The organism is Synechococcus sp. R6-5, from assembly GCF_047461775.1.
Classification (GTDB): domain Bacteria; phylum Cyanobacteriota; class Cyanobacteriia; order Thermostichales; family Thermostichaceae; genus Thermostichus.
On record NZ_JANSHV010000021.1, the window covers coordinates 1 to 57671 of the forward strand.

General features: G+C 60.0%; 46 protein-coding genes, 2 tRNA genes and 1 pseudogene (1 of these 49 running past the window's edge). 28 read left to right on the forward strand and 21 right to left on the reverse strand.

Annotated features, from left to right (window positions below; all coding sequences use genetic code 11):
• From NW818_RS01105 to NW818_RS01115, 3 genes and pseudogenes are all read right to left on the reverse strand, one after another.
• Positions 1-233, reverse strand: a pseudogene (locus tag NW818_RS01105) (acetylglutamate kinase); the annotation flags it as partial.
• A gap of 59 nt (positions 234-292) precedes the next feature.
• On the reverse strand, positions 293-1174 hold the full coding sequence (locus NW818_RS01110) for a M56 family metallopeptidase (protein ID WP_414423599.1): 882 nt from the start codon (positions 1172-1174) through the stop codon (positions 293-295).
• Positions 1171-1605 (reverse strand): BlaI/MecI/CopY family transcriptional regulator, encoded by a 435-nt coding sequence (locus NW818_RS01115; protein ID WP_414423600.1) that lies wholly within the window; start codon positions 1603-1605, stop codon positions 1171-1173. The genes NW818_RS01110 and NW818_RS01115 overlap by 4 nt, the downstream gene beginning before the upstream one ends.
• 118 nt (positions 1606-1723) lie before the next feature.
• Here NW818_RS01115 and miaB point away from each other — a divergent pair, with 118 nt between their 5' ends.
• Complete coding sequence (gene miaB, locus NW818_RS01120) at positions 1724-3058, forward strand: tRNA (N6-isopentenyl adenosine(37)-C2)-methylthiotransferase MiaB (protein ID WP_414380946.1); 1335 nt, start codon at positions 1724-1726, stop codon at positions 3056-3058.
• Positions 3059-3344: 286 nt separating this feature from the next.
• Here the strand turns inward: miaB and NW818_RS01125 are convergent, their stop codons facing one another.
• Positions 3345-3695 carry a hypothetical protein gene (locus NW818_RS01125; protein WP_011433285.1) on the reverse strand — a complete coding sequence of 117 codons (351 nt, stop codon included), beginning with the start codon at positions 3693-3695 and terminating at the stop codon, positions 3345-3347.
• A gap of 234 nt (positions 3696-3929) precedes the next feature.
• On the opposite strand from NW818_RS01125, the gene gltX reads away from it, so the two are divergent.
• From gltX to NW818_RS01140, 3 genes are all read left to right on the forward strand, one after another.
• Complete coding sequence (gene gltX, locus NW818_RS01130; protein WP_414423601.1) at positions 3930-5369, forward strand: glutamate--tRNA ligase; 1440 nt, start codon at positions 3930-3932, stop codon at positions 5367-5369.
• Positions 5370-5448: 79 nt separating this feature from the next.
• Positions 5449-6255, forward strand: a complete 807-nt coding sequence (locus NW818_RS01135) for a GAF domain-containing sensor histidine kinase (RefSeq protein ID WP_414423602.1) — start codon at positions 5449-5451, stop codon at positions 6253-6255.
• A gap of 167 nt (positions 6256-6422) precedes the next feature.
• The gene (locus NW818_RS01140) at positions 6423-7505 is read left to right on the forward strand and encodes an isocitrate/isopropylmalate dehydrogenase family protein (RefSeq protein ID WP_414423603.1); all 1083 of its coding nucleotides are present in this window, start codon (positions 6423-6425) and stop codon (positions 7503-7505) included.
• Positions 7506-7562: 57 nt separating this feature from the next.
• On the opposite strand, the gene NW818_RS01145 is transcribed toward NW818_RS01140, so the two are convergent.
• Entirely contained in the window at positions 7563-8489 is a 927-nt protein-coding gene (locus NW818_RS01145; protein ID WP_414423604.1) for a D-isomer specific 2-hydroxyacid dehydrogenase family protein, read from the reverse strand.
• Between the two features lie 327 nt (positions 8490-8816).
• Between NW818_RS01145 and NW818_RS01150 the strand changes: the two genes are divergently transcribed.
• The 4 genes from NW818_RS01150 (at position 8817) to queA (ending at position 13745) form a co-directional block, all read left to right on the forward strand.
• On the forward strand, positions 8817-10028 hold the full coding sequence (locus tag NW818_RS01150; protein ID WP_414423605.1) for a phosphodiester glycosidase family protein: 1212 nt from the start codon (positions 8817-8819) through the stop codon (positions 10026-10028).
• Between the two features lie 1042 nt (positions 10029-11070).
• The gene (locus NW818_RS01155; RefSeq protein WP_414423606.1) at positions 11071-11778 is read left to right on the forward strand and encodes a cob(I)yrinic acid a,c-diamide adenosyltransferase; all 708 of its coding nucleotides are present in this window, start codon (positions 11071-11073) and stop codon (positions 11776-11778) included.
• 123 nt (positions 11779-11901) lie between these two features.
• Positions 11902-12483 carry a dCTP deaminase gene (dcd, locus tag NW818_RS01160; protein WP_011433274.1) on the forward strand — a complete coding sequence of 194 codons (582 nt, stop codon included), beginning with the start codon at positions 11902-11904 and terminating at the stop codon, positions 12481-12483.
• 83 nt (positions 12484-12566) lie between these two features.
• Positions 12567-13745 (forward strand): tRNA preQ1(34) S-adenosylmethionine ribosyltransferase-isomerase QueA, encoded by a 1179-nt coding sequence (gene queA, locus NW818_RS01165; protein WP_414423607.1) that lies wholly within the window; start codon positions 12567-12569, stop codon positions 13743-13745.
• Here queA and NW818_RS01170 read toward each other — a convergent pair.
• From NW818_RS01170 to NW818_RS01185, 4 genes are all read right to left on the reverse strand, one after another.
• A complete protein-coding gene (locus tag NW818_RS01170; protein ID WP_414423608.1) occupies positions 13742-14563 on the reverse strand; it encodes an HAD family hydrolase in 822 nt (273 codons plus the stop codon). The two genes, queA and NW818_RS01170, sit on opposite strands and share 4 nt — an antisense overlap.
• Before the next feature lie 61 nt (positions 14564-14624).
• Entirely contained in the window at positions 14625-14894 is a 270-nt protein-coding gene (locus NW818_RS01175) for a hypothetical protein (RefSeq protein ID WP_011433271.1), read from the reverse strand.
• A gap of 12 nt (positions 14895-14906) precedes the next feature.
• Positions 14907-16187 carry a beta-ketoacyl-ACP synthase II gene (fabF, locus tag NW818_RS01180; RefSeq protein WP_414330103.1) on the reverse strand — a complete coding sequence of 427 codons (1281 nt, stop codon included), beginning with the start codon at positions 16185-16187 and terminating at the stop codon, positions 14907-14909.
• A 33-nt stretch (positions 16188-16220) separates the two neighbouring features.
• A complete protein-coding gene (locus NW818_RS01185; protein WP_414343279.1) occupies positions 16221-16466 on the reverse strand; it encodes an acyl carrier protein in 246 nt (81 codons plus the stop codon).
• A gap of 231 nt (positions 16467-16697) precedes the next feature.
• On the opposite strand from NW818_RS01185, the gene rpsF reads away from it, so the two are divergent.
• From rpsF to NW818_RS01205, 4 genes are all read left to right on the forward strand, one after another.
• Positions 16698-16988 (forward strand): 30S ribosomal protein S6, encoded by a 291-nt coding sequence (gene rpsF, locus NW818_RS01190; protein WP_011433268.1) that lies wholly within the window; start codon positions 16698-16700, stop codon positions 16986-16988.
• A 73-nt stretch (positions 16989-17061) separates the two neighbouring features.
• Positions 17062-17460, forward strand: coding sequence for a single-stranded DNA-binding protein (locus tag NW818_RS01195; RefSeq protein ID WP_414332102.1), 399 nt, complete (start codon positions 17062-17064; stop codon positions 17458-17460).
• A 27-nt stretch (positions 17461-17487) separates the two neighbouring features.
• Positions 17488-18192 carry a M14 family zinc carboxypeptidase gene (locus tag NW818_RS01200; protein WP_414423609.1) on the forward strand — a complete coding sequence of 235 codons (705 nt, stop codon included), beginning with the start codon at positions 17488-17490 and terminating at the stop codon, positions 18190-18192.
• A 209-nt stretch (positions 18193-18401) separates the two neighbouring features.
• Positions 18402-18935 carry a universal stress protein gene (locus NW818_RS01205; protein ID WP_414343284.1) on the forward strand — a complete coding sequence of 178 codons (534 nt, stop codon included), beginning with the start codon at positions 18402-18404 and terminating at the stop codon, positions 18933-18935.
• 4 nt (positions 18936-18939) lie between these two features.
• Here NW818_RS01205 and NW818_RS01210 read toward each other — a convergent pair whose 3' ends face one another.
• The 5 genes from NW818_RS01210 to purM all read right to left on the reverse strand — a co-directional run bounded on the left by NW818_RS01210 (position 18940) and on the right by purM (position 25101).
• The gene (locus NW818_RS01210; RefSeq protein ID WP_414423610.1) at positions 18940-20400 is read right to left on the reverse strand and encodes a DUF4340 domain-containing protein; all 1461 of its coding nucleotides are present in this window, start codon (positions 20398-20400) and stop codon (positions 18940-18942) included.
• A gap of 18 nt (positions 20401-20418) precedes the next feature.
• Positions 20419-21981: a GldG family protein gene (locus tag NW818_RS01215; protein ID WP_414423611.1), complete on the reverse strand. Its 1563-nt coding sequence runs from the start codon at positions 21979-21981 to the stop codon at positions 20419-20421.
• A gap of 47 nt (positions 21982-22028) precedes the next feature.
• Positions 22029-22814: an ABC transporter permease gene (locus NW818_RS01220; protein WP_414350648.1), complete on the reverse strand. Its 786-nt coding sequence runs from the start codon at positions 22812-22814 to the stop codon at positions 22029-22031.
• Positions 22811-23821, reverse strand: coding sequence for an ABC transporter ATP-binding protein (locus NW818_RS01225; RefSeq protein WP_414423612.1), 1011 nt, complete (start codon positions 23819-23821; stop codon positions 22811-22813). Before NW818_RS01225 ends, NW818_RS01220 begins: the two co-directional genes overlap by 4 nt.
• A 215-nt stretch (positions 23822-24036) precedes the next feature.
• On the reverse strand, positions 24037-25101 hold the full coding sequence (gene purM / locus NW818_RS01230) for a phosphoribosylformylglycinamidine cyclo-ligase (protein ID WP_414423613.1): 1065 nt from the start codon (positions 25099-25101) through the stop codon (positions 24037-24039).
• A 144-nt stretch (positions 25102-25245) separates the two neighbouring features.
• Between purM and NW818_RS01235 the strand changes: the two genes are divergently transcribed.
• Complete coding sequence (locus tag NW818_RS01235) at positions 25246-26412, forward strand: septal ring lytic transglycosylase RlpA family protein (RefSeq protein WP_414423614.1); 1167 nt, start codon at positions 25246-25248, stop codon at positions 26410-26412.
• Here NW818_RS01235 and NW818_RS01240 read toward each other — a convergent pair whose 3' ends face one another.
• From NW818_RS01240 to NW818_RS01250, 3 genes are all read right to left on the reverse strand, one after another.
• The gene (locus NW818_RS01240) at positions 26413-27423 is read right to left on the reverse strand and encodes a response regulator (RefSeq protein ID WP_414423615.1); all 1011 of its coding nucleotides are present in this window, start codon (positions 27421-27423) and stop codon (positions 26413-26415) included.
• Complete coding sequence (locus NW818_RS01245; protein WP_414423616.1) at positions 27420-30341, reverse strand: PAS domain S-box protein; 2922 nt, start codon at positions 30339-30341, stop codon at positions 27420-27422. Before NW818_RS01245 ends, NW818_RS01240 begins: the two co-directional genes overlap by 4 nt.
• Positions 30342-30640: 299 nt before the next feature.
• Entirely contained in the window at positions 30641-31639 is a 999-nt protein-coding gene (locus tag NW818_RS01250; protein WP_011433256.1) for a ribose-phosphate pyrophosphokinase, read from the reverse strand.
• Between the two features lie 119 nt (positions 31640-31758).
• Between NW818_RS01250 and NW818_RS01255 the strand changes: the two genes are divergently transcribed.
• The 5 genes from NW818_RS01255 (at position 31759) to NW818_RS01275 (ending at position 41445) form a co-directional block, all read left to right on the forward strand.
• On the forward strand, positions 31759-33291 hold the full coding sequence (locus tag NW818_RS01255; protein WP_414423617.1) for an ABC transporter ATP-binding protein: 1533 nt from the start codon (positions 31759-31761) through the stop codon (positions 33289-33291).
• 154 nt (positions 33292-33445) lie between these two features.
• On the forward strand, positions 33446-38050 hold the full coding sequence (locus tag NW818_RS01260) for an NINE protein (protein WP_414423618.1): 4605 nt from the start codon (positions 33446-33448) through the stop codon (positions 38048-38050).
• A 90-nt stretch (positions 38051-38140) separates the two neighbouring features.
• Positions 38141-39451, forward strand: a complete 1311-nt coding sequence (rodA, locus tag NW818_RS01265) for a rod shape-determining protein RodA (protein ID WP_414423619.1) — start codon at positions 38141-38143, stop codon at positions 39449-39451.
• A gap of 120 nt (positions 39452-39571) precedes the next feature.
• Positions 39572-40777 carry a cysteine desulfurase family protein gene (locus tag NW818_RS01270; RefSeq protein ID WP_041436530.1) on the forward strand — a complete coding sequence of 402 codons (1206 nt, stop codon included), beginning with the start codon at positions 39572-39574 and terminating at the stop codon, positions 40775-40777.
• Between the two features lie 59 nt (positions 40778-40836).
• Complete coding sequence (locus tag NW818_RS01275; RefSeq protein ID WP_041436527.1) at positions 40837-41445, forward strand: CPP1-like family protein; 609 nt, start codon at positions 40837-40839, stop codon at positions 41443-41445.
• 38 nt (positions 41446-41483) lie between these two features.
• On the opposite strand, the gene NW818_RS01280 is transcribed toward NW818_RS01275, so the two are convergent.
• The 3 genes from NW818_RS01280 to lysA all read right to left on the reverse strand — a co-directional run bounded on the left by NW818_RS01280 (position 41484) and on the right by lysA (position 44758).
• The gene (locus NW818_RS01280; RefSeq protein ID WP_011433250.1) at positions 41484-42230 is read right to left on the reverse strand and encodes an isoprenyl transferase; all 747 of its coding nucleotides are present in this window, start codon (positions 42228-42230) and stop codon (positions 41484-41486) included.
• A 6-nt stretch (positions 42231-42236) separates the two neighbouring features.
• Positions 42237-43160 (reverse strand): diadenylate cyclase CdaA, encoded by a 924-nt coding sequence (cdaA, locus tag NW818_RS01285; protein WP_414423620.1) that lies wholly within the window; start codon positions 43158-43160, stop codon positions 42237-42239.
• Positions 43161-43378: 218 nt separating this feature from the next.
• Positions 43379-44758, reverse strand: a complete 1380-nt coding sequence (gene lysA, locus NW818_RS01290; protein WP_414423621.1) for a diaminopimelate decarboxylase — start codon at positions 44756-44758, stop codon at positions 43379-43381.
• A gap of 221 nt (positions 44759-44979) precedes the next feature.
• On the opposite strand from lysA, the gene NW818_RS01295 reads away from it, so the two are divergent.
• The 5 genes from NW818_RS01295 to NW818_RS01315 all read left to right on the forward strand — a co-directional run bounded on the left by NW818_RS01295 (position 44980) and on the right by NW818_RS01315 (position 53879).
• Positions 44980-45065: transfer RNA gene (locus NW818_RS01295), tRNA-Tyr, on the forward strand.
• 8 nt (positions 45066-45073) lie between these two features.
• A tRNA-Thr gene (locus tag NW818_RS01300) sits at positions 45074-45145 on the forward strand.
• 134 nt (positions 45146-45279) lie between these two features.
• Positions 45280-48072 (forward strand): cation-translocating P-type ATPase, encoded by a 2793-nt coding sequence (locus NW818_RS01305; RefSeq protein ID WP_414423628.1) that lies wholly within the window; start codon positions 45280-45282, stop codon positions 48070-48072.
• Between the two features lie 241 nt (positions 48073-48313).
• A complete protein-coding gene (locus NW818_RS01310; protein WP_414423622.1) occupies positions 48314-52612 on the forward strand; it encodes a PAS domain S-box protein in 4299 nt (1432 codons plus the stop codon).
• Positions 52613-52646: 34 nt separating this feature from the next.
• A complete protein-coding gene (locus NW818_RS01315; protein WP_414423623.1) occupies positions 52647-53879 on the forward strand; it encodes a response regulator in 1233 nt (410 codons plus the stop codon).
• Between the two features lie 35 nt (positions 53880-53914).
• On the opposite strand, the gene NW818_RS01320 is transcribed toward NW818_RS01315, so the two are convergent.
• Positions 53915-54286, reverse strand: coding sequence for a HesB/IscA family protein (locus NW818_RS01320; RefSeq protein ID WP_414341999.1), 372 nt, complete (start codon positions 54284-54286; stop codon positions 53915-53917).
• Positions 54287-54399: 113 nt separating this feature from the next.
• Here NW818_RS01320 and NW818_RS01325 point away from each other — a divergent pair, with 113 nt between their 5' ends.
• The 5 genes from NW818_RS01325 to dusB form a co-directional block, all read left to right on the forward strand.
• Positions 54400-55368: a ribonuclease Z gene (locus tag NW818_RS01325; protein ID WP_041437346.1), complete on the forward strand. Its 969-nt coding sequence runs from the start codon at positions 54400-54402 to the stop codon at positions 55366-55368.
• Positions 55369-55397: 29 nt separating this feature from the next.
• Positions 55398-56261, forward strand: coding sequence for an RDD family protein (locus NW818_RS01330; protein WP_414412719.1), 864 nt, complete (start codon positions 55398-55400; stop codon positions 56259-56261).
• 91 nt (positions 56262-56352) lie between these two features.
• Positions 56353-56547, forward strand: coding sequence for a 50S ribosomal protein L33 (rpmG, locus tag NW818_RS01335; protein ID WP_011433240.1), 195 nt, complete (start codon positions 56353-56355; stop codon positions 56545-56547).
• A 29-nt stretch (positions 56548-56576) separates the two neighbouring features.
• Complete coding sequence (rpsR, locus tag NW818_RS01340; RefSeq protein WP_011433239.1) at positions 56577-56792, forward strand: 30S ribosomal protein S18; 216 nt, start codon at positions 56577-56579, stop codon at positions 56790-56792.
• A gap of 16 nt (positions 56793-56808) precedes the next feature.
• A protein-coding gene (gene dusB, locus NW818_RS01345) for a tRNA dihydrouridine synthase DusB (protein WP_414375158.1) crosses the window boundary here: on the forward strand, positions 56809-57671 show its 5' portion. It continues 223 nt past the right edge of the window; only the first 863 of its 1086 coding nucleotides appear in the window; its start codon is at positions 56809-56811; its stop codon lies beyond the right edge, outside the window.

Below are 57671 nucleotides of genomic sequence, written 5' to 3' on the forward strand. Positions count from 1 at the left end.
CCCCCCCCATGCACCAACACCGGGCGGATCCCCACACAGGCCAGAAAGACGATGTCTCGGAGCACCTCGGCCCGTCGCTCTTGATGCACCATAGCTGCGCCGCCATATTTGATGACAATGACGCGGCCTTGGTACTGCTGAATGTAGGGTAAAGCCTCGATGAGGATCTGCGCCCGCGTAAGGGGATCACACGCCGACCCGGTCGCCTCAGAAAGGGAAGAGTTGGTTTGCACTGCTGTAAGTCCCTAGAAGTCCAGAAAACCTGACCCAGAGTATCGCATTCTGCAGATCCTCAGGTATGGAACGGGATCGCCAGCAAAGGCAATAGGGACAACCCCAACCAGGCCCAACCCCGAATGGAAGAAGAATGGGGTAGGGGATCGACGGGCCCTGACTCTGCCTGCTGCAGCAGGGCATCGATACGCTCCTGCAGCCGTTGCCCTGAGTCTGAACTCACGGCCATTGCAAAGCCAACCCAGGCCGCCGCCGGTTGCTCCACCACGCCATAGCCCACCACCTGCAGCAGGGCCTCTCCCAACAGCAAGGGATCCACCCGTTGGGCCGCCCAGCGATCCGCCCGCAGTTCCCGCAGAGTGAGCAATTCCTGCCAGAGGGCCTCGGTGTTGGGCAGCCAGCCGGTGAGGCGTCGCAGCCAGCCCACTCCAAACATCCAGAGGGTATCGCGGTAGTGGCGATGGGCCTCTTCGTGGGCGATTACGGCCCGCAAGTGCTCATCATCCAACTGCTCCAGCAGGCCGCGGCTGACCACCAACTGGGCATTCCACACCCCCACTTGAGCAGCAAAAGGAATCTCCAAATCCAGCACGTAGGCCGGAGAGCCATGCAAATCCACCTGGGCCAGAGCTTGCAGGTGGGCGCGTCGATAGGAGCGCCAGTATTCCCAAATCCAGTGCAAGGCCACGCCGCCAGCCACGGCCAGCAACAGCAGGGCACAGCCGTAGCAGAACCAGCCCCCCACCCCGGCCATTTGTCCCCACGGCCCCATCCAGGCCAAGGCCAAAGCAGTGGTCAGCAACAGCAGCGGGGGCAGCAAGAAGTGGATCCAAGCCCGCTGCCAACGTCGGCCCCATCCCCCACTCCTGTCCAGGCGCACCTGGGCTCGCCACAGGCAACTGAGGCCCAAGCCCAGCAGTAACATGCCCAAGTGGCTCATCGCGGATCCCTCCTGGCTTGACGGGCTGCCCGCAGCCGTTCGGCAATCGCCTGCAACTGGGACACACTGGCCTGATCCAGGCTATCGGCAAAGGCTGCCACCGTATCGGGATCCCCTACAGCCAAAAACTGCTGCAGGTGGGTGAAGGCCCTGAGGCTGGCCGCTTCCTGACGCGAAAGACGAGGCCGCCACAGCATCGGCAAATGCCGCCCTTGTGGATCGGTGCGGCGCTCACAGCTCACCCAGCCCTTCTGGCTCAAGCGCTGCAAAACTGTGGTCACAGAGGCATAGGCCAGCTCCCGATCCGGATCGGCCAAGATGCGCTCGTGGATTTGACGGGTGCTGGCGCTGCCCAGATCCCAGAGGATCTCCAAGATTTCCGATTCCAGAGGGCCCAGCGATAGTTGCTTGGGGCGATGCTTGGGCAACATGAGCCTTTGCCGGTGTAGGAACTTTTATCTAGACTAACCGTTTCAGTCTCAAACCCCTCAGCCATTTTTAAGGATCCGCTAAGCTCGAAGATGGTGGTTCTTTGTGCTGTTACTTCCCATGGCTGCTCCCACCTACCACACCATCACCTTCGGCTGCCAAATGAACCGCGCCGATACCGAGCGCATGGCCGGGATCCTGGAGTCCCTGGGGTATGTGGCCACCGAAGATGAGTTGCAGGCGGACTTAGTTCTCTACAACACCTGCACCATCCGCGACAATGCTGAGCAAAAGGTCTATTCCTACCTGGGCATCCAGGCACAGCGCAAGCGCAAGAACCCGGCCATCAAGCTGATCGTGGCCGGCTGTGTGGCCCAGCAAGAGGGGGAAAAATTGTTGCGCCGCGTCCCTGAGCTGGATCTGGTCATGGGCCCCCAGTACGTGAACCGCCTTGGGGATCTGTTGGCGCAGGTGGAAGCCGGAAACCAGGTGGTGGCCACCGAGCCGGTTGAGATCCCAGAAGACATCACCAAGCCCCGTCGCGACAGCCAGGTCACTGCTTGGATCAACGTTATCTACGGTTGCAACGAGCGCTGCACCTACTGCATCGTGCCGCGGGTGCGAGGGCAAGAGCAGTCCCGCCAGCCCCAGGCCATCCGCGCCGAAATCGAAGACGTGGCCAGAGCAGGCTATCGAGAGGTGACGTTGCTGGGGCAGAACATCGATGCCTACGGACGGGATCTGGATCCGAAAACCAACCTGGCCAGCTTGTTGCGCTTCGTCCATTCGGTGGAAGGTATTGAACGGATTCGCTTTGCCACCAGCCACCCGCGCTACTTTACCGAGGAGCTGATCGCCACCTGCGCCGAGCTGCCCAAAGTCTGCGAGCACTTCCACATTCCCTTCCAGGCGGGCAGCAACGAAGTGCTCAAGCGGATGCGGCGCGGCTACACCCACGAGCGCTATCGCCAGATCATCCAGCTCATCCGCCAATACATGCCCGAAGCCGCCATCAGCGCCGATGCCATTGTCGGCTTCCCGGGAGAAACAGAAGCCCAGTTCCAAGAAACCCTGCAACTGGTGCAGGATATCGGCTTTGACCAAGTGAACACTGCTGCCTACTCCCCCCGTCCCGGCACCCCTGCCGCCGAGTGGCCCGACCAGGTGCCTGAAGAGGAAAAAAGCGACCGCCTGCAACGGCTGAACCGACTGGTGGCCGAGGTGGCCGCCGCCCGCAGTGCCCGACTCCTAGGCCAGGTGCAAGAGGTGCTGGTGGAAGGCCCCAACCCGAAAAACCCCCGCCAGGCAATGGGGCGTACCCGCGGCAATCGCTTGGTGTTCTTTGAAGGGAATCCAGAGCAACTGCAGGGATCCCTGGTGCCGGTGCGCATTACCGCCACGCGAGCTTTTTCGCTGACCGGAGAGGCAGTTACCGTCCGCGCGAGCGGGCCATAGGATGAAGGCTCTCACAAACACAACTTTCCCCAGTTCCCTCTTGTCCGATTGCGCCGGCGGAGCGCCTCTCCAGGGAGCTGTTTCGCTGAGAAAAACCATGCCCTCCTGGGTGAACAGCTTTAAGGCAACCGCCAGGCAGTCACTGCCCTTTCCGCCACGCCGACCAGGGCACAACCACCGCCCTAGCTAGCTTTCTTCCGCGCAGCAGTAGAACGGAGCTTCATACACAACGTTTTGGCAACAGCAACAGGCCGGCGCTGGAACAGGCCCCGAATACCTGCCCTGCCTAGCGCAAGATTTCAAAATCCAAAACGGGCTCTGTCTGGGTCACGCGGTAGTACCCGGCCTGGGTACGAACCGAAGCCTGATAGGGACTGGGCAAATCTAGCGAGCGCAGGGGTGGGATGTTGGTGCGTTGGTTCAGCAGCGTGGTGAAGAAGGCGGTGGTCTGCCGGGCCTGGGAGCGCACCACCTCCTCAGGGAAAATGACCGGATCCACATTCCTGCCTGTATCCAACAGGATCCTATCCAGGGCATCTCCCACCGGATAGGAAGGATAGGCAATTTGGGCCAAGGCGGATCCAATCGGGATCCCGGCGGACAGACAACCCAGAAGAATGGCCAAAGTCAGACGCATGTGCTGGGATTCCTCCTGCGCTACAGCTTTTCCTCAACACCGGAAAAAAGGGGAGGTTGGACGTTGCCAATCAACCTTGATCCCCGTGCAGCCTACCTTTTGACCGGCGGCTAGAGCGGATTCTACTCGAAATGCCTCAATTGGCAACCGCCTGCAACCCAATGGAGGGCCAATATGACAAAGGATCTCGCCGCCGACTAGGATCAGGATGCTCTGCTTGGGAGCCTTCAGCCTGTGAGTGTTTGTGTTCGCATTGCCCCCAGCCCAACCGGAAATCTGCACATCGGCACCGCCCGAACGGCAGTGTTCAACTGGCTGTATGCCCGTCGCCACGGTGGCCGGTTCATTTTGCGCATTGAGGACACCGACCGCGACCGCTCTTTGCCCCGCTACACCCGCAACATTTTGGCGGGCCTGGCCTGGTTGGGCCTAGACTGGGACGAAGGGCCGGTCTACCAATCCAAGCGCATCGAGCGCTATCAAGCGGTGGTACAGCAGCTTCTGGATCGAGGGTTGGCCTACCGCTGCTACGTCAGCGAGGCGGAGCTGGAGGAGATGCGCGCTGCCCAGAAGGCCGCCGGCAAAGCCCCCCGCTACGACAACCGCCACCGCTTTCTCACCGAAGCCCAGCGACGGGCCTACGAAGCCGAGGGTCGGCAGCCGGTGATCCGCTTCAAAATCGAGGAGCCCCTGGAAGTGTCTTGGGTGGATCTCATTCGCGGCCCCATTACCTGGAACACCCAGGACTTGGGGGGGGATATGGTCATTGCCCGGGCGGATGGCTACCCTCTCTACAACTTGGCGGTGGTGGTGGATGATATTGACATGGGCATCACCCATGTGATTCGCGGCGAAGATCACATCGGCAATACCCCCAAGCAGATTTTGCTCTACCGCGCTCTTGGCTACGAACCTCCCCAGTTCGCCCATTCTCCTTTAATCCTGAACCCGGAGGGGAAAAAGCTCTCCAAACGGGATGGGGCAACTTCGGTGACGGAGTTCCAGCAGCTGGGCTTTTTGCCGGAAGCTCTCAAGAACTATTTGGCTTTGCTCAGTTGGTCTCCTCCAGATGGGGAAGAGCTTTTCTCTCTGGAAAAGGCGGCTGCGCTGTTCGACTTTGACCGGGTTAACCGTGCGGCTGCCCGCTTTGACTGGGACAAGCTCAACTGGATCAACAGCCAGTACATCAAGCGGCTTTCTCCGCCAGAACTGGTAGAACGGCTCACCCCCTTTTGGCAGGCGGCAGGGTTTGACCTTTCCGAGGTGCCGGATCCCACCTGGTTGGAAGATGTGGCCCGCCTGATTGCCGATGGTATCGACCGCCTGGCAGAGGCTCCTCCGCTCAGCCGCTTTTTGTTTCAGGAGCCCCTCAGCTACACGTTGCCAGCTCTGGAACAGTTGCGCCTGCCTGGGGTGGCAGAGGCTATGGCTGCAATGGCCACCACGTTGGCTGCTGCCGAGCTGCCCCAGGTTTCGGCGGACAGCTTAAAACCGCTGGTGGATCAGGTGGCCAAGGGCCAGAACATGAAAAAGGGCCTGCTGATGAAGAGTTTGCGGGCCGCCCTGACAGGGGATCTGCAGGGGCCGGATTTGCTGGAATCTTTTGCCCTTCTCCAGCGGCGGGGCTGGGCTTTGGGGCGGTTAGAGGCTGTGCAGAAGTTGGTTCCTTGTTGATGGAAGCCCATCTCTTGCTGTCATGCCTTCGGTTGCCTCTGTTGAAAGTGCTCCGCACCGCTGCCGCAATCGGGATCCCATGCTGTCACGCCAGCTACAGGCTGCAAACCAAATTGTCCAAGAACTGGTGCTGCTCTCTTCTCAGTTATCTTCCCCATCCTCTTCGGACTCTGTAGAGATGGGGGAGCTGGAGCAGTGTGTGCTCAAGCTGGCCCAGACCTTGGTACGGCAGATGGTGGATCGTCTGGGTGCAGCCTCAGCTCGCCTTTGGTTTTTCGACCCGCAGGAAGGATGTTTTCAGTCGGTGGCCCATGCCGGCCTGCTCAGTCCTGCTCACGACCAAATTCAGCGGATCTACCCTGACGACAGCCCTTTGGGACGGGTGGCCCAGGAGGGTCTGCCGCTTTTGAGCAACAATCCCGCCCAAGAAGCCTGGATGCCCGCCCCAGAGTGGGTGAAGGCCAATGGCTTGCGAGGCTTTGTTGCCTACCCGATTAACCGGGGGGAGGAGCGGCTGGGGGCTTTGGCTCTGCTGAGCCGGACACCTCTGGAAGCCAGCTTTCTGATTGTCAAACACGCGGGGGCACGGCGCATCGATCTCATCATTCAGCCCAAGGCGCAACAGGACGCGGGTTCCTCTACCAACCCTCAGGCTCCCTACACCCACTTGGAGCTGAAGATCATCGACGATGGCTGTGGTATGCCGGAGTCCAAGAGCGGGGCGGATCCCGCCCAGCCGTCTGGCCATGGACACGGGTTGCTCAACATGCGCTACCGAGCCGAGTTGATCGGGGCAAGCATTGCTTGGCGTAATCGCCGCTTTGGCAGTGGCACAGTTGTAGAGCTGCGAGTCCCTCTGCCGCCGAGTCCCCGATCTTGCGGCTAGCCCCCCCTTTTCTGAGGTAGCAGACGCAGCATTTTCAGTCTCAACCTGTTCTATAGTCGTTTAAGCTCAAGGGTTCCCGGTTCTCTAACCTGTCTGGTGGAGGGATCCTCTCACGCCGGCAGGACGGAGTTTTTGCGCTGTCGTTGACACTGCGAGGAGAAGCATCTGTGGCCTATCGTGTGACTTTGATCCCTGGGGATGGCATTGGCCCGGAAGTGGCCAAGGCGATGACCACGGTCTTGGAGGCTACTGGGGTTCGGTTCGAATGGATCCCGGTAGAAGCAGGAGTGGAGGTGATCGAGAAATACGGCACCCCCTTGCCGCCCCAGGTGTTGGAGTCCATTCGGGAAACCAAAGTGGCGATCAAAGGGCCGATTGGCACTCCCGTAGGTACTGGCTTTCGTTCGGTCAACGTAGCCATTCGCAAGGAGCTGGATCTCTACGCCAATCTGCGCCCGGCCAAATCCATGCTCGGTGTCAAAAGCCCTTTTCAAGACATTGACCTAGTGGTGGTGCGGGAAAATACTGAAGATCTCTATGCCGGGATCGAGTTTGAACGGGGCACGCCGGAAGCCATCCAGGCGCGGGAGGAAATGATGCGCCTCTCCGGCAAACCCATCCGCGAGGGATCCGCCATTGGCATCAAGCCCATTTCGGACTTCGGCAGCCGCCGCATTGTCAAATTTGCCTTTGAGTACGCCCGCCAGAATGGCCGCAAGAAGGTGACGGCAGTTCACAAAGCCAACATCATGAAGTTCACCGATGGCTTGTTTTTGCAGGTGGCGCGGGAGGTGGCCCAGGAGTACCCCGACATCGAGTTTGAAGATCGCATCGTGGACAACATGTGCATGCAACTGATGCAAAAGCCGCAGCTCTACGATGTGCTGGTGCTCACCAACCTCTATGGGGACATCATTTCCGACTTGTGCGCGGGGATGATCGGCGGGCTGGGGGTGGCGCCGGGGGCCAACATCGGCGACGGCATTGCGGTTTTTGAGGCCATTCACGGCTCTGCTCCCAAATATGCCGGCCAAAACAAAGTCAACCCCTGCGCTCTGATCCTCTCCGGGGCGATGATGCTGCGCTACCTAGGAGAGCGGGAGGCTGCCGCAAGGGTGGAGGCGGCGGTGCAGGCGGTGATCGCCGAGGGCAAGCAGGTCACCTATGACCTGGCCACAGGGGATCCCGTCGGCACTCAGGAGATGGCCAAGGCCATTGCTGCCCGCGTGCGGGAGATGGCTTCGCAGTAGGGTTTGGCGCCAAATGTTTCTGATCCCAGGCTCCCCAAGGGAGGGGGGCTAGAGGACTCAATACCCCAAAACCGGATCCACCACCCCCAGCAAGGGATCCCCGGCCCGGAAGCGCCGCACATTTTCTCGCACCCGCTTAGAGAGGGCTGGGACAATCATGGCATCGGTAAGAGCAGTGTGGGGGGTAATCAGGCAGTTGGGCAAGCTCCAGAGGGGATGCCCATCCGGTAGGGGCTCGGGATCCGTGACATCCAAGGCGGCCCCGCGAATGACCCCCTGCTGCAGGGCGGCCACCAAGTCGGAGGTCACGATGTGCTTGCCTCGCGCCACATTCACCAGCCAGCACTGGGATCCCATCTGCTCCAACTCAGCTTGGGCGATGATCCCCTCGGTTTCCGGCGTGAGGGCCAAAGCCAGGATCACCACATCTGCCCCTGCCAACACCGTTTGCCGTTCCGCGAGCGTCACCACCCGCGTGGCCCCCGGCAAGGGATCCGCCTTGCGACGCACCACGTCGATGGAGCACTGAAAAGGCTGCAACAGCTTGATCAACTCTTGGGCGATGCCCCCGGCCCCAAAAATGACCACGCGGCTGCCCCAGAGGCTGGTACCGGAGCCTTCCTGCCACGTTTGGGCCAAGGCGCGGATCTTCAAGTCGCGCAAGCCGGCCAAGGTCAAGGCCAAGGCATGTTCTGCCACCGGTTGAGCATAGACTCCCTTGCCACAAGTCCACACATAAGCGGGATCCAAGACTCCCGCCCGGACAAAAGGCTCTACCCCCGCCCAGGGCAACTGCACCCAGCGGATCCCTTTCCCTTCCGCCAGACAGCACTTCAGGCCGGGCACATCAAAGGCATCGGCCCAGACCAAGGCTTCTGCTTCTGCCAGGGGCACAATTTCGCCACCCCCTGCCAAAACAGCCTCTTTGAGCCAGGGGCGAAGATGGCCGGGTTCGACGGCAATGCGTTTGCCTTGGATGCCCATAGGAACCGTTGGATGAGGCTTTCCCCTTGCCAGGATACTGCCGGAGATGGCATGCACGGGCAGCCGCAAAAACCGGTGATCGAGTGTTAAGGGATCCCAAAGGGATCCTGGGCCACTTCCATAGGATCGCTAGGGTGAAAATTAGGGCTGCTGTGTTGGCTCAATCCTTAAGTAGGTAGCATTCCCCAATGACCCTATCCGAACTGCTGATCTTGGTGACGCTGCTCTTTCCCGGGATCCTGTTGTCGCTCATTGTGATGGGAACCTTTGCCGCAGGGGGATAATCATCTCCCAATGACAATGGTGAAGCCCTAAAGACGTGAAGACATGTCCAAAACCAAGCTGAGCGCCTGGGTCATGGGCTGGGGGTTAGCCTGCACTGCTGCTCTCTTTTTGCCCAGCGTGGCTGCTCAAGCTCAGGTGACCCTCGGTGTGCAGCCGGTGCGGGTGGTGCAAGGGATCCCTTTGTACCAGAAGGAGGTTTGGGTTGGAGACAATCGGATCCCCGTTTCTATCGTGGTCATTTCTCTCGCAGCGGGCCAACTGCGGCCTATCTGGGCTGCACCTGCGGGGCTGGTGGGTCTGGGGGAGCTGTCTTCCTTTGGCCCCGAACAGGGAGCAGTAGCCGCCATTAACGGTGGGTTTTTCAACCGCAACACCCGTCAGCCGCTGGGGGCAATTCGTCGGGATGGCCGTTGGATCTCCAGCCCCATTTTGGGTCGTGGGGTCATCGCCTGGTCGGATGGGACGGCAGGGCAAGAAGGGGGATCCGTGCGCTTTGCCCGTTTGCGGATGCAAGCAGAGCTGCGCAATGCCATTGGGGACCGGATCCCGGTGGTGGGCATCAATACAGGCTATATCCTGCCCGGCATCTCCCAGTTCACCCCCGACTGGGGATCCACCTACACCACCCAAACGGACGACGAAATGCTCGTGATGGTGCGGCAGGATCAGGTGCAAGAAATTCTGGTGGCGGGCCTGGCCGGCAGTTTGACGGTACGGATTCCCAGCGAGGGGTATGTATTGGCAGGGCGGGGGCTAGAAGGTGCCCTAGAAGCCCGCAAGCTGGTTCCCGGGGATCGCCTCAGCCTTCATCTGCGCTTGGATCCGCCCGAGCTGGAAGCTTATCCCCACATCCTAGGGGCAGGGCCGCTCTTGCTCTTGGATGGACAGGTGGTTTTGGATGCCCGATTGGAGGCATTTCAACCCCTCTTTCGCAGGCAGCGAGCCGCCCGCAGTGCCATTGGCCAACTGGACAGCGGACATTTGCTGCTGGTGACCGCCGGCAATGCCCAGGAAAATCAAGGGCTCACCCTGCTGGAGATGGCACAGTTGATGCAGCAATTGGGCTGTCGCCATGCCCTGAACTTGGATGGGGGCAATGCTTCCACCTTGGTGCTGGGGGGAGAAGCCGTCAATTTGGAACACCGACACCCAGAAGCCAGCCCACCCAACAGTGAGACGGATCCCAGTCCCTCCCGGCGGCGCACACCCCGAGTTCACAATGGCTTGGGATTTTTCCCAAGTCCAAGTCGGTAGCAGAGAACAAAGGCAGCCTTTCGTACTGGCAGGAAGTGTCTTTTTGATCCAGGGATCGAGGGTGGGATCCCTGGACTTCCCGGCTGCTTGGATGAGGGATCAGGTATTCTCCAGGATTGGATCTACCTTGCTAGGAGAAGACTTCTCAAGAAGGAAAGGACTCGGCTCTGGATCCCGGCAATCTCGGCACCCAAAGCTCCGGAGCTTGTGCAGGTCAATCTTAAATGGGATCCAAACTGAATGCCCAATGCTCATTTCTCAGAGTAGAAATAGAGGTTAAATTAAATGGAAATATCGGCTCCGAGATCGGTAAGAAAAATAATTAAAGAGTCAATCTCTCGAAGAAAACGGCCTCAGAATCTAAAATGTACACAATCCCTTGTGTTTCTCGCTGAATCGGATGCGATTCTCAAAAATATTGTCAATAAATCATTTTTTGACGAATATAATTGACGAATTTGCATTTTGTTAATTTCGAGTCTGGAAATTAAGTATTTGGAGTTGTGGTCGCAATTCTTTCCACTGCGAATGTTCGGCAATGTGTGGATCTATCCAACTCCCGACAGAGTGGAGCTCCTGTCGGGCAAGGCTTCTGGGGTGGGCTAAGTCTCGCTGCTCTCGGTGGATAGGCTGCCGGTGCTGGCATTCCCGTTTGTGAGAGTCAACCTTATTTGGAAGAAATTATCTTTTCCTCGAATTTTTATAGAGCACCTCTATACTCAAGTAAGGTAGCCCTGCACACAAGCTTTTGTGCTGGGCCTGAAATTTTATTAAGATCCTCTGTCAAAGCTTTTCTTTTCAGGTATTGCCTCTCGTGCCGAAAAGCTAGGATGGGCAAGGATTGTATTTTCTATCACTCTATTTAGGATGATTTGTATGCTGGCCGGAAGCAGAACCGACTCGTTGACGGATACGCACAGGTGGTGTTTCATGGAATCCATAGCCGACGCTCTCCACCACTTGTAGGCCCTATAACCTAGGGCCGTGTCCACTAGCCTGCTCGTGAGATTAGAACGTGGTTTGCACTGCCTCCCCAAATCCTATGCCCTCCCCCAAGGATGCCTTTCCTGTAGCCCGCGCCAAACAGCCTGCGGCTCAAGCCAGCCCTGCTGCCGGCGAGCTTTTCCTTCAGCAGAATGGATCCCTCTCCGCCCAGTTGGTTCCCCAGGGATCCCTGCAGCTTTACACCCACCCCAGCCGGGGCATGTTTACGCCCGTCATGGCTCAGGCGATGCGCTTGGCAGGCCAGGGAACGCGGGTGCTGATCGTGCAATTTCTCAAGGGTGGGATCAATCAGGGGCCCGAAAATCGTCTCTCCCTGGGCAGATCCTTGGAGTGGGTTCGCTGTCGCCTGCACCGCTGCATCGATACACCTCACCTAGAGCCTGAGGAGCGGGTGGCATTGGATGAGCTGTGGCAATTTACCCAGGAGGCTGTCAGGAGTGGCCGCTATGACTTGGTGGTGTTGGATGAGCTGAGCTTGGCTGTGAAGTTGGGCCTGATCCCAGAAGCGGAAGTGCTGAGCTTAATCGACCAACGCCCCATCTCCATGGACATGGTGATCACCGGGCCGGAGATGCCAGATTCGTTTCTGGAGCGGGCGGACTTGATCACGCAGCTGCGCCTACGTGGCATCCCAGGCCCAGGGCTCCGCACTGCCGATGCGAATGTTGCCTGCTCTCTGGATCCCCCTCAAGTCAGCGGCACAGGTGCTATGCCTACAGCAGCCCATGTTGCTCCGCACCGCTAGCGCAAACAGTTTCCGCTCCGAAAGACCTAGGCAACACGGGTCGCGTCAGGGGGGCGGAGTCCCAATAAGACTGGAGCTTGTCCACCAGATGTGCCCTCACTCTCCAGGAAGCCGGCTGTAGCCATGTTGAAAAACGACCGCTGGATCTGTGAGCAAGCGCGGCGAGGGATGATCGAGCCGTTCTGCCCTGAGCTGGTGCGCGCTGTTGAATCTCGGCCCGTTTTGAGTTACGGGCTGTCTTCCTACGGCTACGACATCCGCCTGTCGCCGGTGGAGTTCAAGATCTTCCGCCATGTGCCCGGCACAGTGGTGGATCCCAAACGGTTTAACCCCAAGAATCTGGAAGCGGTGGAGCTGCACCACGACGAGATGGGCGATTACTTTATCATCCCGGCCCACTCCTATGGGTTGGGGGTGTCCTTGGAACGGCTGCAAGTCCCGGATAACATTACCGTGATCTGCATTGGCAAATCTTCCTATGCCAGGGTGGGCCTGATTGCCAACCTGACGCCCGCTGAGGCGGGATGGCGGGGCTATCTCACCCTGGAGTTTTCCAACGCCTCCAGCGCCGACTGCCGTGTGTACGCCAACGAAGGGGTGGTCCAGCTTCTGTTTCTGGAAGGGGATCCCTGCCAAGTGACCTACGCCGACCGCGCCGGCAAGTATCAGGATCAGCCGCAGCAGGTGGTGGTGGCCAAGGTTTAGCTGCTTCCCTCAAAAGGGAGAGGGTTGGCGGGATCCGGTTGGCTATGCTGGATCCACGTAGAACCCCATCTTGATTCATCTCCATGCCTGACTCTTTTTCGCCTGCTGCCGCTCCCCCCGGTGAGGCTGAGCCTTTGGGCGATAGGGAGCCCAATCCGGATCTGCTCACAGCTTCCTACGACTACACCCTCCCTCCAGATCGGATTGCGCAAACGCCGGTGGAGCCCAGGGATCAGGCGCGGATGCTGGTGGTGTACCCGGATAGGCACGAGCATCGCCGCTTCTGCCATCTGCCTGACTACCTGCGGGAGGGGGATCTGCTGGTTCTCAACGATACCAAGGTGATCCCGGCCCGCCTGTTCGGGGCCAAGGAACCCTCCGGGGCGCGGGTCGAAGTGTTGCTGCTGGAGCCTTGTCTGGAAGGGATCCCTGCCGCTGCGCAACCTCTGCCGGATCAGGCGTGGAGCTGGCGGGTTTTGGTCAGGCCGGGCAAACGGGTGAAGGTGGGGGATCGGATTGGTTTTTGGAGCAAGCAGGGATCCCCCTCTGGGCTGAGAGCCACTGTCCTGGATTTGGATCCGGAGACCGGTGGGCGAGTGGTGCAGTTTGAGTGGGAAGGGGCGCAACCTTTTGAGGAAATCCTGGAACAGGTGGGCCGGATCCCGCTTCCTCCCTACATCAAGGCTTCCGGATCCCCGGGCTCAGGACAAGTTCGCCCTGAAGACTACCAAACCCTCTGGGCCAAACACCCCGGCTCGGTGGCTGCTCCCACGGCAGGGCTGCACTTTACCCAGGAGCTGCTGGAGCGGCTGGCCCAAAAAGGGATCCAAACGGCCTACATCACCCTGAACATCGGCCTGGGTACCTTCCGACCGGTGGAAGCGGAGCGGGTAACCGAGCATCGTCTCCACAGCGAGTGGCTCAAGGTGCCGGCAGAAACGGTGGCAGCCATCCAAAAAGCCCAAGCCCGAGGGGGGCGGGTGATCGCGGTGGGAACAACCGTGGTGCGCTCTTTGGAAACCGCGGCAGCCTCTGGCACCTTGCAGCCTTGGCAGGGGAAAAGCGATCTATTCATCTACCCCGGCTACTCCTGGCGGGTGGTTCAGGGACTGGTCACCAATTTTCATCTGCCCCGCTCCAGCTTGATGATGCTGGTGGCTGCGCTGATCGGGCGGCAAAGGCTGCTGGATCTCTACCGAGAGGCCGTCGACCAGGGGTATCGCTTCTATTCCTTTGGGGATGGCATGCTGATCCTGCCCTAGGGCTGGGGCTGACCTCCCTGGGATCCCTTGAAGGAACCGGCCTCCGCTTCTGCTTCAACTGGGGTCGAAGGACGGTTTTGCCCGCCGGCAAACCAGTTCCGGATGCGATCCCATTCCACCTGATGGTAGCCGTCCACCGCCCAATTGGCCCGCCGCTGCAGCATGTGCAGAGGAAAGAAGGTGGCCAGAGCCAGCACCGGGATCCCTGCCGAACGGGCTGCCTGAATGCCGGGGTAGGTGGCTTCAATGCTCAAGCACTCCTGGGCAGGCAATTCCATCCGCTGCAAAAGCAGGCGGTGCAAGTGTCCTGGGGAAAGCATTGGGCCTGCATCATCCCCCGTCACTCGGTAGGATCCCCCATCGGTCAACCGCGTCAGGGCCGGGCAGCATGGCTGGAAGCGCTCTAGAAAAGCGGCCACCTCGGCTGCCGATTGGCCGCACAGCAGGCCGACCTTCAGTTGCAGCCGCTCCAGCGTCTCCAAAGTTTCCGCCAAACCGGGAATGAGAGGCAATTCCCTCTGCCCCTGCAAAGCCTGTCGGTAGTATAGGGCCTTGCGTTTCAGCAGCTCTTCCAGCTGCTTGGGGTTGAGCACCCGCCCCTGCTCCCCCCACAGAGCCGGCAGGCGCTCTCGATCCGGTCGGCCCAGGTATTGCAGCCGGTAAAGCTCCCGCTGCCCAGGGGATCCCGACTTCGGCCAGCACAGGTTCCAGGGGCGCAGGTTCTCTTCCACCAGCAGTTGGTTGATGGCCTGTAGGTGCAGGCTCTCGTCATCGGCCACCACCCCACTCCAGCTCAAGATCACCCCTTGCAGCCCCATATGGGCGACATTACCCTCTGCTAACGACCGCAACCCAACTGCATCAAAGCAGATGGCTTGTCTATCCATTTTGGACGCGACGCTCGAACTCTTCCCGAGTGGTGTCCACCAATTGCACTGCCTCTGGATAGAGCTGAGGATGGTTTTGCTTCAGCCAACTGAGCACCCGCGCCAATTGAGCTGCACACAGATCCAAGTCCGCTTGAAAAATAACCGCCGCCGCCATGTGCTGAGCATATTCGGGCGGGTGGCCTTGCTGCGCCAGCTCCGCCGTCAAAGCGGCCAAGGCTTGTTGACGAACTGAGGGCGACGAACTTTCGGGAGAAGACATAGGCCAAGCCTTTCAATCGGGAGAGTAGCGGCGCAAAGCCAGCGTGACGTTGTGCCCACCAAATCCAAAGGCATTGACCAAAGCGGCCTCGACAGCCATCTGCCGCCCCTTGTGGGGTACAAAATCCAGCCCTTCGCACTCGGGATCAGGGTTGTCCAAGTTGAGGGTAGGAGGAACCCAGCCGTGGTGGATGGCCAAAGCTGTGGCCACCGTGGCAATGCCGCCCGCTCCCCCCAACAGGTGGCCGGTCATGGACTTGGTGGCGCTGATGGCCAAACGGGGGGCATGCTCGCCAAAGACCGACTTGATGGCCTGGACCTCGGCGATATCCCCTACAGGGGTGCTGGTGGCATGGGCATTGATGTGTTGCACATCCCCAGGCTGAAGCCCGGCATCCTTGAGGGCCAGCCGCATCGCCCGGGCCGCTCCCTCGCCGCCGGGGGCAGGGTTGGTCATGTGGTGGGCATCGCAGGTGAGGCCATAGCCGACTATCTCCGCATAGATCTTGGCCCCGCGGGCGCGGGCATGCTCCAACTCCTCCAGCACCAGGATCCCTGCTCCTTCCCCCATGACAAAGCCATCCCGATCCCGATCAAAGGGCCTACAGGCTTGCTCCGGGGTGTCGTTGCGGGTGGAAAGGGCCTTCATGGCACTGAACCCCGCCATGGACAAAGGGGTGACCGCCGCTTCCGTGCCACCTGTAATCGCCGCTTGCACCTCTCCCCTCTGGATGAGCCGAAAGGCATCGCCAATGGCGTTGGAGCCAGAGGCACAGGCCGTAACTGTGCAGGAATTGGGGCCTTTGGCGCCAAAATGAATGGCCAGGTGACCCGCAGCCATATTGGCGATCATCATGGGCACCATGAAGGGGCTACAGCGATCTGGCCCTTTCTGCAGATAGATGGTCTGCTGCTCTTCCAAGACGCGGATGCCGCCGATGCCGGTGCCCAAGATCACCCCCACTTGCTCAGCGTTGAGAGCGGTGATGCGAAAGTCAGCGTCCTCCAAGGCTTGCCGGGTGGCCGCCATCGCCAGGTGCACAAAGCGGTCGGTGCGCTTGACATCCTTGCGATCCAAGTAGTCGAGGGGATCAAATCCCTTCACCTCTCCGGCAATACGGCAATCGTGGCGGGAGGCATCAAAATGGGTAATCGGCCCAATGCCGCAGCGCCCTGCCAGCAGGCTCTGCCAAAACTCGGCAGGAGAGTTGCCGATGGGGGTGACCGCGCCCAGCCCCGTAATCACAACGCGGCGGGTTGGCCTGAGAGCAGTGGCGGGATCCAGAGTAGCCATCGTCCGGTGTTAGCCCAGGGGTATGGAGGCAGATTAGGCAGCTTTCTTCGAGAGGATGTAGTTGACAGCGTCTTGCACGGTGGCGATCCTTTCTGCATCTTCATCGGGGATCTCCAGATCGAATTCCTCTTCAAAAGCCATGACCAGCTCCACCGTATCAAGGCTGTCGGCCCCCAGGTCGTTCTGGAAATTGGCTTCTGGGGTCACTTTGTCATCTTCCACGCCCAGTTGATCGGACACGATCTTGCGAACACGGCTATAAACTTCGTCTGCGCTCATGCTTGGAATCCCAACTCTCGATTCAGCGTGTCTTGGCCGGGCCAACCAGCGGCCAATGAAGCAATCCCTATTGTATCGGACAATGGATCCCCTCTTGTGAGCAGCCTCACCTGCATTGGCTGCTGCGGCCAGGGTATGGGAATTGGGCGGCAGCCTTTTCGGTTGTGGGAAAGAAAAGCTAGTATAGTCCACTGCGTCTCTACCACTGGATTCTAAGGAGAACTCGCTTCCATGCCCCGCGCTTACGAAACGATGCTGATTGTGCGTCCTGATCTGTCAGATGAACCCCTCGAACAACTGCTCAGCAGTCAGGAGGCAATCCTGCGAGAGAACGGAGTAACCCACGTGGAGATTACCAATAGGGGCAAGCGCCGCTTTGCCGGGTTTGAGATGAAAAAGTTCAAGGAGGGTCTGTACATCCAGTTCAACTACGAAGCCGAACCCAATGCGGTGGCTGCCTGGGAGAAAAACCTGCGCATCAACGAGAGTGTGCTGCGCCACATGACTCTCCGCGTCGGCTAGGTTTGACGGGATCCCCGCCTGCGGGCATGATGGAAGTGCGCTGAGCTGCCCCTTATCCCTGGATGGCTCCGTTATGAACTCGATTGTGTTGATGGGCGAGGTTCTGTCTGAGCCAGAGCTGCGCTACACCCCTGATAACTTAGCTGTTGCGTCCTTGGTGATTGGCTTTCCCAGCTTGCGCCCGGATGAGCCGCCCTACCGGGTGCGCGTTTCCTCTTTTGGAGAACTGGCCAAAAGGGTGGTGGACACCTGCCATGTGGGCGACCAAATCACAGTGGAAGGCCAACTGCACATGAATGTGGTGGAGCGAGATGGGCGCAAGGAAAAGCTGGCCGAGATCACCGCGCGCCGTGTCCATCAGCTGGGATCCGCTCGCGTTCTCTCCCTGACGGGGATGGGCGAACCGGCGATTGTGGAATCCTCTGAGGGGGATGTGGTTTCCCCACCGGAGCCGGACGATCTCCCGTTCTAACGGTTGCGAGACTTGCCGGGATCCCCCATGTCTCAGGAACTTGCTGCGGGTGAACCTTTGAGATCCCTGCGGGTCATCGGCTACTCGGTGCAGGGGCGTCCTATTCACCTTTGGCAGCTCACCCAAGGGATCCGCTCCTTGCTGCTGCTCGGCGGGGTACACGGGGATGAGGTGGAGGGCTATGCCCTGATCGAGCGCTATGTGGCTTCTGGGAAATGGGGATCCCTGGCCGGGAAAGCGACCCTATGGGCGATCCCACGCCTGAACCCGGATGGCTGTGCCTTGGGGCAACGGCTCAATGCCAACGGCGTCGATCTCAACCGCAATCTGCCCACCCAAGATTGGATCCCGGCCTCTTTGGAAGCTCGCTATCCGCCCGGATCGGCCCCAGGCTCCGAGCCCGAAACGCAAGTGTTGTTGACGAGTTTGGCCCGGATTCAGCCCCAGTTTATCCTTTCTGCCCACTCCTGCCAGGCGCACCCCTGCGTGAACTACAACGGCCCTGCCCTTGAGCTGGCCCAGGTGATGGCCGCTTGCAACGGCTCGCCCATTACCGCCGACATTGGCTACCCTACCCCTGGTTCTCTGGGCACTTGGGCAGGGCAGGAACGGCGGATCCCAACCCTAACGCTGGAAATCCTGCGGGGCACTCCCCTCGATCAAGTCTGGCAAGAGCAGGCCGAGGCGCTGCAGGCGGTGTTGGAGTGGGCAGCCCAAGGCGATGCCTTCTGACCGGTGTCAAGATCTCTGAACTTTCGTTGCCAATCTGCCTAGTTTGTTCAAGATATCTGGGGTTTTCTCGCCCAAATCTTCTACAACACAGATAGGTGGGGCAGAGCAGAGGGGAGCTTGGAGTCGAGGGAAAAGGGGTCAGAGGTCAACCCCGAAGTCACGCTGCTTCTGCCTTGTGCCCCGCTGTTAGCCATCTGGAGGAAGCCAATATGTTCAGCAGGATTTTGGTGGCAGTGGATCGGTCGGAGCTGAGCCAGGGAGTATTTCAAAAGGCCGTCCAAGTGGCCAAGGCCATGCAGGCCCAGATGATGATTCTCCATGTTCTGTCTCAGGAAGAGCCGGGCGCCCCAGAGCCGCCGATGATCCTGGGGGTAGATTACAGCTCCACCATCAGCGCCGAGCTGTGGCAGTCCTACCGGGAGCAATGTGCCATCTTCGAGCAAAACCAGATGGACTACCTGCGCTCGCTGGTGGAGAAAGCGGCTGAGCACGGGATCCGCGCTGAGTACACCCTCAACTACGGCAACCCCGGTCGGGTCATCTGCGATCTGGCCCGCTCTTGGGATGCGGACTTGGTGGTGGTGGGCCGCCGCGGCCACTCCGGCCTGAGCGAGCTGTTTCTGGGCAGCGTCAGCAACTACGTGCTGCACCGCGCCCCCTGCTCGGTGTTGACGATACAAGGGGAAGCCCTGAAAAAAGCAACCCAAACCGCGGAGGAGAAGACAGCTACCTCTGCTGGCTAAGGCTCTAGGAACTCGGGGGCGAGGGGGTGGAAGGCGGTTGCGTGAGTGGGGCGGAGTCCTTGCTCTCCGGCTGGCCTTCCAAGAGGCGATTCACTTCGGTTTCCAGGCTGTTGAAGGTGCTCAGCTCGATCACGGCAATGTCCGGCTGGCGGCTGCTTTGCACATAGGCCCGCAAGCCAGAGGCGGCCAAGCTCAGGGCCAAGGGATCCTGCTCGGCGTCGGGTTTGGGCTCAAAGGTCAGCCGTAGGTCGGGCTCAGACAACACCCTCTGGGCTTCCGCGTCGGCCTGTTCCACAAACTCCTTGGCGCGGGCAGCATTTAGGCTGGAGAACAGAGAGCCGAGATCCACAGGCTGGCCCGGTTGCTCCGGGTTTTCCCAGCGCAGCTCCAGGGATCCCTTCTCCTGCGGCAGAGGGTTAAGGGTAACCCGCTCCCCCAGCGACTCCAGGGTCACTTGACCTACCTGGTTGGGATTGAGGCGGGCAATGCGGTGATCCCGCAGCTCTTCCAAGTCAGAGCGGAGAATATTGGCGGTGGAGGTGAGCAAGGTGGCTACTGCCGGGTGCTCAGAGGTGATGACGTACACCTGGCCATCTTTCTCCGATCCCAAAGCGACGTTCAGGGTTTTGCCGCCCTCCAGCTCCACCGTCAGCCGGGCGGAAGGCTGCTCCAAGCCATAGGGGGCTAGATCCGTCTGGGTCTCGGCGGGGAACTCCACGGCCTGCAGGCGGGCCAGAGTATTGAGCAAGCGGTTGACGTTGATCTCATCGGCAGGCAGCTCGCGGGGCTGGACAATCTGCCAAGTATCGTCTTGCCGCTGCAGGCGAACAACTTCCGGCTCCGCCTCTGCCAACTGCACTTGCAGGGCCTTCACCTCGGCAGTGTCAAACCGAAGCAAGGTTTTGTCCCGCAAAGCCAGTAGGGAGGGCAACAGGGATCCCTTCTGGGCACTGCTTAGAAGCACCACCTGTCCCCCTTCGGGCTGGGCGTAGAAGCCAGAGCCATCGAAGTTGTCGTTGCCGATGGCTAGGCGGTAGGGATCCCCTTCTTTGGGGAAAAGGGCAATTTGGTGTCGCGGCTGATCCAGGCCAAAAGCGGCTAGGTCGGTGGCCCCCTCTAGGGTGATTTGGGGAGTGAGTCGGGAGAAGGTGTTGAGCAACTGCTCAATGGGGAAGTCCAGCGCCGCTGACTGAATGGGACTGACAATCCGCCAGCGGGATCCCTCTTCTTCCGGAGTGCGCTCCAAAAGGATTTCCAAGTGCTCCGCACCGCTGCCGCGAACGGGTTCCCCCTCTTTCTGTTGGCGGATTTCAATGCGGGCGATGGTATCGGTGGCAAAGTGGAACAGCCGCGCTCGCTCCGCCTGTTGCTCCTGACGCAGTTGCCGGATGTTGTCCAAGAGGAAGTAGCCCAGCAAACAGGCCACCGCCAAACCCAGGAGAATCCAGGTGGTTCGCTTGAACATGCCTGCTTTCCTCCAGCTCTACCGTCTTTGCCACCACAGGGCAGCTCCGGATCCCAGGGCCGCCAAGGGCAAAAGCACCGTCGATCCCAGCACCAGCCAGCGGAAGTTTTGACCGGTCAGGGTGAGACGGCGATCCGTGATGGATTTGGGGCGGATGGAGATCTGCTCCGTTTGCTCAGTCAGCCAGTTGAGGGTGTTCAAGAAGAGATCCCGGTTGCCCTGCTGCCGCAAGTTGCCGTTGAGGGCGAAGTTGACATTGCCGATCACCACCAGGCGGGCCTCCTGCCGGGATCCCGAGCCCTGTTCTGGGTCGGCGTCCAAACGGCGGGTTAAAGCAACACCCAAGGTGAGGGGGCCGGGCTTGTCCTGCTCCGGATCGAATTGCAGGGGGCCACGTTCCAGGTCAGGACTGGTCTCCCCCCAGCTTTGCGGGTTGGTGCGCAGTAGGGGCGTGGCTTGGATCCCTTCGCGGGCTTCGGTTTCCACAGAGCGGGCCAGGGGGAACAGGGTCATTAGCCGCTGGGCCGCCAAGGGGGCGGTGATGGGGTGATCCCCGTAGGTAGTAACCAGGGCAACCGCCGGCCCTGTCCCCAACAGTTGGCTGACGCTGCTCACCTCAATGAGGATGTCATCCCCCAAGACCACGCCCCACTCTTCCAGCAAGGGATCCAGGCCAGCCTCCACCCGCGGCCCGATCAGCAACAGCAGCCGTCCGCCTTTCGCCAGATAATCCTGCAGTTTCTCCACCTCGCCGGGGAACAAAGCCCGCTGTGGCCCCGCCAGCACCAGGACATCCGCCTCTTCTGGGATCCCCGATTGCACCAAGTTGAGGGGCTCTACCCGATAGCCTTCCTGACCCAGGGCTGCCGCCGCCTGGGCCAGAGTTGGAGTACCTTCCCTCGCTTCCAGCCCCACTTCCCCGTGCCCTTGCACGAAATAGGCCAGCAACTCCCCTCGGTTGACCACTTTGGACAGGACGGGGGTCAGTTTGCTCTCCAGATCAGGGGCAGGGGGCTGAGGCAGTTGTTGCCGGCTTTCTCCGGCCTCCACCACCAGGGTGTTGTTCTGGGTCACCTGCAGCCGCTGAATGGTCAGGGGATCCCGGTTGGGATCCACAAACTCAAACTGGAAGCGGTTGGGGTTGAGGCGGCGATAGCGCTCCAGTTGTTCCCGCAAGTTGGGATCCGGCGCAGTGGTGACCACCCAAACTTTGACCGGCTGCACCAATCCCTGCACCAATTGCCGGGTTTGGGGCGACAGGGTAAACAGGCCCTCCTCGGTGAGATCCAGCCGCAGGTCGTAGCGCACCGCCACCACATTCACCAGCACTAGAATGACGGCCATCGCCGCCACCGCCACCAGGATGTTGGCGTTGGTCTGGGTGGAACGCAGACCGAGGAAGACCCCCACCTCCTGCCGGTGGGTGATGCCCCAAACCACCAGCAGGGCCAAACCTGTTGCCAGCATGCTCAGGGGCACAGCCGTCCAACCGGTGAAGGCGGATCCCACCACCAGGCCGATGGCGATGACGCCAATGCCCAGGATCCCTGTCCAGTCCTTTAACGCGCGCCAGTCCTTCATAATGCTCCGCACCGCTGCCGCAAACACCACACTCCTCCCATCTGACCTCAGCTCTGTTGCCAGCGCAGGCTTTCCACCGATTGCACCGTGGCAAACAGCCCCAGGACGATGATGCTCAAGAAAAGAATGAGGCTGCTGCTGCTGAGGATCCCTTGCACCCAGTTGCTGTATTGCTGCAGCAAAGATACATGCCGCAGCGTTGCAGCAATCCAGTTTTCCTCCTGGCCGGCTGCCGCGTCGATCACCCAGAGCAACAAAATCAAGCCAAAGGTGGCCACTGCTGCGATGAGGGTGCTGTCTGTCAGAGAAGAGATAAACAACCCCAAGGCCATAACGCTACCCGCCAGCAGGGTTAGGCCCACATAACCCATCAGGGTCAGGCGGTAGTCCACTGCCGGGTTGGCGCTGCTCAGCACCAGCACATGGTAGACCAGCGGCGGCAGCAGCAGCGTGATGAAAAACACCCAGACCGCCAACCATTTGCCCAGGGCCACCTCCAAGTTGGTGATGGGAGAAGTAGCCAGCAGCTCCATCGTGCCTCGCCGCCGCTCCTCGGCATAGGAGCTCATGGTGAAGATGGGCAATAGAAATAAGGAGAGGGTGCCCAAGAGGTTGAGAAACTGCTGCGACAGGATGGTGGCGGCGTCAAAAGGGTTCTCCTGGCCGAACTGGGCGAAAAGATCCACCTGCTGAGAAAAGCTGATCACCCGCACCAGAATATTAAAGAAGAAAAACCCCGCCAGTCCCCAAAACACCGCGGCCACCACATAGGCGATGGGCGAGGTGAAGTAGCCGCGCAATTCCTTACGAAAAATGGCAATTGCTCCGTTCATGCCGCTTCCTCCAGTAGGCCCTCGGATCCCTCTTGGGTGGTGAGCTGCAGGAAAATCTCTTCCAAAGAAGCTTGAGGACGGCCTATCTCGTAGAGGTCGATCCCTGCCTGCACCAGCACCCTGGCCACCTCCGGGATCCAGCCGTCCGCGGCAGCGTTGCTCTTGAGCTGCACCTGCCAGCGGGAGGGATCCGCCGCCAAGGGCTGTAGGCTCACCACCTCCACTTGGGGCAAAGGCTGCAGGGCCGTCCGGATGGCCATTGCCTCGGTTGCCCCCACCACCAGCTTTGCCTGCTGCCGATCCTGGAGCTGGGCTGTCAGCTCGGCAGGCGTGCCAATGGCCGCCACCTGGCCGCGGTTGATGATCACCACTCGGTCGCAGGTCATGCTCACCTCGGGCAGGATGTGGGTGGAGAGGATGATGGTGTGCTCCCCCGCCAGGCTCTTGATGAGCTTGCGCACCTCGATAATCTGCTTGGGATCCAAGCCGATGGTGGGCTCATCCAGGATGATCACCGGCGGGTCGTGAACCAGGGCTTGGGCGATGCCCACCCGCTGCTTAAACCCCTTGGAGAGCTTGCGGATGAGGGTGTGGCGCTTTTCTTCCAGGCTGCAGCGCCGGATCGCCTCGTCCACCCGCCTGGGCCGATCGCCAGCGCTGACCCGCTTGATCTGGGCCACAAAGTGCAGGTACGCCTCCACCGTCATGTCGGGGTAGAGGGGTGGGTTTTCCGGCAGATAGCCAATGCGCTGCCGCACCGCCATCGAGTTTTCGTGAACATCAAACCCGGCCACCCGCGCCGTCCCCTCGCTGGCAGGCAGATACCCCGCCAAAATGCGCATGGAAGTGGTCTTGCCGGCTCCGTTCGGCCCCAAAAAACCCATGATCTCGCCGGCGTTCACCTGGAAGGAAACATCGCGGATGGCAGTGAAGCTGCCGTAGGTTTTGCTCAGATGCTCAACTTCGATGGCACCCGCGGTTGCACGAGCAGTGGGTAAACCTGTCATCAGCAACTCCTAACCTAGAGGGTCAGCAGCGATTAGCAAACGGTCCAAGGCCGAGTTACCCCTATTCCCAAAGAGGACAAATGTCGGGAAGCAGGCTCGGGCAAGAAGGCGGGCAACAGCGCTGAGGCCACATGCCAACTTAGCATAGCGACGGCGAGGATGAGTCGAGGGAACTGGGATCCCTTTCCCCCTTTTGGTGGGGATCCATCGGTTGGCTAGTCGGCAGGGCTTGTGAGGGATCCCCACTGTTCCAGTCCCAGAACGCGGCTTTCCCCTGGACAGGCCGCCACCACCTCCCCAATGGGGAAGGCTTCGGGGAGCAGGGATCTCACCTGATTTTCCGCCTCAGGGGGGATCACCAGCACATAGCCCACCCCCAGGTTGAAGGTGCGGAACATCTCCAAGGTCTCCACCTGGCCCTGTTCTTGGAGCCAGAGAAACTCCTGTGGGATGGGCCAGCTATGGGGCTGCAGCCGCGCCGCCTGGTTGGGGGCCAAACAGCGGGGCAAGTTTTCCGGGATCCCGCCGCCAGTGATGTGGGCCATGCCGTGGATGGCGATCCCTGCTGCCTGCAGCCGCTGCACCGCCTGCACGTAGATGCGGGTGGGGGTGAGGAATACTTCCGCCAAAGGCCGATCCCAGCCGGGAGGCCGGTGATCCCAGCGCCAACCCCGGTCGGCCACAATCCGCCGCACCAAGCTGTAGCCGTTGCTGTGTAGGCCGCTGCTGGGCAAAGCCAACAACCGATCCCCAAGCTGTACCCGCGACCCATCCAGAATGGCCGTTTTTTCCACAATTCCGACACAAAACCCGGCCAGGTCGTATTTCCCAGGGGGATAGAACCCCGGCATCTCCGCCGTTTCCCCGCCCAGCAGTTGGCAGCCCGCTTCCTGGCAGCCCGCCAAGATGCCATCGATCACCTGCCACAGGGCTTCTGGCTCCAGCTTGCCAGTGGCCACATAGTCCAAGAAAAACAGCGGCCGGGCCCCCACCGTCAGCACATCGTTGGCACACATCGCCACCAGATCGACGCCCACCCCCTGGTGCTGACCCCACTGCTGGGCAATGTCCAGCTTTGTCCCCACCCCATCGGTGCCCGCCACCAACACCGGCGCTTGATACCCTGTCGGCAGCTCAAACAGGCCGGCAAAGCCGCCGATGCCACCCAAGGTTTCTGAAGAACCTGAAGACGGAACTTGAATCCGTTCAACGCGCTCGCGGATCCCCCTGACAAAGGCCTGGCCCAGATCGATGTCAACCCCTGCTGAGCGGTAGTCCAAGATGCCGAAACCCCCTATGCTATCGAGACTTGGGCTTTTGTGCCCGACTGTGCAAACTGGTCAACTCAGAAACCTATGGTACATTAGCTTCTGTTTTAACCGTCGCACTGGAAGTTGTACGAGATTGGAGAGGAGCGCGGCCTCATGCGAAATTGGAAACAGCTTGGACAGGGACTGGATCCCGCCCGCAAAATGGGCTTGGTCAGCTGTCTCTGTGTCACGGCTTTGGGCTTGCCGGCAGGCATGTTGGGCAGCTTCGCCCCGCGAGCACAAGCCTCAACGCGAACCGGATCCCCCAACACCCGAGCAGCGAAGCTGTCATCTGACTCCCAATTGCCCTCCCCGGCCACCCCTTCCCAACCCCTCCCTGCTGCCGCAGCCCCAGTCAGAACGCTGCCGAGAATTCCCCAAACCTCTATCTCCGACCACAAAGGTCTTGCCCCTGCCAAACTGGGTACCCTGAACTTGGATCCTTCTTTGAACCGATCTCGCCAGGCGATCCTGCCCCGTCGAGCAGAAGAACCCATTCTCAAGATCGGCGAACAACAGCAGCAAACCAGCCAGCCCATCTCCACCCTCTACGACTATCAGATGGACGGGCAACAGGTGGTTACTGTCTATGTGCGGGATCTGCCCATTGTCAGTTTTGTCGAGCACCCTGGGCTAGAACCACCGCTGATGCGGGCCAGCACCCTTGTGGCCCAGCTCAACCAAATGGCCCAGGGATCCCTGAAAGACACCACCATCACCCTAGGTTGGGCAGGTTTGGAATTGGCCGAACAAGGCTTGGGTGTTCCTCTCTACACCATTCAGGTCAACAACAAGGAATTGCTGCGCATCGACGATGGAGTGCTGTTGATCGACAACCAGCGCCCGGTGGATGTGGCTGTTTTGGCTGCCAATCGTCTGCGCCGTCTGCTGCTCGATGCCCCGCCCATTTCAGCTCCGGCCCTGCCCCAGCCGGCTGCTCTGACCGCCAAAGCCGCTGTTGCAGGTTCCAAGCCGAAAACAGCCCCTCAACAGGAGCCCGCCCCTGTCCGCGTGGTTGGGCCTGTGCAAGAGGGCATTGCTTCTTGGTATGACCTGCACCCAACCCGCCATGAGATGACGGCTGCCCACCCCACCCTGCCCTTTGGCACCGAGGTACGGGTGACCAACCTGAAAAACGGACGCCAGGCTGTCGTGCGCATCAACGATCGCGGCCCTTTTATCCCCGGTCGGATCATCGACCTCTCCCTGCGGGCGGCAGAGGTGTTGGGGATGGTGCGCTCGGGGCTGGCGCCTGTGCGGGTGGAAGTGGTGCAACGCTAGCTAGGGCACGGGTGAAAAGCGCTTGGAATCAGGGGAATAGCGCCAAGAAATGCCCTCGGGATCCCGGCTGCGGCTCCACTCTGGAAACCCGGTTTTGAATTTCCAGTAGGTAATGGCGGAAACCACCACCCCCAACCGTTCCGCCAACTGAGTCTGGTTAAGGGGGCGCAGCGGTGCCCGTGGCGCTGTGGCGGCAGTGGGGCTGGGTGCGGGGGCAGAGCCTGCCGACTCCTGGGAGGGCGTGGTTGCAGGGGTGGGTGCTTCCTGCTCCAACCGGTGACCAGGGCTGGGCTCCTGGGGACGCAGCAGGCTGAACTGGCTCAACAGGCCGACATTTTCCAGGTTCAGGAGATTTTCCAGGTTAGAGGTCTGGTGGATCAGCTCCAGCTCACGGCGAAATTCATCCTCCAGCACCTGCAGGTAGTGTTCCCGCTTCTGCTCCGACTCGGCATCTTTGAGCAGCCCCAAGGCAAAGCTGAGGTTCGAGAGGGGCTCGCTCAGATCCTGCAAGAATTTCTTGAACAGAGTGCCCTTCACGTCCGTGAACTGCTGCAACTGCTGCAGTTTTTGCCGCAGCTCCTCGATTCTTTTCTCTTCCAGCTTGCGGTTCTCAAGGCTCTGGCGGTGGTTGTGCAGGGCAATTTCAATGGTGGTGTAGAGTTCCCGCTCTTTGAAAGGCTTGATGATGTAGCCGAAGGGCCGGGTCTCCTTGACGCGGGAGAGGGTGTCTTCGTCGGCGTAGGCCGTCAGATGCACCACCGGAATGTTGAAGCGCTCGGTGATCCGCTTGGCGGCTTCTATGCCATCGATATCGCCTTTTAGGACGATATCCATCAAGACCAAGTCCACCGGCATCTCTTCCAGCCTTCGGATCGCTTCTTCCCCGGAAGAAGCAATGGCGGGCACAGCGTAGCCAAATTTTTTCAGAACGTTGGCAATGTCCTTGGCGATGATCTTCTCGTCCTCGACGACCAGAATACTGCCTTTGACAAGGGGTGGAACTCTCTTCAAGGCTCGCTCCTCGGAAAGGTAATGATGAAAGTAGTACCCGATTTGCTTCTCAATTGTATCTTGCCCTGTAGCTGATCGGTGAGGGTTGCAACCAGTTGTAAACCCAGAGATTGAGTTTCCTTGAAGTCAAAGTTCGGGGGCAAGCCAATGCCATTGTCGGAGACTCGCAACTGAGTATATTTGCGGGTTTGGCTGAAACAAACCTCTATCTCTCCACTGCGGCCCTTCGGGAAGGCATACTTGAGGCTGTTGGTCACCAACTCGTTGATGATCAGGCCACACAAAACTGCATCGTCGAGGTTGAGGCGGATCCCTTCGGCACGGATGCTGGCGCGAATGCTCTCGGGGTTCACCCCGTAGGAGTGAAAGAGGTTGGAGATCAAATTGTGCAAGTACTGCTTGAGATCCACAGCGGCCAGATTGTTGGATTGGTACAGACCTTCGTGGATCAAAGACATGGCTTGAATACGGCTGCCGGCATCCTTAAAAACGCGGGCGTACTTGCGGCTTTTGATCTGGTCAGCTTGGAGCCGCAGCAGGCTGGAGATAATTTGCAGATTGTTTTTGACGCGGTGGTGAATCTCCCGCAGCAGAACTTCTTTTTCCTGAAGGGCGGCCTGGATCTGCAGCTCTGCCCGTTTTTCTTCGGTAATGTCTTCACAAATGCCGATGATGAAGAGGTTTTTGCCCTCGGGATCCCGGACTGCAGAGACCGCCAGGCGGCACCAAACCACCTTTCCGCTGCGGTGGATGTAGCGTTTTTCCAGATGGTAGCGATCCCGTTGGCCGTTCAAAACCTCCTGGAAAAGGCGCCAATCTTCCTGAATGTCTTCTGGATGGGTGAGGTCGCAGAAGCTCATGTGGGTCAGTTCGGCAGCGCTATAGCCCAAGATCTCTTCCAGAGCGGGGTTCACTTTTAGGTAATGGCCCCGATGATCGACGATGGAAATGCCCAGGGCTGACTGCTGGAAGATGCCCCGTAAACTCAGCTCACTTTGGCGAAGGGCTGCCTCGGCTTGCTTGCGCTCGGTAATGTCCAAAATCTGGCTTAGAAAGTAGCTGGGATCCCCTTGGGCCGTGCGCACCAGGGTGATGCGAAGAATGGCATAGACTATTTGGCCGTTCTTGTGGATGTAGCGTTGTTCCTGTTCGCACTGATGCATCTGGCCGGCCAGCAGGCGGTTGCTGTTTTCCAGAGTGGTGGCGATGTCGTCGGGATGGGTGATGTCGAGGACGGTTTTCCCTTTGAGATCCTCCAGGGTGTAGCCCAGGGTTTCGGTAAAAGCGGCGTTGATTTGCAAATAGGTGCCATCCACGTGGGTCATGGCCTTGGCAATGGGGGCCCATTCAAAGGATTGGCGGAAGCGTTCTTCACTTTCTTTGAGGGCAATTTCTGCCTCCACGCGGGCGCTGATGTCGATCACCTGGTTGAGAAACTGGGTGGGCTGTCCTTCCTCGTCGGTGAGCAGGGTGGCCTGAAACAGCACATGAACAACCTGGCCGGAACGGTGGGTGTAGCGAATCTGGCGCTGGCTGACAGAGACCTTCCCTGCCAGCAAAGCCTCATTGGCCCCCAGCAGTGGGTTGACATCTTCGGGGTGGAGAATGTCCAGTTGCTGCCGATGCTTCAATTCTTCGGGGGTGTAGCCGACAATCTGGGCAAAGGCATCGTTGACCTGGATAAATCGCCCCTGCAAGTCCACAAGGGCAATTCCATTGGGGGCCAGCTCAAAAATCTGCCGAAAATGGTTGGCGCTTTGTTGCCAGGCTTGCTCTATACGACGCCGTTCGGCTTCCAGTTGCTTGGACTCAGTGATGTCTTCGACGATCCCTGCCACCCGATAGATTTTGCCCTCTTTGTCGGCGATGGGAAAAGTGCGTTCCCGCAGCCAAATCAGGCGGCCATCAGTGTGATAAATGCGGAAGACAACATCGGTGGATTTGCCCTCCGATTGGGCTTTGAGGATGGTGGGGAACAACCAGCGATCGTCGGGGTGGATTTGGCGCATCCAGGCTTGGGGGTTGGCGTAGGCCTCTTCGGCGGAGCGGCCCCAAATGGCTTCACAGGCTGGGCTGACGTAGATCAGCTCTTTGCTGTAGACCGTTGTAATCCAAAACAGTTGTTGCGTATTCTCTACCAGTTGCAGAAAACGATGCTCGCTCTCTCGGCGGGCCTCTTCCAATTGTTGTTGTCGTTCTTTCAGTTGACGGGATGCTGTGATGTCGGTAACAAATCCTTCAAAATAGAGGGGATCCCCTTGGTCGTTGTAGATGGTACGGGCATTTAAAGAAATCCAAATTAGCCTGCCATCTTTGCAGCAGACTTGGTGTTCAAAATTCACAACTTGACCTTCTCTCAGCATGCGCTGGATGAATTCGGCTCGTTGCTCCGGATCGCTATAGATTTGGGTGCCAATATCGGAGACGTTGTGCATCAAATCCTCAGGGGATTCGTAGCCGAAAATATGGGCCAAGGCCGGGTTGGCAACCAGGTATTTGCCCTCTAGGGTGGTTTGAAAAATGCCTTCGACGGCGTTCTCGAAGATCTGCTGGTAGCGGGCAGCAGTGCTGCGGCTGTCTTGCAGTTGGGATTGGAGCTGCTCGAGGGTTTGCCGATGCTCCTGGGCCTGGAGAAGGATTTGCTTCAGGCTGAGGGCAACGAGGTCAATCTGTTCCCGTTCAAAGGAACTCAGTTGGCGAGGATGGCAGTCAAGCAGGTGCAGATCGGCCAACCGGATCCCCTGCTCAGTTTGCAAGAGAAAGGACTCATGAAAAGGCCATTGCTCAGAGCCGACATCGGGGTTGAAAGGTTCTCCGGCTGGGATCCCTTGCGGATCCCGGTAGAGGATCCCTTTTGAAGGCGAGTGGGGATCGGATCCCGGCTGGGCCAGTTCTAGATAGACCAAAGGTACCTTCAACAGTTGACCCAGTAATTGCAACAGCGGGTACAGCGCTGTACCCAGTTCGGTTTGAAGGGACTGCCCTTCCCTGGGAGCAGTCCGCGGGAAAGCAAAACCGTGCACAACGGATCTTGGCGAGCGAGAAATGGGAGGTGACATGGGAAAACCTGGCCGAGGAGCTGGCTCAACCCAGTCCATCACGACGGATCGGGGGTGCCTGGTTGGGCTGATCTCCACAGGGAAAAGGAGCAGGCGCACCCATTCTGCACCCACTCTACTCTAGCGATACTCTGGAGAAACTTACTTTGAAACTTACTTTAGTGAAACATGCTGCTGACGGAGCTATCTTCATGGATGCGCCAGATCGCTTCCCCCAGCACATTGGCTACCGAGAGAACGGTTAACTCGGGAAAGTGCTGCTCTGGAGGGATAGGGATGGTGTTGGTGACGATCACCTCTTCAAATAGACCACCCCGCAGGCGTTGAATGGCCGGCTCAGAAAAAACAGGATGAATGGCGCAGGCATAAACCGCTTTGGCTCCCAGCTTGCGCAGCAATTTTGCCCCTTCCGAGATGGTGCCTGCGGTATCGATCATGTCATCCACAAGGATGGCAGTTTTCCCCCGCACATCCCCAATGAGATTCATGACTTCCACATCGTTGTGGGCTTGGCGGCGCTTGTCAATGATTGCCAGAGGGGCTTCCTTGAGTTTTTTGGCAAAGGCACGGGCACGAGCCACACCCCCCACATCGGGAGAGACGACCACAATGTCTTCGTCGAGCAAGCCCTTTTCCTTGAGGTAAGCCTGTAATACCGGCTGGGCGTAGACGTGGTCGAGGGGAATGTCGAAGTAGCCTTGAATCTGGGCCGAGTGCAGATCCATAGCCAGCACGCGGTGAGCTCCCGCCTGGGTAATCATGTTGGCCACCAGCTTGGCGGTGATTGCTTCTCGGCCTGCCGTTTTGCGGTCGGCGCGAGCGTAGCCGTAGTAAGGCAAGACGGCGGTGATCTGCCGGGCAGAGGCACGGCGACAGGCGTCAATAATGACCAGCAGTTCCATTAGGTGGTCGTTGACGGGGCGGCAGGTGGGCTGCACCAAGTAGACATCGGCACCCCGAATCGACTCCTGAATTTGGATGTACAGCTCGCCATCGGCAAAGCGCTTGCGCAACATCGGGCCCAGATCCATGCCCAAGTAACGCGCCACCTCTTGAGCCAGAGCCGGGTTAGCGCTGCCTGAGAAGATTTTGAGGCGGTTGCTATCCGAGATGGGTGGCAGGGGGGAAGGGCGGAGAAGAGGGGCAGGGCGAACCACAGATCGATGCTGAACTCGTCCGCAGCCAACGCCTAACGGCGAGCTGTCGCTATCGTAGCACCAGCACTTGCAACCTCAGCAACTGTATTCTTGGGGATTTTCTGGGGAGGCAGGTTACTATGAGCAGAATGAAGGTCGAGCTGCTGCACATCCACAAGCGTTTTGGGGCGGTACAGGCGAACCGCGATGTGTCCTTACGGGTGGAGGCGGGCACGATCCACGGCCTGCTTGGGGAGAATGGGGCCGGCAAAAGTACCTTAGTTAAGATCCTGAGCGGCTTTCTGCGCTGCGATCAGGGGGAGATTTGGATCGATGGGCAACCGGTTCGCATCGACAGCCCTGCAGCAGCCATTCGCCTGGGCATTGGCATGTTGCACCAGGATCCCTTGGATTTTCCTTCTCTGACGGTACTAGAAAACTTTATTGCCGGGCAACGAGGGCGCTTGGGCTTGGGGCTGCGGGAAAGCCGAAGACGTCTCGAGAAAGCCTGTGAAGAGTTTGGTTTCAATCTCAACCCCGATGGAGCCATCGGCAGTTTGACGGTGGGGGAACGGCAACAACTGGAAATGCTGCGGTTGCTTTCCCTGGGGATCAACACCTTGATTTTGGATGAGCCGACGACGGGCATTTCTGCAGCGCAAAAAGATCTTTTGTTCGCGGCTCTGAGAAGGTTGGCGGAGCAGGGCAAATCGGTGATCTTCGTCTCCCACAAGCTGGCCGATGTGGAGTGCCTTTGCGATCGGGTGACGGTGATGCGGCAGGGGGAGGTGGTGGGGGAGCTGCCTGTTAGAGGTGAGGACATTGCCCTGCTGGAACAGCGGTTGATCGATTGGATGTTCGGGCGGGAGTTGGCACCCCCGGCTCGGCCCCATTCTCCGCAAAGGAGGGCGGATCCCCTGTTGGAGTTGCGCTCCCTGGTGGTGCGGCATGAGCCGTTTGCCTTGGCTTTGCCAGATCTGGCGGTGCAGCCGGGGGAAGTGATTGGGTTGGCCGGTTTGGAAGGCAGTGGGCAACGCTCTTTCCTGCTCACCTGTGCAGGGTTGTTGCCGCCCAGGCGTGGCCGGATTCTGTTGAGGGGGCAGGAGATGACAGGCCGTCCTTACGGCGACTATCTGCGCTGTGGGGTGGGGTTTTCTCCGGCGGATCGGCTGCGGGAAGGGCTGATCCCCGGCCTAACGTTGCAGGAGCATTTTGCCCTCCAGCAGCAGGATCCCTGGATCAACTGGGCTCTGGCCCGTCAACAGGCCCAAGCGGCCATTGAACACTTCAGCATTCGCGGTCACCCCTACAGCCGGGTGGAGCAACTCTCGGGGGGCAACCAACAGCGCAGTCAGTTGGCTCTCTTGCCCACACCCCTGAGTCTTTTGCTGATGGAGCACCCAACGCGAGGGTTGGACATTGAGTCGGCGCTGTGGGTCTGGGGGCAATTGCTGGAACGCACCCAAGCGGGTACGGCTATTCTTTTTGCCTCGGCGGATTTGGACGAGATCCTGCAGTACAGCGACCGAGTGATGGTGTTCAGCGGCGGACAGGTCTCGGAACCCATTCCGGCGGCGGAGCTCACCGTTTCGCGGCTGGGGCAGATGATGACGCTTCCCGTCTTGCGCAGCACTCACAGCAGCGAGATCCCAGGGATCCCGACTGAGGTTTAGAGGGCTAATCGAAGCCCTCTAGCGGTCGCGTCAGCGGTGCGTAGCTCTTTCGCTTTGCCGCAGCAGGAGAAGGATTTGAGAACGGCATGGCAACCGGCTAGAGCAAGGCTTAGAGTAGCAGTAGCCCCAAGCCTTTTGCTCAAGGAATCTGGCCATGGGATCCCAGGATCGCCTCTTGCCTCCAGGAGCAGAGGAGCCGCAATCTGACCGCTCGCCCTCCTCGGAGCAAGTCCTTTTGGAGCTCACCGTTCGGGGATCCCGGCAGCAAGTCTTGCAGGGTTTGCGGGCCTGGCTGGAGCTGAGCTTGCTGACTCCAGAGCACTTTCGCTTGCTGGTGGAGCAGTATCGGCTAGAGGGGGAGGAACCAAGGTCAGCGGCAGTTTCCCCCAGCGACGAGATCCCGGCTCGTCTTGGCTCGGCCTACGTGCTCTGGATTTTGGGTTTGTTTGGCATCTGTGGCCTGCACCGTTTTTATCTGGGCCGCTGGCGGACGGGTTTGCTCTGGCTGTTGACCTTTGGGCTGCTGGGGATCGGTCAGCTCCTGGATTTGATTTGGATCCCGGGGATGGTGCGAGAAAGAAATGCTCGCCTGGCCGGATCTGGGGTTGAGGAACCTGCGGTCGAGGGGGGAGAAGAGCCCCAAGCTGCCCCTCAATCCACTCGCGCTACTCGGACGGAGTCCTTGCCCCCCCCTACCCCGGCGCTGGCTGTTTTGCTGCGGAACTTGCTGTCCGAGCTGAGCGTGGCTTGGCTGTTGCTGCTGGGCCTGTTTTTGGTGGTGGTGTCCTCGGGGGTGCTGGCGGCCAGCCACTGGGAGCAATTTTCTCCAACTGCTCAGTATGGGGTGCTCTTGGCCTATACGGCGGCTTTTGGGGTAGGTGCTGGATGGATCCAACGGCAGGAAGGGCTGCGTCTAACCGGTCAAACCTTGGAGGCTATTGCCCTGCTGCTGGTGCCGGTGAACGTGTGGGCCCTGGATGGGCTGGGGATCCTTTGGGGGATCCGCATCCTGGCGCTGGGCTTGCTGCTGGGGATCCCGTTGACGGCTGAGGGTCGGGTGCGCTCGCTGGGTTCAGGTGCCGGCTTTCGCGACAGCGGTGTGGAGCCCAATGCCTTTTCCAATGCCTTTTACGGAACCTTGGTGAACTTTTTGGCCCTCTCTGGCTTGCACGCTTTCTGGAGCTTGGGGCCGCAGGAGCTTCGCCCTGCTTTTGTCCTGGGGATCCTGTATCTGGGGATCCTCAGCACCGTGATTTACACCTGGAGCCGCCGGTCTCAGGAATTACGGGGCTCCAAGATCTGGCTAATCGGGGCTGCCGGATCCCTGTTAATCCTACGGGGGCTGCTGTCTGGGCATGTCCAAGTGCCGCAGTTGGGGTTGGCGGTGGCCCTGTTGGGTTGGTTAGCAGCGGAATGGCCCCAGGGATCCCCGGACGTCGTAGCAGAAGGCGCTCAGGAGGGGACGCTCTCCCGCTGGTGGGAGGGGAGCTGGGTGCTGTTGGTGGTGGGCTGGCTGCTGGCTGCCATTGGCTTGGCGGAGAGCCCTTTCAGCGGCTGGCAGTTGCTGGGGATTAGCCTGCTGGGGATCCATGTCTTAATCGGGCGCTTGCGCCGACACACCCAGTCGCCCCAGCGGGACGAAGTCCTTAGGGTGCATTTGACGTTGCTGTTCTTGCTGGGCCTGGAAACTTGCTGGGCTTTTTGGCAGGTGTGGCCAGCAAGCTGGCGGCAAGAGGTTGTAGCTACAGTAACCAACTGGTTTCAGCCCCTTGATTCCCCTTGGGGCTTGCTGGGGTTGGCGCTGCTGCCCTACGAGGTGCTGTGGCTGGGGTTGGCGGCCCGCTGGCAGAGGAGCGGTCCAGAAGCCGGTGAGACAGGCTTTTCTAGGCTGGTAGAACCAACAGAGCGCTTGGTTTTGGGGCTAGGGGGATCCCTGCTGCTCTTGAGCCTTCCCTATCCGGCCATTCGCTTTTGGCACTTGCTTTTGAGCGCCGGGATCCTGGCCTGGTGGCTACAACAAAAGTCCAGATCAGGAGAAACTCCCAACTTTCTTTGGGTACTTCTGACCCACGCCTACGGAGTGGGGGCACTGCTAGCCGGGATCCGCTGGCTCTTGTCTGACTTGAGCCTGTCCAGTTGGGGAGTGGTTCTGCTGCTGGTGGGCCTATTGCAATGGGCAGGGCGGGTGGCTCTGGGTGGGTCAGGGCGCTTTTGGGGATTGCCCGTGGGGCTGTGGCAGCGAAGTGCAGATGGCATAGGGCTGGTGCTGGTGGGATCCAGCTACTTGGCGTTTTTGCTGCAACGGCTCCCCGAGTTGTCTGCGACTGGTGAACAATCCATGGGCTGGCTGTGGCTGCTGGTGCCTCTTGCTTTAACGGCAGCTCAGGTATTGGCCCTGCCCCCCCTGGAGTTCATGCCCCGCTGGCTGCAGAGCCCAGAGCAAGGGGGATTGGGATCCCTTTCCTGGCAGCAGGGGATCCCAGTGCGGGGATCCCTGCGTCTTTGGGCCGTGCTCTCGCTGGTGATGGCGCAGTTGCTCACCTTGGGCAGGCCGGGCCCGGATCTGCTCGGGCTAGGGCTGGGGTTGCTGCTGCTAGCTACCCAGGTGTGGCTATGGGCTTGTCCCTTGCCAAGTTCCCCTACTCCTGGAGCAGAGGGGGAAGCCCTGCTGGCGGTGGCCTTCGGCTCAGGGTTCGGCCTGGTGGGGATCAGCCGGCTCTTGCCGACACTTACGGAAGCGGAATGGCTGCTGGTCTTGGCAGCGCTGCTGTTGCTTTTGAGCGGCTGTCGCTACGGCATCCGGCACCTCTCTTCTCGCCTGCAAGCCGCTTACCGGCCAGCCCTGGATGGCTGGGGTATACCCTTGGGGTTGGTGCTCTTGCTCTCCCTAACGTTGCCCACCGCGGCGGCCCTCTTCACCCCTTCCTCGCCCCCTGCTTTCTCGGCAGCCATACCGCTGGCCTCTGGGGTTACCTGGCTGGCCATTGGTCTCCGACTTTGGGTAGAGGTTGCTCCGGTCTTCTCTGCTCCCATTGCCGAGACGGGATCCTCTCCGACCCTCCCCCCTAGCGCTAGCGGGACGGAGTCCTCTCCGACAGGGGATGCCCCTGAAATTGCCCAAGCCCTTTCATCTGGCCAGATCAAGGGTCAGATGGATGGGTTGTTGTACGGGCTGGGCTGGGCTTTGGAGCTACTGGCGGCAAGCGGCGTGTTGTGGGCTGTACAGGGATCCCGTCCTGTTGCCCCTCTGCTTGCCGTCATCAATCTAAGCCTGGGGATCCTCTTTTGGATTGGGCCGGAGAAACTCCTCTTTGAGCGGCCCGATCGCGCTGGTGGGACGGAGTCCTCAGGGGGACAACTCCTGCAGCGGGTCAAGGCTCTGAGTTGCTGGGGGACAGCGCCGCTGATCTATGCCGGCTTGGGCTGGCTGGGATCCCATCTCGAACTCGAATGGAGCGAGCTGACAGGTCTGGGCAGCTTAGGTCTCTCCATCGTGCTGCTGGGCGTGGGGCGCCGACAGTCACCGGAGCAGCACCCCTGTCGCGAACAGGAAGGCCCTCCTCCTACCAACCGGAAGGGGATCCTGGGAGCTTTCGGAATATCGCTGGCGGCCTACGAGAGCTGGGTCTACTTTCTCGGCCAGCAAACTGGGGAATTCTGGGAGGACGAAGCGGCGGTGCTGACAGCTTTGCTAGGGCTGCTCTTGGCAGTGGGCTACTGCCTCTGTCCATCTTGGCTGGTGGCGACCCTGCGGCTGAAAGCGGCCTGGCTGCAGCGGATAGGTGCCGGCAACTGGGGCTTGGCCAGCCTCGCCCTTTGGAGTTTCGCTCTCAGCCCTTGGGGGAAGGGGCTCTGGGTGCTGACGGGATCCGGCCTGGTGGCCTATGCCGCCGGACAGGCGAGAACCTCAACTCTAGAATCTCCAACAGAGCAAAATTGGGTGCCAACGGTCTGGGGTTACCTCAGTGCATGGCAAGGAGCTGGGGTTCTGCTGGGCAGTGTGTTCCTGGGGCTGCCACAGCTATCCATAGCGCGGTGGGCCGGATCCCTGCTCTGTGGGCTGGGGCTGGTTTACCACGGCTTGCCCTGGCGACGGTGGGGCTGGCCGGCGGCTCCTTGGCAGAATACGGCCCTGGTGCTGCCCCTGGCCGCTTTTCTGGTAACCGCGGGAGGAAATAACACCCTTAATCTGCTGCTGGGGGCAACCTACTATGCCCTGCTGGCTATCTGGAGATCCCAAGTGCGCCTGGGCTATGTCAGCCTTTTCTTGAGCAACTGGATCCTGTGGAATTACGGCTGGCATCAGGATTGGGCTTCCCTGACGTTCTATGCCCTGCCCCTGGTGGGATCCCTGCTCTATGTGGCCCAGGTGGATCCGGGATTACAGGAAACCAACGGACGGCGGGGGCGGCATTGGCTGCGGCTGGTTTCCTTGGGCACATGGCTGCTGGTGGTGCTGGTGGAAACTCACGGGCAACGGTGGACGGGCTTTTGGCCGGTAGGGTTGGGTTTGGCCTTGGGTCTGCTGGGCTTGGCCTTGCGGGTAAGAGCCTATCTCTTCGTGGGCACGCTGGCCTTTGGGCTGGGGATCCTGCGGCAGGGATGGCTGTTGGTAACAACTGATGCGCTGCTGCTCTGGGCCACTGGGATCCTGCTGGGCCTGCTTCTGATTTGGACGGCAGCCAATCTTGAAGGGCGTCGAGAAGAGGTGGGATCCCGCCTCTCCGCTTGGCTAGGGCAACTGCAGAGCTGGGAATAGCTCCCCCCGTGGGAGAGGGGTCGAGAGTGAGCCAGTGGGGCAAGGGGCATGTCAAACTGGTGCTGGCCTTGCTTTGGAGGATGGGGTCTATTGCTGGGCAACGTTGACCCAAAGGTGTCTTCTCAGCCTAGGTGGAAAAAGCTTCTGCGGCAGATCTTGGCTCCTTGGCGCGAGTTCGATGGCATGTTGCTGGCCACGGTGCTGGCCTTGACAGGCATCGGCATTCTTGCCATCCGCAGCGCAGTCTGGGAGCGTCCCATCAGCCACTATTGGCTGCAGCAGTTGATCATGGCCGGGATCAGCCTGGTGTTTTTGGGAATGGTAGCCCGGATCCCGTATGAGCGGCTTTTGCGCTGGCACTGGTTCACCTACTTCCTGACCTTGGCAGGTTTAATTGCAGTGCTCTTTTTCGGCACGGCGGGGGGAGGGGCGGAGCGCTGGCTCTCCATCGCTGGCTTTCAGGTGCAGCCTTCTGAGTTTGCCAAGCTGGGGGTAATCATCACCCTGGCCGCTCTCCTGCACCACTGGCCGATCAAGTACTTCAGCCAGATTTGGGTGGCCGTTGCCGTCATTGCTCCTCCCTGGATCTTGATTTTCCTGCAGCCCAACCTGGGCACTGCCCTGGTGTTTGTGGTGATTGTCCTGGTCATGCTCTACTGGGCCGGAGCCAAGGGCAGTTGGATCCTCTTGCTCCTGTCGCCGGGGGTGGGAGCCATTCTCTATGGCTTACACACTCGCCCAGAGCTGAGCTGGATGCTTTGGGTTTGGCTGCTCTGGTGTCTGGGAATGGCGGGGTTGGCTGCTTGGCGTCTCCCCTGGCAGTGGACGGGGGCCGTAACTTTTGGGGTAATCAACCTGCTCTCGGGGCAGTTGGGTCAGCTAGCTTGGCACCTTCTCAAGCCCTATCAGCGGCGGCGGCTGGAGATTTTTATCGATCCCATGCAAGAGCCCTGGGGAGCCGGCTATCACCTCATTCAATCCCGCATTGCCATCGGAGCCGGCGGCCTCTGGGGCCGCGGTATCCAGCAGGGCACCCAAACCCAGCTGGACTTCATCCCCGAACAGCACACGGATTTCATTTTCTCCGCCATTGGGGAAGAGATGGGCTTTGTGGGCACCCTGACGGTGCTGATCCTGTTTTGGATCCTGTGTGCGCGGCTGATCTGGATTGCCCAAGGGGCCAAGGACAATTTTGGATCCCTGATTGCCATTGGGGTGCTGGCGATGATCCTCTTTCAGGCGGTGGTGAACATCAGCATGACCATCGGCCTGGCCCCGATTACCGGCTTGCCTTTGCCTTTTCTAAGTTATGGCCGCTCGGCTCTACTGACCAATTTTCTGGCCATTGGCTTGGTGGAATCGGTGGTGATGCACCGCCAGCGTACTAGTCTTTTCAAGTAGGCAGGCTCAATTTGCCTCCAGCGGGTTTGGCCTCAACAAGGGGAAGCTGCTGCCAGCGTTGGGCAACACTGGCCAAGGATCTTAAGATAGGAACACGGAGCCCCGGCTGGTCGAGCTGGCATGTTGCGTTTGGATCCTGCCCTCTACTTTGACCACAGCGCCACCACTCCGCCTCGGCCTGAGGTGATCGAGGCCATGCAGATGGCGATGCAGGAAAGCTGGGGCAACCCCTCCAGCTTGCACGGGTGGGGAGAACGGGCCGCCATGGCCATGGAGCGGGCGCGGCAGCAGGTGGCCGAGCTGCTTAACTGTGAGCCGGAGGCGCTGCTGTTTACCTCAGGCGGGACGGAGTCCAACAACCTGGCCCTGTTTGGGGTGGCCCAGCGCTACTCTACTCCCCAACATCTCATCATCTCCAGCGTCGAGCACGCCTCGGTGGAGAATGCTGCCCGCCAGTTGCAGTCCCAAGGCTGGCAGGTCACCCGTCTGCTGGTGAACGCCGCCGGCCAGGTGGATCCCCAGACTTTGATCCAGGCGCTGCAACCCAATACCGTTTTGGTCTCCATCGTCCACGGCCAAAATGAGGTGGGATCCCTGCAGCCCATTGCAGAGCTGGGTCAGATCTGTCGCCAGGCGGGGGTGCTCTTCCACACCGACGCTGTGCAGACGGTGGGGCGGATCCCGCTGGATCTGGCGCAACTGCCGGTGGATCTGCTCTCCCTTTCCGGGCATAAACTCTACGGGCCCCAGGGGGTGGGGGCGCTGTACGTGCGCCCAGGGGTGGAGCTGCGACCGCTGCTGCGGGGGGGTGGGCAAGAACGGCGGCTGCGGGCTGGCACCCAAGGGATCCCGGGCATTGTCGGCTTGGGAGTGGCGGCAGCTTTGGCGGCCCAAGAGCTATCTCAAGAAACGGCCCGCCTGCGGCAATTGCAACGGCATTTGGCCCAGTTGCTAGCGGAGGTGCCCGGTTTGCGGCTGACCGGCCCCGTCCGTTTGGAGCAGCGTCTGCCCCACCACCTCAGCTACTGCGCCGCAGGGATCCCGGGGAATGTGCTGGTCAGGGCCCTAAGCCGCCAGGGGATCGCCATTAGCGCCGGCTCCGCCTGTAGCAGCGGCCAACTGATCCCCAGCCGCATCCTCTTGGCCATGGGCCACTCAGAAGCCGAGGCGCTGGGATCCATTCGCCTTAGCCTTGGCAAAGCCACCACCTACGCTGCGGTTGAGTATGTGGCCCGATGTCTACAAACGGAGCTTGCCTCCATCTCCAAATCCGTAGCCTTGGGGAATGCGGCAACTCAATCCCCGTTGTCGATCCCCGTCACGTAGCCGGATCGAAGGTCGGGCAGGCTGGGTTAAGGTGATAAAGAGTTACAGGGCTGGTCGCTATGGCTGAGATGAGTCCGTATCAGGTGTTGGGAATTAGCGAAGAAGCCTCTTTTGAAGAGATTCAATCGGCGCGGGCTCGGCTCCTGGCCAGCTTGGGCGCCGATGAACAGCAGCAAGAGCGGGTGGAGCAAGCCTACGATGCCATCCTGATGCAGCGCCTGCGCCTGCGCAAAGAGGGCAAAATCGCCGTTCCCGATCGCATTCGCTACGCCGAACAACGGGCTGCCCATCCTGAGCCGGAGCTGAGTTTGCCTCGCCCTGCTGCCCAAAATCCCCCCTGGGTCAGCCGCTGGTTGGATACCCCCTCTACCGCCGATGCCCTCTGGCCTGCGGCGCTGCTGGGTGGGCTGGGGGGTTGGGTTATCCTGGCTCCCGATGAGTACCCCTCGCTGCAACTGGCCTTGGGGCTGATGGCTTGTATCTATTTCCTGTACCGCAAAGAGCGCCGCTTCATTCGCGCTTTTCTCTTGGCCCTGGCGGGCCTGAGCCTGGGGCTGATGTTGGCCTACGGCATTGCCCTTCCTCTCACCGGTGGCGATGCTCCTGGTGCGCTGTTGGTGGGGATCACGTTTACGGTGATGTGGTTGGTGACCAGCTTTCTGCGCTAGCTGCCGGTTGGCAACGGATATCCAACCAGGGATCATCCTCACCTGCCAAACCGCCGCTGCCGCGACTGATAGCTAAGCAAGGCTTGGTGAAAAGCGGCTCGGTCGAAATCCGGCCAGAGAATGGGGGTGAAATACTGCTCGGTGTAGGCCATCTGCCAGAGCAGGAAGTTGCTGATGCGCATCTCGCCACTGGTGCGGATCAGCAGGTCAGGATCCGATAAGCCGGTGGTGTAGAGAAATTGGGAAAAGAGGGCCTCGTCAATCTGATCCGGCTGCAGCAGCCCCTGCTGCACCAAGGTGGCAATGGAGCGGCAGGCCTGCAGGATCTCCTGTCTTCCCCCGTAGTTGAGGGCCACCGTCAGGCAAATGCCCTTGTTGTGCTGGGTGCAGGCCACCGCATGCACGATGGTTTCCTGCAGAGAGTGGGGCAGAGCCGACAACTGGCCGGCAAACTGGATGCGCACCCCCTGCTGCACCATTTCCCCCAATTCCTGCCACAGCACCTGCTCGAACAAAGTCATGAGAAAATCCACCTCCTCGCGGGCCCGGCCCCAGTTCTCGGTGGAGAAGGCATAGGCGGTAAGGGCTGGGATCCCCCAGTCATCACAACAGCGCAGCAGCTCCTTCAGGGCCGCTACCCCTCGCTGATGCCCAACACTGCGGGGTAAGCCCCGTTTTTGCGCCCAACGCCCGTTGCCATCCATCACCACCGCCACATGGCGGGGCAACAACTGCGGATCTAGGTCGGCAGGCAACTGCAGAAGATGGGCAGGAGAAAGGGTCATGGAGATTCAGTCTTCGGGGAGGGTTTTCTCAGGTTTGCGAAAGAGTTTAGTTAGATCGGAGAGGGATCCCCACCAGCGCAGCGGCCCATTGCGAAACCAGGGGTGGGCCCACAATCCCTTTAGCGGAGCATCTCGTTTTTTGGCATCGCGGGGATTGCGCAACCGCTGTACCAGCAGCTCGTGTAACTTGGCACTGGTCAGAGGCCGCTCGATGCGCCCACCCTCCGCCAGGGAAATGGATCCCGTTTCTTCTGAGACCACAATACACAAGCAATTGGTCTGCTCTGTGATCCCCATCGCAGCGCGGTGCCGTGTGCCCAGCTGTCGAGAGGCGGCCCGCTCCGAAACCGGCAGGATGACCCCCGCTGCGCGAATGCGATTCCGATGGATGACCACAGCCCCATCATGCAACAAAGTTGAAGTCTGGAAAATGGTCTGCAAGATCTCCCGCGACACCCGCGCCTGGAGAGGTACTCCTTTGTCGGTAAACACCCGCGAGTCAATTGGTTGCTCCGGCTCGATCACAATCAGCGCTCCTGTGCGGTTTTGGGAAAGTTCTCGCACTGCTTGCACCAGTTCTTCCACCAAATCTTCCTCAGGATCCTCCTCGTCATCGCCTGCGTTGCTCGGCCACTCCATGCGGATGGCTCTTGCCAATTGCTCCAGCAGCCGCCGAAACTCCGGTTGAAAGAGCACGCCCATGGCTACAGCTGCGCCCAGGAGCAGGCGATCCAAGATCAGGTGAACCAAGGGGAGAGAGGCTGTGGCCAGGTACAGCACCAGCAGCACTATAAATCCCCTCACCAGCACCCCAGCACGACTTTCGCGGGTGTAGTAGAGAGCCAAAGCCAACAGAAAGACAGCCAGAGCCCAGTCCAAGAGGCTGAGAAAGTTAAACTGCTGTAGCCAAGCCCATAAGGCCGCCAGCATGGCGAAAAACCCCGTTCACGCTCCCCTCATTGCGGACCTTCTGCCTGGTGCCGTTCTGCACCTCAGAACCCCTGTTGGACTGCGGCCCCCAGACCAGCCTACCACTCACCTCCTGGCTGTCTTCCAGTCTTTCTCGCATGAGGTGCGTTGGCTGCGGTCGGCGCTGCCAGGAAAGGCTGTGCCTCTACTGACCAGATGGGTATGGGCAAACTTCCCCTTCAACGCAGCAACCGCTCTGGCAAGACATCTTGACGGATTAAGTCGGCATAAGTTTCTCGCCGCACAATCAACTGGGCCTCTCCCTCGTTGACCAGCACCGCGGCTGGCCGAGGGAAGCGATTGTAATTGGAAGCCATGCTGTAGTTGTAGGCCCCCGTCGCCAAAACCACCAACACTTCTCCTGCCATTGGGGCGGGCAGAAGCACATCCTTCAACAGCACATCCCCCGACTCGCAGTGCTTGCCGGCCACCGTTACCCGCTGCGTGGCCTCTGCCTCTGGTCGGTTGGCCAGAAGGGCGGTATAGCGGGCTTGATAGGTGATCGGGCGGGGGTTGTCGGACATACCACCGTCGATGGTGATGTAGGTGCGTCCCTGGGGCAGGTCATCGCTGGGAGGGATCCGCTTTTGCCCTCCCAGGGTGTAGGCGGTCACGGCAGCCGGCCCAATCACAGATCGTCCAGGCTCGCAGAGCACCTTGGGCAAAGGGATCCCGGACTGGGCAAAGGCTTGTTGCACCGCCGTTGCCACAGTTTCCACCCACTCCGGGATGGAGGGGGGATCATCGGATTCGATATAGCGGATCCCCAGGCCCCCACCCACATTCAGCTCTTGTAGGGGCAACCCTCTGCCCAGCCCTTGCCGCCAGATCTGGGCCAGCACCCCCGCCAGGTCGCGGTGGCCCTGTAGATCAAAAATCTGTGACCCAATGTGGGCATGGAGCCCAACGCACTGCAGTTGGGGATGGGCTGCCAAAAAGTCAAACACCTCCGGCAGTTGCCATTGGCCGATGCCGAATTTGCTGTCGGTTTGTCCGGTGCGGATGTACTCGTGGGTGTGGACGTCAATACCAGGGTTAACCCGCAGGAGCAGCCGCGCTGGCCGTGCGGGCGTGGTCAGGGCCGACACCTGCTGCAGTTCGTACAGGCTATCGACCACCAAAGTACAGCCCGTCTCCAGGGCCAAGTTCAGCTCGTCGAGAGACTTGGCGTTGCCGTGCAGATAGAGATCTTCACCTTTGGCCCCCGCCTGCAGGGCCGTGTACAGCTCCCCGCCAGAAGCCACATCCAACCCCAGCCCTTCTTGCAGCGCCAATGCACAGATGGCCAGGCAATTCCAGGCTTTCGTGGCGTACAAAACCCGGGATCCCCCGGCGTAGCAGCGGGCCCAGGTGTCACGGTAAAGCTGGCAGGCGCGGCGCAGCGTCCATTCGTCCAGGATGTGGAGAGGGGATCCAAACTGGCGCACCAGCTCCACCACGTCGCACCCCCCAATTTCCAAGTGCCCCCGGCTGTTGATACGGCTGGTCAAGGGGCGCAAAGACTGGTTGGGGGAAAGGGTCTGCTCTGGATGGGTGGGAGTGCCGAGGGTCGAAATCATGGTCAGGAGTCAGAAAACTGTCTTAAACGATATCAAGTTCCTTATTCAGTTTGTCTTGAAAAGTGCCCAGCCCTAACCCGATCCCTTTATACCCAGCTCTGGGGCTGCCTCGTTCCGCTTCGACTCTGACTCCTCGGTTTTGAGATGGCTGACAATTGGCACAGTGGGAGTGTGTCTGACTTACGCAACACCTTCTGCTATGATGAAAGACCGGTGTCAACGGGTCGATGCCCGAGGGGTTAAAGGGGGCGGACTGTAAATCCGCTGGCTTACGCCTACGTTGGTTCGAATCCAACTCGGCCCACCATCGGCTTTGCCCACGTGGCTCAGTGGTAGAGCACCCCCTTGGTAAGGGGGAGGTCACGAGTTCGATCCTCGTCGTGGGCTTGGCGCTCTGAAGATGATCCCAGCCGCTGGCGCCAGAAGAGCTATGGCCCGAACAACTGGGGAGATGACAAGAATCCTCCCCCTCGAGGGCGGGGAGTATGTCAAAATGCGGCAAGAACCCTCGAGTGGTCGCGATGATCCCACCGGATGGATCCCCCCTTGCTTCTGTTCCTGCCTGGCATAGCCTCACCCTCGCCGCTGCCATCCAGAAGTTGCAGACCGATCCCGATCGTGGCCTCACCACTCAGCAGGTGATCCAGAGGCAGCGGCAATATGGCCCCAATGAGCTGATCACCACTTCTTCTGGCCGCAGCTCCTGGCAAGTCCTGCTGGATCAATTCCGCAACATCATGCTGCTGATGCTGATCGCCGTAGCGGCGATCTCAGCCACTTTGGACTTGCAAGAAGGCGAGTTTCCCAAAGATGCCCTGGCCATTTTGTTGATCGTTGGCCTTAACGGTGGCCTGGGCTATTTGCAAGAAAGTCGGGCGGAAAAAGCGCTGGCGGCCCTGAAAAAACTGGCCTCCCCTACTGTGCGGGTGGAGCGGGATGGCCTGTGGCAAGAAGTTCCAGCCAGCCAACTGGTGCCGGGGGATCGCGTGCTGCTGGAAGCCGGGGTACAGATCCCAGCCGATGGGCGCTTGGCCGAGGCCGTGAACCTGCAGGTGCGGGAAGCAGCTTTGACCGGAGAAGCCACCCCTGTAACCAAACAGGCAGACTGCGTACTCTCGCCGGACATCGAGCTGGGGGAACGGCGCAACATGGCCTTCATGGGCACCGAAGTGATTCAGGGGCGAGGGATCCTCTTGGTTACTGCCACCGGCATGAACACGGAGCTGGGCAAGGTGGCGAAGCTGCTACAAACGGTGGAAAACGAGCCCACTCCCCTGCAGCGGCGCATGAGCCAACTGGGCAATGTGCTGGTGTCGGGATCCCTGGCTTTGGTGGCCCTGGTGGTGGGGATAGGGTTGCTGCAAGCCGGGAGCATGGCCCCTTTCACCTCGCTTCTGGAAACCTCCTTGAGCATGGCCGTGGCCGTGGTACCAGAGGGGCTGCCCGCGGTTATCACTGTCACCCTGGCTATTGGCACCCAACGCATGGTGCGCCGCCATGCCCTCATCCGCCGCCTGCCAGCAGTGGAAACCCTGGGATCCGTGACCACCATCTGCTCCGACAAAACCGGCACCCTCACGGAAAACAAAATGGTGGTGACCGACATCATTACCCCCGACCGCCATTACCACGTCAGCGGCACCGGTTACATCCCCAAGGGCTCCTTCTACTGCGGCGGCCAGCCCATAGATCCCGGGAGCGCCCCGGATCTGCAGGCCATCTTGCGGGCCGTGGTGTTCTGCAACGATGCCCTGTTGCAGGCCAGTCTCCAACCCGTTGCCGGGCGTAACCCTCGGTCTGCAGTTTCTTCCCCCCCTTCAACGCCCACCTGGTCCATCCTGGGGGATCCCACCGAGGCCGCCCTGCTGGTGGCAGCCGCCAAGGCCAACCTCCACAAAGGCTCTTTACAGGAGCGCTACCCACGGGTGCAGGAGCTCCCCTTCAGCTCGGAACGAAAACGCATGAGCGTGGTGATCCAAGAAAACGGCGGCTACTGCGTCTACATCAAGGGATCCCCAGAGCTGGTGCTGGAGCGGTGTGATCGTATCCAGAAAGGGGGCACTTGGCAGGAGCTGTCGGAAACCGATCGCCAAGCCATCCTCGGCACCAACAACCGCCTGGCCGCCCAAGGTATCCGGGTTCTGGGGGTAGCCACCCAGAGGCTAGAGCGGATCCCGGACAACGGGGAAGAGGTGGAGCACAACCTGGTTTGGCTGGGCCTGATGGGGATGCACGATGCTCCGCGACCAGAGGCACGAGAGGCCGTGGCCCGCTGCCGAGAAGCTGGGATCCGCACGTTGATGATTACCGGCGACCACCAACTGACAGCTGTTGCCATTGCCCGCCAGCTGGGCATTCTCGAGTCGGAGGATCAGGCGATTGACGGGCGTACCCTCTCCCGCTTGAGTTTCGAGGAGCTGCTGCAAACGGTACAAACCGTCAGGGTCTATGCCCGCGTCGCCCCCGAACACAAGCTGCGCATTGTCCAGGCCTTGCAAAAGCAAAACGAGTTCGTGGCCATGACCGGGGATGGGGTCAACGACGCCCCTGCCCTGCGCCAAGCGGATATTGGCATCGCCATGGGCATCACGGGCACCGATGTGAGCAAAGAGGCCAGCGACATGGTGCTGCTGGACGACAACTTCGCCACCATCGTGGCAGCCATTGAAGAAGGGCGAGTGGTCTACAGCAACATCCGCCGCTTTGTGAAGTACATTTTGGGCAGCAACATCGGTGAGGTGCTGACAGTGGCTGCTGCCCCCATCCTGGGCTTGGGGGATGTGCCGCTGACACCCCTACAGATCTTGTGGATGAACTTGGTGACCGATGGCCTGCCCGCTCTGGCCTTGGCTTTGGAACCGGCGGAGCCAGGGGTGATGCAGCGCCCCCCCTTCAACCCCAAAGAGAGCATCTTCGCGCAGGGTCTGGGAGCCTACATGGTGCGCATCGGCGTGGTTTTTGCCATCTCCACAATCCTCATGATGGCCATTGTGGAAGCCTACATCCCCCACTGGCGCACGATGGTCTTCACCACCCTGTGTATCGCCCAGATGGGCCATGCGCTGGCCGTGCGCTCCAACGAGAAGCTCACCATCGAGACCAACCCTTTCTCCAACCCCTACCTGCTGGGCGCGGTCCTGACCACTCTGCTCTTGCAATTGGCTCTGCTCTATGTGCCTTTCTTGCGCAGCTTCTTTGGCACAGAGGAGCTAACCCGCACTGAACTTTTGATCTGCTTGGGCTCTAGCACCGTGGTTATGGTCTGGGTGGAGTTGGAAAAACTCTATTGCCGCTGGCGCAAGGGATCCCGCTGAATCTTCACAATTATTTTTCACAATAAAGCATCTTCACAATAAAGAGTCTCTCTCCCTACTGCACCCAGAAACAAAGCTTTGAGCCAAGACTCATTTCCCCAAAAAGCCACTCTTGAGGAATCCTGCCCATTGCATAGAGGCCATTTCCGCAAGTTAGCTGAGCTTCCTCTTTTGACCTCCAAGATAAGCTGGAAAGACTTGCTGGGATACTGTGGAAAGGGGGCAGGAATCTCTGGGTTCTATGCACAGAGAGCTATGGGCGGTAGGGAAAACGGTGGGCCTGGTGGATCCCTCTGGCCTTGCCTTTTGGCTGCTGGGATCCCTCTTCTTGGCTCTTCTGCTGCTCGGCCTGCAGCAGCTTTCTGTCTTGCGGAGGATCCTGAGATTTCCTTTCCAACTTCTTAGGGGCAGCCCTGGCCCAGAGGCTCGTTTTCGGGCAGCCTTGGAAGCCAGCTTGGATGCTATTTACCTGCTGGAGGCGGTGCGGGATCCCGCTACCCGCGAGATCATCGACTTTGTCTTTGTGGATGTCAACGCCAAGGGGGAAGAGCTCATTTCCCTCCAGCGCCGGCAGATCATCGGCCAGCGGCTGTGCGAGCTGCTGCCCATCAACCGCTGGGGGGGCTTTTTTGAGAAATACAAGCGAGTGGTGGAAACCGGCATTCCTCTGGAAGAGGAGTTCCCCATTTCGGGGCAGCCGGGCTTGAAGGCCAGTTGGATCCATCACCAAGTGGTGCCGGTGGGCGATGGGATCCTCATCACCAGCCGCGACATCAGCGAGCGGGTCAAGATGGAGCGGGCTCTACAGGAAAGCGAGTCTCGCTACCGCGCCCTCTACGAGGCCATTCCCGACTTGATTTTTGAGCTCAGCGCCGAGGGAGTCATTCTTCATTGCAAGCCTTCCCCTTACGTTCCCACCCGACATCCGCCTGAGTTTTACGTGGGTTGCCGCGCCCAAGACGTGTTTACTGGCTCGCTGAAAGAGCAGTATCCATCTCTGGCGGAGGGGGCCTTGGTCAGCCAGACGCCGCAGTACCTAGAGTACGAAGTTGAGATTGAGCCGGGGATCCGCTGCTATCGGAGAGCCTGCGTTGTCGCTCACGGGAGAGACAAAATTTACATCCTGGTGCGGGATATCACCGAGCGGAAACAGGCGGAGTTGGCCCTTAGAGAAATGGAAGCCACCCAGCGGGCCATTCTCCAAGCCATCCCCGACCTTATTGTTCGCCTGAATCGCCAGGGCATCTGCCTGAGTTTTATTTCCGGCGGCGATGTCCATCTTGACTGCCCAGCAGAGCGCCACTTAGGTCGATCCCTCCAGGAGATTCTGCCGCTGGAGCTGGCAGAGCAGCGGCTTTTCTATGTTCAGCAGGCTCTGGCCACCCAAACCCAACAGCGCTACGAGTACAGCATTGAAGTCCGAGGGGAGGTACGCCACGAAGAAGCCCGCATTGTGCCTCTGAACAGCCAGGAAGTCCTGGTGATCGTGCGGGATATTACAGAAGCCAAGCAGGCAGAGCTGGCCTTGAAAGCCGCTGAACAGGTGCAGCGAGCCATTCTAGAAGCCATTCCCGACTTGATCTTTCGCCTGGACAGCCAGGGCATCTGCTTGAGCTTTGTCTCCGGGGGCGAGGTTCTTCCCTATGGCTCGCCGGACACCTACGTGGGCCGATCCCTGCAGGAGCTTTTGCCACCGGAGTTGGCCGAGCGGCGGCTTTTCTTTGTTCAGCAGGCTATAGCTACCCAGACGCGGCAGCGCTACGACCAAAGCATCGAGATTGAAGGGGAGACCCGCCACGAAGAGGTGCGCATTGTGCCCCTCAACCCCCAAGAGGTGGTGGTGATCGTCCGCGATGTAACCGACAGGGTGCGATCCCAGCAGGCCGTCCAGGAAAGCGAGCAGAAGTTCCGGGCGCTGTTTGAGAATGCCGCTGTGGCCATCCTCATCCGTCATGCCGAGACCGGCGAGATCCTGGAGGCCAACTCCCAAGCCATTGCCGCCTACGGGTTTTTCAGCCTGGAGGAGCTGCGGGCCTTCGACGCTTCCGAGCAGTCTCCCTATCGCCAGGCTCTTCGGGGCGGGGAGTTCTCGCTGCAGTCCTACTTGGAGCAAGCCCGCCAGCAGGGATCCGCCCGCTTTGAGTGGCAATGGCAGCGGCAGGATGGCCGAGTTGTCTGGGAAGACGTGTTTGTGCAGCCCCTTGTCTTGCGCGGGATCCCGTGTTGGGTGTTTACCGCGGTGGACATCACTGCCCGCAAGTCGGCAGAAGCGGAGCTGGAGCAGTTTTTCTCGGTAGCTCTGGATTTGCTTTGCATTGCCGATGCCCAAGGGTACTTTCGCCGTCTCAACCGCGCCTGGGAGACTACGCTGGGCTATTCCCTGCAGGAGCTGCAGAGCCGACCCTTTTTGGAGTGGGTTCATCCGGACGACCTCCCCGCCACGCAGGCGGCCATGCAGCAGCTTGTCGAAGAGAAACGGCTGGATCACTTTGTCAACCGCTACCGCACCCAGGACGGCAGCTATCGTTTCATCGAGTGGCGAGCCTCTTTGGCCGGATCCCTGATCTACGCCGCCGGGCGGGATATCACCCTAGCCAAGCTGGCAGAAGAGCAGATGAAAGCAGCTAAGGAAGCTGCCGAAGCCGCCAGCCGGGCCAAGAGCGAGTTCCTGGCCACCATCAGCCACGAGATCCGCACCCCCATCAACGCCATTTTGGGGATGACCAGTCTACTCCTGGACACCTCCTTGGATCCGCAGCAGCAGGATTGGGTACAGACCATCCGCTATGGAGGCGAGGTGCTGCTGAACCTAATCAACGACATCCTCGATTTCTCCAAGATCGAGTCCCAGAAGCTGGAACTGGAGGAAATACCCTTTTCCTTGCCGCAGTTGGTGGAGGAGCTGCTGGATCTGATGGCAGCCCAAGCCCAGAGCAAGGATCTGGAACTGGTGGCTTGGGTGGATCCCAGCCTGCCGCCAACCTTGATAGGGGATCCCAACCGGCTGCGCCAAATCCTGGCCAATCTGCTCAGCAACGCCATCAAGTTCACCCCCCAGGGAGAGGTAGTGGTGACGGTCGAGGCAGGGGAGAGGGATCCTGAAAAGCAATGGGTCAACGTTCAGGTGCGGGATACAGGCATTGGCATTCCCCCCGAAAAATTGGATCGCCTCTTTAAGCCCTTCAGCCAGGTGGATAACTCCATCAGCCGCCAGTTTGGCGGCACCGGTCTGGGCCTGGCCATCAGCCAGCGTCTCTGCCAGCTCATGGGGGGAGAAGTCGGGGTGGAAAGTCAGCCAGGCCAGGGATCCACTTTTCGCTTTCGCATCCCCCTAAAGAGGCCAGACCAGGAGCTGTTGCCAACCGCCGCACCGGATCCGTGCTTGGCCGGCAAGCGGGTTTTGCTGGTGGAAGACAACGCCAGTCAACGGCAGTTGCTATCCCGACTGCTGAGCGCTTGGGGCATGGAGGTAACCTGTTGTGCCTTGGCGGCAGAAGCCCAGGCTGCAGTTAGAACTCGTCCTTTTGACCTGGCCCTTCTGGATGCCACCCTGCCAGACCGGGATGGCTTGACCCTGGCGGCTGACCTGCAGACAGCGCAACCCCGCCTGTTACCGCTAGTGCTGACGGGGCGCAACTTCATCTCCACAGCAGACCCTCTCCCCACTTTGGCCAAGCCGGTCAAAGCCTCCCAACTGCGGAAGCTGCTGCTGGGGCTTGTGGGAGAAAAAGCTCCTTCCTCCTTATCTTCCTCTCCCGCCGCTCCTCCCTCCATTTGGGACGCGACCCTGGCCAGCCGCTACCCACTGCAGATCCTGGTGGCAGAGGATAACCCGGTTAACCAGAAGGTGATTCGCCTCATGCTGGAGCGGTTGGGCTACCGGCCCGACGTAGTCGGCAACGGTCTGGAAGCCGTCCAAGCTCTGCGCCTGCGACCCTACGATCTGGTGTTGATGGATATGCAAATGCCGGAGCTGGATGGTCTTGCGGCCACCCGTCGCATCCGTGCTGAGCTGCCTCCTGAGCGCCAGCCTCGCATTGTTGTCCTCACGGCCAATGTGTTTTCGGAAGGCCGTGCTGCCGCCGAAGCTGCCGGGGTGGATGGCTATCTAACCAAACCCTTGGAGCCAGCCGCCCTAGTCCGGGTTCTTCAGGGATCCCTTCCCCTTCCCATCCCGGCCAGCCAAGAAGAGGATCCGCCCCTCGACCCCGTTATCCTCGCCCAGATGCGGGCAGTCTTCAGCTCTCCAGAAGCCTGGCAGGAGATGATCCAAACCTACCGGCAGGACAGCGAAGCTCTATTGGGATCCCTGCGGCAGGCCCTAGAGCAGCGGGATCCCCAAGCCATTGCTCGGTTGGCCCACCGCCTCAAGGGCAGCAGCAGCACCCTGGGCGCCAAACGTCTGGCCGAGCTGTGTCAGCAGTTGGAAAAGCTGGTTCATGCCGAGCCAGCCAGTTCTGTAAAATGGGATACTATAGAGCAAGCCGTGCAGAAGCTGGAGGTGGCATATCGGCAAGTTACCCTCAGTCTCTCCTCCTGAGTGCAGAGCCTTTCTCCCTCTCCTCTCAATGCCTATGCTGAGGCCCAATCCCCACCCTCCGGCCAGCTCGCCGGCGGTTCCTGAGGCCCAGGCGGGATCCCCCTCGCCTGAAAAGAAACCGTTGTTGTTGATCGCGGACGATGAGCCCAGCCAGCGACTCTTGGTTCGCTACGCCCTTGAGCGAGAAGGCTACCAAGTCCTGGAAGCCAGCAGCGGCGAAGTCTGTCTGCAGCTAGCCGCTCAACACCCAGTGGATATGGTCTTGCTGGATGCGGTCATGCCGGATGTGGATGGGTTTGAGTGCTGTCGCCGCCTCCATGCTCAAAACTCGGATCTGCCCATTCTCATCGTCACGGCGCTGGAAGATGAGTCCTGCGTGGATGAAGCCTTTGCTGCCGGGGCCAGCGATTACATTTCCAAACCCATTCGCTGGTCGGTTTTGAAGCGGCGTATCCGTCGCCTGATCCAGGCCAGCCAAGCCCAACGCCACCTGCGGGAACTCAACCAAGCCCTAGAAGCCAAGGTGCAAGAACGCACTGCCCAGTTGGCCTGCCAGGTGCAGGATCTGCAGCAGCTCAACCGCCTCAAGGATAGCTTTCTGGCCAGCGTTTCCCACGAGCTGCGCACCCCCCTCACCAAGATCAAGCTGGCCCTGGAACTGTTGGGCCGCTCCCCTCTAGACGAGAAGCAGCGCCAATACCACCGCATTGCCCTAGAAGAATGTCAAGCTGAAATCGAGCTAATCAACAGATTGCTGGATCTGCAGAGCCTAGAAGCCAAGGAGTTGAGCTCTGCGGCTGCTGCCATCGATCTCCACAGCCTTTGCACAAGCCTGCTCGACGGGGTGCGAGAACGGGCTCAAGCCCGGCAACTGAAGCTGGAGATGGCAGAGCCGACCTCATTCCCGGCAGTGCTCTACAGCTACCCGCAGCAGCTAACCCTGATCCTGAAGGAACTGCTGGAAAATGCCTGCAAGTTTACCCAGCCGGGCGGAACCCTCCGCTTGGAGGTGCAAGCCTTTCCCGGTGGGGTTGAGCTAAGGATTGGCAACACCGCCCAAATCGAGCCTGAACACCTGCCCCACCTTTTCGAACGCTTTTACCGTGTGCCCTCTGAGGATCCCTGGGCGCAGCCGGGCAGCGGCCTTGGACTGGCCTTGGTGAAGCATTGGGTGGAGTATCTGCAGGGCCAAGTCCGGGTCACCAGCCAGAAGGGATGGACTTGGTTTGTCCTTTGGCTGCCCAGCCTAGAGCCCTCCAACCGTTGACGCCCAAAGGCGGGTGGGAGGCAGCGATTGAGACTTTAGTGACCAACGACAGCAGCAGTCTCAGCAGTGGCAAAGGAGGTGCCACACCCACAACTGGCGACTGCGTTGGGGTTCTTGAAGCGGAAGCCACCGCCCAGCAGATCCTCGGAAAAGTCGACGGTGGTGCCGCTGATCAAGGTCATGCTCAAGGGATCCACTGCCACCTGGATATCCCCAAAGTCGAAGGTATGATCGTCAGGGTTGGCCTGAGACTCGAAGTTCATCACATAAGAGAGGCCAGAGCAGCCGCTCGGCTTGACCCCCAGACGCAGGATGGGCTGGGATCCCTCTTTTTCGTACTTGCTGCGCAGGCGCTTCAACTCTTGGATGGCGCTATCGGTCAGGGTGATCATGACGAGAAGGCTCAACGGTACGTTCTACTCCCCATCCTATCAAGGGTTTTTTCTCGGCCAGCGGGAGCAGTTGGTAAGCTAGGGATCCCAATCCTTGAGGTCTTGCCCCTGTGACAGATCCCAATGCCATTCGGATCACCTTTTTGGGCACCAGCTCCGGCATGCCCACCCGCCAGCGCAATGTCTCTGGGGTGGCGGTGCAGTTTCCGCAGCGGTCAGAATGGTGGCTGTTCGATTGCGGCGAGGGCACCCAGCACCAGTTGCTGCGCCTAGACGAGCTGCGCCCCAGCCAGTTGCGCCGCATTTTCATCACCCACATGCACGGGGATCACATCTACGGCCTGCCAGGGCTGTTGGCCTCCTGCGGCCTGGGCAGCACCCCTGAGCACATCGATATCTACGGCCCGCCGGGCCTGGAAGAGTACCTGAAGGCCGTGTTGCGCTACAGCGAGACGCGCATCCCCTACGGCTTCCGCGTTCACACCGTCGAAACCGGTCTCATCCTGCAAGAGCCGGAATACTCCGTCTTCTGCGCGCCCTTGGATCACCGGGTGCCCGCCTTCGGCTACCGCGTGGTGGAACAGGATCGGCCAGGCAGCTTTAATGTGGCCAAAGCCCAAGCCGATGGGATCCCCTTTGGCCCTCTGTATGGGCAGCTCAAGGCCGGCCAATCCATCATCTGGCAGGGCCGCTGCTTTCACGGACGGGATTATGTCGGGGATCCCATTCCGGGCCGCAAATTTTCCTACTGCACCGACACGATTTTCTGCCGCAACGCCGTCGATCTCTCCCGGGCTGCCGACTTGGTGATCCACGAGGCCACTTACGCCCAGGCTGACTTGGAGCTGGCCCGCCGCTCTAAGCATTCCACCGCCGCCATGGCCGCCCAAGTGGCCGCCGAAGCCAAGGCCCAAGCTTTGATCCTCACCCACTTCAGCCCCCGCTACACCCCAGAGGCCCCCATTACCTTGGAAGACCTGCTGGCAGAAGCTCAGGCCATTTTTCCCAATACCCTGCTGGCCCGCGATCGGCTGACCTACGAGATCCCCCGTCGCAGCCCGTCCCCTCTGCCGGTGGGTGTGGGCTTGCCTCGCTAGAATGGTAGAACTGACTGTCTCAACCGGCAATGACGGATCCCAGACCCTACCCCGAACGCCCCCAATTTCCAGAGCGGCCCAAAACCGAACAACTGGATCAAAGTGCTGGCGAGTGGCGAACCTTCAGCGCTTTGCCCCCTGCCACTTCTCTGCCCCCGGTTCAAGCCGAGCGGCCAGCCCCGCAAACGGCTACTGAGGGAGAACCCCTGCCAAAATTGGCTCCCTGGAGCAAACGAATTGGGGCTTTTGCCCTCGACTTTGGGCTGGGGCTGGGGATCTCCTACCTAGCCCAAGGCTTGGCTGCTCTGGTAGGGGCCAATGCAGGCGCCGTGGACATGACCGGCTATCTCGCCTTCTTCGCCACCTGGCTGGTGAACCGCGGCTATTTCCAATCCCGTCCTGAGGGCCAAAGCCTCGGCAAATGGCTGCTGAACATCAAAACCCTGGATCCCGAAACCGAAGCCTCGCCGCACCTGGTTCGCTCTCTGGCTCGAGAGGGAGTGCTCTCCCTCTTTGTGCTTACAGAGGCCCTGCTGGTGCCTCTGGCTGCGGATGGGCTGTTTGCCGTCTTCGACAAGGAAAAACGCCAAACCATTCACGACCGCGCCGGACGTACCCTAGTGGTGGAAGCGGAGCGGGGCTACCACCTGGATGAAAAAGTCTTGCGGTTTTTGCAGGACATCCTAGAGGGGGACGCTGCTGACGACGTCAAATCGGCTGCTCGCGACCTGCTGCGCCAAGCCCAGCGCAATGATGCCGTGCGGGATCTGTCCAAGCAGTTGCAGCGCCTGAGCAAAGATGTGGATCGCAACGCCCGTAGCCTACGGCAACAAACGGGCAAGCACGTGAAAACTTGGGTTGATTCCGTCAAGGAAAAGTTGGATAATTGGTGATCGCGCTTATCGAGGTAAACCCCCATCTCCAGCCTCAGGATCTGGGATTGCAGTTTCCTCATTGCCGTTTACCTTCGTCTTGGGATCCGTCATGGCCAAAGCAAAGGGTGCCCGCATCATCATCACCCTGGAGTGCACCGAGTGCCGCACCAACGTCAACAAGCGCTCTCCAGGTGTGAACCGCTACACCACCACCAAAAACCGCCGCAACACAACAGCCCGCTTGGAGCTGAAGAAATTCTGCCCTCACTGCAACCGCCACACCGTCCACAAAGAGATTAAGTAGTTCAAGCCGTTTCGCCGTTCTCCTACTCTATGGTTTACGCTCGCCGCCGCCTGTCTCCCATCAAGCCGGGAGAGCCCATTAGGTACACCGATGTGGAGCTGCTCAAGAAATTTGTGACCGAGCGTGGCAAGATCTTGCCCCGCCGCATCACCGGCCTGACCGCCAAACAGCAGCGGGAGCTCACCGCCGCGATCAAACGAGCGCGCATCATGGGTCTTCTTTACTTTGTCAACAAAGAGGGATAGCTTTCTCCGGATCCCGATGGGCCTGCAGCTTTCGCCGGAACTCCAAGCCCGCTTGTCCCAGCCCCTCAATATCGGCGGGGTAAAAGTTTTGAGCCGCGTTTTTCAGGCGCCGCTGTCAGGGGTAACCGACCAAGTCTTTCGAGGGCTGGTGCGCCGTTTTGCCCCCCACAGCTTGGTCTACACGGAAATGGTCAGTGCGACCGGCTTGCACTATGCCCGCCAGTTGCCCCGCATCATGGAGGTCGGCGAGGGAGAGCAGCCCATTGGCATCCAACTGTTTGATTGTCGGCCTGACTTTCTGGCGGAAGCAGCCCGCATGGCGGTGGACGAAGGGGCGACCTTGGTGGACATCAACATGGGCTGCCCGGTGAACAAGATTACCAAAAACGGCGGCGGCTCTTCTCTGCTTCGCGATCCCGACACGGCAGCGCGAATTGTGGAGGCGGTGGCCAACGCAGTGGAGGTGCCCGTAACCGTGAAAACGCGCCTGGGCTGGTCAGATCAGGAGATCAACATTTTGGATTTTGCCCACCGTCTGCAGGAGGCAGGGGCGCAACTGCTCACCCTGCATGCCCGAACACGCGCCCAAGGCTTCAACGGCAAAGCCCGCTGGGACTGGATCCGCCGCGTCAAACAGCACCTGCGCATTCCCGTCATCGCCAATGGGGATATTTTCTCGACAGCCGCAGCGGTGAAGTGTTTGGAGGAAACCGGAGCCGATGGGGTGATGTGCTCCCGCGGCACCATGGGCTATCCCTTTCTGGTGGGGGAAATCGATCACTTCCTGAAAACCGGTCAAGAAAGACCGGCCCCCACTCCCCTGGAGCGGATTCAAATGGCCTTAGAGCATCTGCGCGGTCTCTGGGAGTACAAGGGAGA

Bases quoted from the DNA above. Each gene is read 5' to 3' on its own strand.
- NW818_RS01110 (WP_414423599.1), bottom strand. From the start codon at position 1,174: ATGAGCCACTTGGGCATGTTACTGCTGGGCTTGGGCCTCAGTTGCCTG.
- NW818_RS01115 (WP_414423600.1), bottom strand. From the start codon at position 1,605: ATGTTGCCCAAGCATCGCCCCAAGCAACTATCGCTGGGCCCTCTGGAA.
- miaB (WP_414380946.1), top strand. From the start codon at position 1,724: ATGGCTGCTCCCACCTACCACACCATCACCTTCGGCTGCCAAATGAAC.
- NW818_RS01125 (WP_011433285.1), bottom strand. From the start codon at position 3,695: ATGCGTCTGACTTTGGCCATTCTTCTGGGTTGTCTGTCCGCCGGGATC.
- NW818_RS01135 (WP_414423602.1), top strand. From the start codon at position 5,449: ATGCTGTCACGCCAGCTACAGGCTGCAAACCAAATTGTCCAAGAACTG.
- NW818_RS01145 (WP_414423604.1), bottom strand. From the start codon at position 8,489: ATGGGCATCCAAGGCAAACGCATTGCCGTCGAACCCGGCCATCTTCGC.
- NW818_RS01150 (WP_414423605.1), top strand. From the start codon at position 8,817: ATGTCCAAAACCAAGCTGAGCGCCTGGGTCATGGGCTGGGGGTTAGCC.
- NW818_RS01155 (WP_414423606.1), top strand. From the start codon at position 11,071: ATGCCCTCCCCCAAGGATGCCTTTCCTGTAGCCCGCGCCAAACAGCCT.
- dcd (WP_011433274.1), top strand. From the start codon at position 11,902: ATGTTGAAAAACGACCGCTGGATCTGTGAGCAAGCGCGGCGAGGGATG.
- queA (WP_414423607.1), top strand. From the start codon at position 12,567: ATGCCTGACTCTTTTTCGCCTGCTGCCGCTCCCCCCGGTGAGGCTGAG.
- NW818_RS01170 (WP_414423608.1), bottom strand. From the start codon at position 14,563: ATGGGGCTGCAAGGGGTGATCTTGAGCTGGAGTGGGGTGGTGGCCGAT.
- NW818_RS01175 (WP_011433271.1), bottom strand. From the start codon at position 14,894: ATGTCTTCTCCCGAAAGTTCGTCGCCCTCAGTTCGTCAACAAGCCTTG.
- fabF (WP_414330103.1), bottom strand. From the start codon at position 16,187: ATGGCTACTCTGGATCCCGCCACTGCTCTCAGGCCAACCCGCCGCGTT.
- NW818_RS01185 (WP_414343279.1), bottom strand. From the start codon at position 16,466: ATGAGCGCAGACGAAGTTTATAGCCGTGTTCGCAAGATCGTGTCCGAT.
- rpsF (WP_011433268.1), top strand. From the start codon at position 16,698: ATGCCCCGCGCTTACGAAACGATGCTGATTGTGCGTCCTGATCTGTCA.
- NW818_RS01195 (WP_414332102.1), top strand. From the start codon at position 17,062: ATGAACTCGATTGTGTTGATGGGCGAGGTTCTGTCTGAGCCAGAGCTG.
- NW818_RS01200 (WP_414423609.1), top strand. From the start codon at position 17,488: ATGTCTCAGGAACTTGCTGCGGGTGAACCTTTGAGATCCCTGCGGGTC.
- NW818_RS01205 (WP_414343284.1), top strand. From the start codon at position 18,402: ATGTTCAGCAGGATTTTGGTGGCAGTGGATCGGTCGGAGCTGAGCCAG.
- NW818_RS01210 (WP_414423610.1), bottom strand. From the start codon at position 20,400: ATGTTCAAGCGAACCACCTGGATTCTCCTGGGTTTGGCGGTGGCCTGT.
- NW818_RS01215 (WP_414423611.1), bottom strand. From the start codon at position 21,981: ATGAAGGACTGGCGCGCGTTAAAGGACTGGACAGGGATCCTGGGCATT.
- NW818_RS01220 (WP_414350648.1), bottom strand. From the start codon at position 22,814: ATGAACGGAGCAATTGCCATTTTTCGTAAGGAATTGCGCGGCTACTTC.
- NW818_RS01225 (WP_414423612.1), bottom strand. From the start codon at position 23,821: ATGACAGGTTTACCCACTGCTCGTGCAACCGCGGGTGCCATCGAAGTT.
- NW818_RS01235 (WP_414423614.1), top strand. From the start codon at position 25,246: ATGCGAAATTGGAAACAGCTTGGACAGGGACTGGATCCCGCCCGCAAA.
- NW818_RS01255 (WP_414423617.1), top strand. From the start codon at position 31,759: ATGAGCAGAATGAAGGTCGAGCTGCTGCACATCCACAAGCGTTTTGGG.
- NW818_RS01260 (WP_414423618.1), top strand. From the start codon at position 33,446: ATGGGATCCCAGGATCGCCTCTTGCCTCCAGGAGCAGAGGAGCCGCAA.
- NW818_RS01270 (WP_041436530.1), top strand. From the start codon at position 39,572: ATGTTGCGTTTGGATCCTGCCCTCTACTTTGACCACAGCGCCACCACT.
- NW818_RS01275 (WP_041436527.1), top strand. From the start codon at position 40,837: ATGGCTGAGATGAGTCCGTATCAGGTGTTGGGAATTAGCGAAGAAGCC.
- NW818_RS01280 (WP_011433250.1), bottom strand. From the start codon at position 42,230: ATGACCCTTTCTCCTGCCCATCTTCTGCAGTTGCCTGCCGACCTAGAT.
- cdaA (WP_414423620.1), bottom strand. From the start codon at position 43,160: ATGCTGGCGGCCTTATGGGCTTGGCTACAGCAGTTTAACTTTCTCAGC.
- lysA (WP_414423621.1), bottom strand. From the start codon at position 44,758: ATGATTTCGACCCTCGGCACTCCCACCCATCCAGAGCAGACCCTTTCC.
- NW818_RS01305 (WP_414423628.1), top strand. From the start codon at position 45,280: ATGATCCCACCGGATGGATCCCCCCTTGCTTCTGTTCCTGCCTGGCAT.
- NW818_RS01310 (WP_414423622.1), top strand. From the start codon at position 48,314: ATGCACAGAGAGCTATGGGCGGTAGGGAAAACGGTGGGCCTGGTGGAT.
- NW818_RS01315 (WP_414423623.1), top strand. From the start codon at position 52,647: ATGCTGAGGCCCAATCCCCACCCTCCGGCCAGCTCGCCGGCGGTTCCT.
- NW818_RS01330 (WP_414412719.1), top strand. From the start codon at position 55,398: ATGACGGATCCCAGACCCTACCCCGAACGCCCCCAATTTCCAGAGCGG.
- rpmG (WP_011433240.1), top strand. From the start codon at position 56,353: ATGGCCAAAGCAAAGGGTGCCCGCATCATCATCACCCTGGAGTGCACC.
- rpsR (WP_011433239.1), top strand. From the start codon at position 56,577: ATGGTTTACGCTCGCCGCCGCCTGTCTCCCATCAAGCCGGGAGAGCCC.